Genomic DNA, 57,671 nt, shown 5'->3' on the forward strand with positions numbered 1-57,671 from the left:
GTCACTTCGCCTTTTTCCTCGGCGATCAGCGCGCGCAAGCTGGAAATCAGCTGCGGCAGCACGAACAGACGACGTTTTTGCGCCATCAGGGCCAAAGTATTGGCCACCGATGTGGAAAGTTTCATTTTTGCAGACAATGCGGCCAGCGCTTTGGTCTGGTCGTCACGCGAATACATCGGCGACGAAATCAGGTCGCGGAAATCGGCACTGTCATTCAGTGCCACGTCAATCGCGTCAACGTCGGCCTCGAGCCCTTTCAGGCCCTTGGCATCTTTTGAAAGTTCAAAAACGGCTATGGCGTAACGCGCAGCAATGCCGGTTGAGATCGAAGCTGGTTCTGACACGTCCACCCTTCCGAAGTCATAGAGCCCTAGTTTTTTTGCCGTGCGGCAAGCTAGGGCAGTTCTGGGCGCATACCGTCACGATATGCACTGAAATCGGCGCGGTGATAGCAGAGGACACCTCACCCCGCAACCGCCTACCTCACGAAATCGGCATTGCCCGGATCAACAAAATAAGGCCCGCGCGTCCAGGTGCGACCTATTGCGCATCCTATAGGCCCCGACATTTAGCGCAATCATGTTTTTTTACCCGAATCCGCCACCCGCCCGCCCGTGCGCCCGGCCCCGCGATCAGCCGGGCTGTGACCGGCCGGTCAGGGCCGGCTCTGCAATGCCGATCCCTTCCAGGACACGCAACGGCCGGCGCACGGCGGCGGGCAATCCCGGACGCGTCGGCGCATAGATCTGCTTTGATGCCTCTACCATCAGCACCCCCCCGGCGTAGTAATTGGAAATCCGGCGCCCGGCCTTTTCCCACATCGGTCCGGTCCGCAACCAGAACCGCCGGTGCGATGGCGGCTGGAACAGGGCGGCGACATGCCGTTCGGGAACAAAGCGGTTCAGCTTCAGCTGGGCCTCCAGCTGACCAAGGCTATAGGGCCGGCCAAACCCGAAAGGCGTCGCATCCCGGCGTGACCAAAGGCCTGCACGGTTGGGGACAACGAACAAGGCCCGCCCCCCCGGGCCCAACACGCGCCAGCATTCCTCCAGCAAAGCTGTGGGATTGTCGCTGGTTTCCAGCCCGTGCATCACGACAAGCCGGTCGACACTGCCCGTGTCAAGCGGCCACAGCGTTTCCTCGCACAAGACAGAGACATTCAACATCCCCGCAGGCCACGGCATAACCCCCTGCGGTCCGGGCATCAGGCCGACAACCCTGCGCGCGTCCTCCAGATAGGGGCGCAGCAATGGAACGGCAAAACCGTAGCCCGCAACCGTCTGGCCCTTTGCCTCGGGCCAAAGCGACGTGATTTGATCACGGATCGCCCTTTGCGCCGCGCGGCCAAGGCCGGTGCGATAGTAGAAATTCCTCAGGTCAACGACATCAAGATGCATCCGGCCTCGTTGGTCCAGTTAGGTTGCTTTGCGGATCATACCCAAGCCGCGGGATATTGCCACGACTTCATTCACCCCCTGCGGTTCGCGGTCAAACACAGGTTGTTCGCGGGCCACTCGATTGCGGGACGCGGCGACAGACCGGGGGATGTGTGTCATCTTGTTCCCATTCCTGAAAAATTCCATCATTGGATGTCAGCAGATGTTGCACCAAGGGTCACAATGGGCGACACTCAAGAGGCTACAGGATGCGTTCATTCACAATGCTGTTCCCTGCTGTTTTCTCTTTCGCTACATCGGCATATCTAGTGTGATATAAGCGGAGAAGGCCACGGCATGGGTATCTGATCGCTTTCACCAAAGGACGGAAACAGCGGTGTCACTGCGTTTCTCGCCATTCTTCCGATCACTTTTTGCAGTAAAAAGGCAAAGTGATGAGAATTTAGAAGAAACCCCTTGAAGAGCCGGAAATAACACCGAACTTTAAGGGAATGAGGCCACAGTCTGATCGGGGGTCTGCCCTTGATCCGGCCAGAAAAAAAGGAGCACGCAGCGTGCCTTCATTTTCGAACACACTCGAGCAAGCGATCCACTCTGCGCTGGCCCTTGCCAACGCACGCAAACACGAACTCGCAACGCTGGAGCATTTGCTTCTGGCGCTGATCGACGAACCGGACGCCGCGCGCGTCATGCGGGCCTGTAGCGTTGATCTGGGACAGCTGCGCGACACACTTGTCGAGTTCATAGACGATGATCTTGCGACCCTGATCACAGACGTCGAAGGGTCCGAGGCCGTGCCGACCGCCGCGTTCCAGCGTGTGATCCAACGCGCCGCGATCCACGTGCAATCGTCGGGCCGGACCGAAGTGACCGGCGCCAATGTGCTGGTCGCCATCTTTGCCGAACGCGAGTCGAACGCCGCCTATTTCTTGCAAGAGCAAGACATGACCCGCTACGACGCGGTCAATTTCATCGCCCATGGCGTAGCCAAAGACGCCGATTTCGGCGAGGCGCGTCCGGTGACGGGCGCGTCCGAGATGGAAGAGGACACCGCCACAACCGAAGGCGACGGCAAGGACTCCGCGCTAGCGAAATACTGCGTCGATCTGAACGCAAAATCCCGCAAGGGCGATGTCGACCCCCTGATCGGGCGCGACTACGAGGTGGAACGTTGCATTCAGGTGCTGTGCCGCCGCCGCAAGAACAACCCGCTTCTGGTGGGGGATCCCGGTGTCGGAAAAACCGCCATCGCCGAAGGTTTGGCACGCAAGATCGTACAGGGCGAAACGCCGGAAATTCTGGCACATGCCACGATCTATTCGCTTGATATGGGGGCCCTGCTTGCCGGTACCCGCTATCGCGGCGATTTCGAAGAACGCCTGAAAGCCGTGATGACCGAAATGGAAAAGCATCCCGATGCCATTTTGTTCATTGATGAAATTCACACCATCATCGGGGCCGGTGCCACAAGCGGTGGCGCGATGGACGCGTCCAACCTTTTGAAACCTGCGTTGCAGGGCGGCAAACTGCGCTGCATGGGGTCCACCACCTACAAGGAATTCCGTCAGCATTTTGAAAAGGATCGTGCCCTGTCGCGCCGGTTCCAGAAAATCGACGTGAATGAGCCCTCGATCGAGGATTCGATTAAGATCCTGAAGGGGCTGAAGCCGTATTTCGAGGAACATCATTCGGTCAAATACACCGCTGATGCGATCCGGACTGCGGTCGAGTTGGCAGCCCGCTATATCAATGACCGCAAGCTGCCGGACAAAGCCATCGACGTGATCGACGAGGCGGGTGCGGCCCAACATCTGGTCGCCGAATCCAAACGCCGCAAGACCATCGGCACAAAAGAGATTGAGGCCGTCGTTGCCAAGATCGCCCGCATTCCGGCGAAAAACGTATCGAAGGACGACGCAGAGGTTCTGCGCGATCTCGAAGTCTCGCTGAAGCGCGTCGTATTCGGTCAGGACGAGGCCATCGTTGCCCTGTCCTCAGCGATCAAACTGGCCCGTGCGGGTCTGCGCGAACCAGAGAAACCCATCGGGAACTACCTGTTCGCAGGTCCCACCGGCGTCGGCAAAACAGAGGTCGCCAAACAACTGGCGGATACGCTGGGTGTTGAACTTTTGCGGTTCGACATGTCGGAATACATGGAAAAACACGCCGTTTCTCGCCTGATCGGCGCACCTCCGGGGTATGTCGGTTTTGATCAGGGTGGTATGCTGACTGACGGCGTCGACCAGCACCCGCATTGTGTGCTGCTGCTGGACGAAATCGAAAAGGCACACCCCGATGTGTTCAACATCCTGCTACAGGTCATGGACCACGGCAAGTTGACAGACCACAACGGCCGGGCGGTCGATTTCCGCAATGTGATCCTGATCATGACATCGAACGCAGGTGCCTCTGATATGGCGAAGGCTGCAATCGGCTTTGGCCGGGAACGCCGCGAGGGCGAGGATACGGCCGCGATAGAGCGGACCTTCACGCCAGAGTTCCGCAACCGTCTGGATGCGGTCATCAGCTTTGCTCCTCTGCCGAAAGAGGTAATCCTGCAAGTGGTGGACAAGTTCGTTTTGCAGTTGGAGGCTCAGTTGATGGACCGCCATGTGACCATCGAACTGACCCGCGAGGCCGCCGAATGGCTGGCTGACAAGGGCTATGACGACAAGATGGGTGCGCGACCTTTGGGTCGGGTCATTCAAGAGTACATCAAGAAACCGCTGGCCGAGGAACTGTTGTTCGGCAAGTTGGCAAAGGGTGGCCTTGTCAAAGTCAGCGTCAAGGACGGCAAGATCGACCTGCAATCCGAAGGCTTGGCAAAGCCAAGACTGACCGGCGACAAGCCGCCTCTTTTGACGGCAGAGTGATCCGCGGCTTTCTCAGCCTGATCCTGATAACCTTTGCGGCCCCCTTGGCCGCAAAGGATTTTCTCATTGATTTGCCGATTGACTGCACGCTTGGGGAAAACTGCTATATCCAGCAATACACAGATCAAGATCCAACCGAAGGGGCGCAGGATTTCACTTGTGGTGCCTTGACCTATGACGGGCACAAGGGCACGGATTTCGCACTGACCACCCTTGCCGATATGCAGGCGGGTGTCGATGTTCTGGCTGCTGCCGCAGGTGTCGTCATGGCAACGCGCGATCAGGTGCCGGATGTGGCCTTTGGCACGGCCGGTGCGCCGGATGTGTCCAGGATTGAATGTGGAAACGGGCTGGCTATAAACCACGGCGACGGGTGGGAAACGCAATATTGCCATATGAAGCTCGGCTCTTTGATCGTCGAAAAGGGGCAGCGGGTGACCAAGGGCGCGGTGCTGGGCGAGGTCGGCCTAAGCGGGCGCACCCAATTCCCCCATGTCCATTTGTCGGTCCGCAGGAATGGACAGATCGTCGACCCATTCGCCCCTGATAGCCTGTCCACTTGCGGCACACAGCCCCCCGCGTCCATGTGGCAAACGGACATACCCTATAGCGCTGGCGGGATCGTTTCCGTGGGCCTTTCAACCGCCGTTCCCAGCTATGATGACGTCAAGGCGGGCCTTGCGGGGCGGGACGTTCTGCCAATAGATGCCCCTGCCCTTGTCGTCTGGGGGTTCGCCTATGGCGGGCAACAGGGCGACACAATGGACCTTTCGATCAACGGGCCGAAAGGGGAAATCGTGAACCAATCCATCGTGTTACCCCGCATTCAGGCCCAGTTCTTTCGCGCTGTCGGCAAGCCTTTGAAAGCCGATGGATGGCCTGCGGGGCCCTACACCGGAGAGGCAAGGCTGACGCGCAATGGCGCCATTCTTAGCGTCCGGCGCGTGACAATCCGCGTTGAAGGATAGTTATTTCTCGGTGAACTTCAGCTCGATACGGCGGTTCTGGGCGCGGGCCTCGGGTGTGGTTCCGGTAGACACCGGCTGAAATTCGCCAAAGCCCGTCGCGGCCAGCCGGTTCGGTGGGATGCCCAGAAAATCGACCATATATTGCACCACAGACAGGGCGCGCCCCTGACTGAGTTCCCAGTTGTTCCGGTATTTCCCCAGACCTGACAACGGCACATTGTCGGTATGGCCATCGACGCGGATGATCCAGTCGATTTCGGGTGGGATCTGGCCAGAGACGCTGCGCAGGATCGCCGCGACTTTGGCGATCTCTCCCTTACCCGCTTCAGAAAGGTTCACCTCGCCGGTCTGGAACAAAACCTCGGACGAGAACACAAAGCGGTCGCCTTCGATGCGAACGCCTTCCTGCGCCCCCAGAACGTCGCGAAGGCGGCCAAAGAACTCTGACCGGTATCGCGCCAGATCTTTCGCCTCGGCCGCCAGCGCCTGTGCCTCGGCCTCCAGCCGCTTGCGCTCTGCCTCTTCCAATTCTGCGCGACGTTTTTCCTCGGATGCGACGCGCGCAAGGGCGGTGTTCAGTTGCGATCCAAGCGCCTCCAGTTGAACCTGTGCCGCCGCATCTTTGCTGGCCGACGCATCCAGAACCGCCTGAAGCGACCCGAGCTGCGTGCGCAGAGCGGCAACCTGTTCGTTCAAAAGCGCCAGCTTGCGTTGGTCCTCGGCCGATTTCGCCTCGACTTCTGACAGGGCCTTGTTTGCGGCGGCCAGAAGGGCGGCGCGCTCCTGCGTCTGGGTCAGCGTGCTTTGCGCGGTCTGCTCTGCCGATAACTTCGCAGCCAGCGCCGATGCCAGTTGCGCCTGAATTTCACGCCGGTCCGCCGAGGCCGCCTTTTGCGTTTCCACATCCGACAACGCGGCTGCCAACTTGATGTTCAAGGTTTCGCGCGTCGCCTCGGCTGCGGCCAGCAGGGTTAGCGTTTCCTCTGCGCGGCGGCGCTGTTCTTCCAACGCCAGTGTCATGGCGGTCAATTCCGTGTCGGCATTTGCCAGTCGTTCACGCAGCAGACGCGCGGCTTCCGCCTCGGCCAGCCTGCTCGCTTCCTCCTCGGTCAGCTTTTCCTGAAGCTCGGACACCCTGGCCGCCAACACAGCCCCCGTTTCATCCGCGTCTTTGGCGCGTGCGCGCAGATCGGCGACAAGAGCGTCAAGCGCGGCACGGCGGGCAGCGGCAAGGCGGGCGGCCTCGGTATTCGCGTCGATCTCGTCGCGGGCGCGGGCAAGTGCAAGGTTCAACGCCTCTTGATCGGACAACAGTCGCGTTTGCGCCGTTTCAAGATCCGCGACCTGCCCCAACGCCCTGTCACGCTCTGCCAGAAGGTTGGCCACCTGTGCCTCGAAACTTGTGATCGCCGCGCGTTGCTGTGCCAGTTCGCTGCCTTGCTGTTCGGTCTGCGCGGTCAGGGTCGCGATCAAGGCCAACTGCCGTTCCGCATCCGATTGCGCGGCGGCAAGCGTGTCCTCCAGATTGGCAACCTTGCGGTTTTCAAGACCCAGCGCCTGCGCCAGCCCGCGCACCTGTTCGCCCAGATTATCCAGTTCGGTTTCCTGCCCCGATATTTGCTCTCGCAGAACAAACTGGACCACCATAAAAATCGTCAGAACAAACATGAGCACAAGCAAAAGCGCCGTCATGGCATCCACGAAACCGGGCCAGATATTGGACTGAAGCCGTTGTCCGGTTCTGCGGCTAAGGGCCATCGCGCTAGCCTCTGCGTCCGGCGACGGGGGCGGCCAACTGGCGGATCGCCTTTGTCAGCTGGCCAAGATCATTGCGCAGATCCGCCATTGTTTCCTGCCGACCGGATGCCATTTCCTCGAGGATGCGCAGCAATTGCACGTCGATACTGCGCAGCCGCATCCGGCTTTCGGCATCCACTTGGTCACCGCCGTCCTGTGCCTGTGCCTGCGCCGAAAGCAAAGCAACCAACTGTTCCTGCCCTTCGGCAAGGCGGATCAGGCCCTCGTCGGGCTGCCCCAATTTGACCGTCAGCCGTTCAACCGATTGCGCCAGCGTGCCCAGACGTTCGTCGACCAGAGACCGGCTGACATCGGACTGCGCAAACATGCTTTGCAGGGCTTCCATCTGTTGTGACATCTGGTCGAGAACCGCAGTCATGACGCCCTGATCGCCGCTGCTTTCGCCATCACCGGACGAAAACCCAAGCCGGGTAATTGTCGACAGCCATTCTTCCAGTTCGCGGTAGAACCGGTTCTGACCGTGCCCCGCGAACAGCTCCAGCAGGCCGACAACCAACGAACCCGCCAACCCCAGCAGCGACGAAGAAAACGCCGTACCCATACCGCCAAGCTGTTTTTCAAGACCGTTCATCAAACGACCGAACACCTCCATCCCGTCTTCGCCCGGCGTGGGCGCAAGGGATTTTATCGTCTCGACAACGGCGGGAACCGTGGTCGCTAGGCCGTAGAACGTGCCCAAAAGACCAAGGAAAATCAAAAGGCTGACGATATAACGGGTGATATCGCGCGCCTCGTCGATACGGGTCGCGACAGAGTCCAGAATAGAGCGGGCAGAGGAAGACCCGATGTGCATCTTGACCGCACGCGTCCGCAAAAGCGCGGCCAGAGGCGCCAGCAAACGCGGTGCCTGTGTCAACTCGTGGCCTTTCCGGTCGGCGGCAAAGCCCTCGATCCAGCTAACCGAGGTGATCAGCTGGATGACCTGCCAGAAACAAGACAGCACACCGATCAGGAACACAAACAGGATGAACCCGTTCAGATATAGATTTGCCAGAAACACCGGTCCCAGCGCGGGCAACGCGACGTATGCCCCGAAAGAAACCAGAACGATAACCATCAGCATCAGAAAAATCTGACGTACAGGTTGAGAGAAATACGGCTCGGCCTCGCGACCCGGTTTGTCCATCGGGACGTATCCTGACGCTATTATTGTTACCCTCACGATAGGGGCATTGAACGCTTAAGCCAACATCGAATTTCGCTAATTGGCAAGGCACCTTACGCGGCCTGCAAGCCATGTCAGATCGGCATCCTCGATCCCGAGTTCGGTCAGGTGCGATGCTGTGTTATACAGATATTCCGTGTTCGGACCGCGCCCGCCGACGGCTGTCGCGATGATGCCCGCCTGTTCTTCCAACGGCAGGCCACCACAATATTGCACATGATCGCGGTCGATCACATAGGTCACCGCCTGCACCTGTGCGCCATCGTGCAGGGTGATGCCCAATGTCACCTCCAGATAGGCAGACGAGATCAGCTCCCGCTCTCGCAGGTAGTCCAGCGTTCGGCTGGCGGCATCGGGCGGCACGCAAAAGGCAAGCCCGTCGCATTGCGCGCCCTGCGCCTCGTCCAGCGCCAGCACAAGACCGGGGTGGTCTTCTGTGCCCCGATGATGGATAGATCGCATGCAAAACGTCCGGTGATAATCAGACAGCCGCGCCACGCGACGCTGGGAAAAGTCGAAACCCGGGTTCCACATCAAAGAGCCGTAGCCAAATATCCAAAGCGGGTCATGCTGCATCTGTCTGGTCCTTCGCCTGCCCCCCCTATAAACACCAGTGAGGTTCAGGATTAAAGGGGCAGAGATGCGCAGATTAATGGTGCTGGTTCTTGTCGCCGCCTCGCTTTGGGGCGGATACTGGTTTGTCGGGTCAACTGCGGTCGAACGCGGGTTGGCGACGTGGTTGGCACAGCAGCAATCGCGGGGCTGGGACGTAAGCTATTCCGACCTGTCAACCGGCGGCTTTCCCAACAGGTTCGACACAACACTGACCGACGTCGATATGACCGACCCTGTGTCCGGTTTGGGCTGGCGGGCCCCGTTCTTCCAGATTTTCACGCTGAGCTACAAGCCGACCCATATCATTGCGGTCTGGCCAAATGAGCAGACCCTCATCACACCAAGCGAAAGCATCGCCGTCACATCGGACGACATGCGCGGGTCCGCCGTGTTCAAGGCGGGGCCGTCGCTGGCGCTGGATCACTCCAGCGTGGTGGTGAAAAACCTTGCGCTGACATCTGACGCCGGATGGGAACTGGGTATCGCCGACGCACGGTTCGCGACCCGCCTGACCGCAACGCGCAAGGGGTTTCACGACGTCGCGCTAGAGTCGTTGTCGCTGGCCCTGCCCGACCATGTGCTGGCACTGCTGGACCCCGACAGCACCTTGTCGCCGGTGATCGAGCGGTTGAAGATCGACAGCAGTCTGGGCTTTGACGCGCCATGGGACCGCTTTGCACTGGAAGGCAAGCGCCCCGCCCTGACGGAAATCGGCGTGAACCGGTTCAACCTGACATGGGGCATGATCGACATCGGGGCGCAAGGCGTGCTGACGGTGGACAGCGCCGGCATCCTGACCGGAAAGCTGGACGTTAGCGCGAAGAACTGGCGCAAACTGCTGGAGGTTGCCGTTGCCGCAGGCCTGATCCCCAGGGAAACAGCCCCCACGGTCGTAAACGCGATGACCATTCTGGCGTCGATGTCCGGCGATCCCGACGTCTTGGATGTGCCGCTGGCTTTTCAGAACGGCATGGTCAGCTTTGGACCGATCCCGTTAGGGCCAGCCCCGCGTCTGACACCGTTCTAGCGGCAGTAATTGCTGCCGCGATAACGGGCGGTGTCGAAATGGAAATGGTCTTGATGAAAGGCGTTCGCCTTCGGGCCAAGCACGGTCCCGAAAGGACCGCAGGCGCCTTTGTGCATCTTGGCCAGTATCTTGCCCTGCTTGGGGTCGCGCCACCCCTTGAGCACCGAAATCGACGTTCCATCCACCAGATTGATGGCGCCGATGTCGATCGCCTTGCCGCGACCGTGCTCGGAAATCTTCTCGCCCTTCTGGTTGTTGCGGGCGCGGCAGGAATAGGACCCCATGATCTGCAACGACTTGATGCCGCCACCGGTTTTGCCAACGGCAGGCTTTGCCCCCTTCACAACCCATGACTTCAGCGCCTTTGCCGTCGCGCAGTCCATCGTTGCGGCCATGGACAAGGCGACGCCGTCAACGGCTGTGACCTTGACGGGCGCATCCAGACCGCACCCCTTGATCCGCCCGACGATGGGTGCAAGGGCCTGCCCCCTGATCGCAGGATCACCGCAAACAGCGCCCTTGCTTCCAAGAACAATCGCGGTCGAGGGTTTGGTGCGGACACTTGCCATCACCAGCGATTTAACGATAGCGGGACGCCCCACAGGCCGCAAAGAGGATTGCAGGCCCGGCAAGCCAGACAAGACAGGTTTGACCGCGACAGGCGTCAATGCCCCCATGACAGGTGCCACATCGTCCAGCTGCGCCCCGGACAACATATCGGGGCGCGGTTTCGGAACGGCAGAAATATCCGGTGCGCTGGCCCAGATCTGGCCTGCGGGAAGGCATGTCAGCACAAGGGAAATCAGCAAGCGGCGCATCTGTTATCCCTTGGCCTTGGCGCGACCGAAGTCGGGCGCGTCAGTGTCCTGCCCCGCCTGAACGATACCGCGACGGATCGCGCGGGTGCGGGTGAAATAGGCGTGCAAATGGTCACCGTCGCCGGTGCGGATCGCCCGTTGCAACGCGAACAGCTCTTCGGTGAAGCGACCCAGAATTTCCAGTGTCGCCTCTTTGTTGTTCAGAAACACATCGCGCCACATGGTCGGGTCGGATGCCGCGATACGGGTGAAATCGCGAAACCCGGCAGCAGAGTATTTGATGACTTCGCTATCGGTCACGCGGCGCAGGTCGTCGGCCACGCCAACCATCGTGTAGGCGATCAGGTGCGGCGCATGGCTGGTGACGGCCAGCACCAGATCGTGGTGCTCTGCGTCCATTTCGTCGACATTGGCCCCCATGCCCTCCCACAAGCTGCGCAGCTTTTGCGTGGCTTGTGCGTCGGCGCCATCGGTTGGCACCAGCAAGCACCAGCGGTTGTCAAAGAGTTCGGCAAAGCCGCTGCGCGGGCCGGAGTGTTCCGTGCCGGCCAGCGGATGCGCCGGAATGAAATTGACGCCCAGGGGAATATGCGGCCCCACCGCATCAATCACCGCCTTCTTGACCGAGCCGACATCGGTGACGGTGGCCCCCGGTTTCAGCGCACTGGAGATTTCGGCGGCAACAGCGCCCATAGCCCCGACCGGCACACAAAGAACCACCAGATCGGCCCCTTGAACGGCCTCTGCGGCGGTTTCGCAAATCCGGTCGCACAAACCGATCTCGCGCGCGGTCGCGCGGGTCTCGGCGGTGCGGGCATAGCCCACAACCTCGCCCGCCAACCCGCTGCGCTTGATCGCCCAATACATCGACGAGGCGATCAGCCCCAGACCGATCAGGGCAACACGATCATAGATCTGCGCCATTACCGCTGTCCCTTGAAACCGGCAACCGCATGGGCCACGCGTCGGCACGATGCTTCGTCACCGACCGTAATGCGCAGGCAATTGGGCAGCTTGTAGCCCGCCACACGGCGCACCAGAATGCCCTCGCCCCGCAGGTAGTCATCACAGGCGTTCGCCTCATCCTCGGATGCGAACCGCGCCAGAATGAAGTTCGCGCAGGATGTATCGGACGGCACGCCAAGCTCTGCCAATGCCTCTGCCAGCCAGGCCCGCATCCGGGTGTTTTCAGCCCGGCATTTGGCGGCGTAATCTTGATCACGCACGGCGGCCTCTGCCCCCTGAAGGGCTGCGGTGGACAGGTTGAATGGCCCCCGCACCCGGTTCAGCACATCAATGATCGGCTGCGGGCCATAGCCCCAGCCAACCCGCAACCCACCCAGACCATACAACTTGGAGAAGGTGCGCGTTACGACGACATTCTCGCGGGATTCGACCAGTGACGTGTCTGCGTCATAGCCGTCGACATAGTCGGCATAGGCCCCGTCAAGCACCAGAATGGCCTTGGGCGGCAGCCCGTCCGCAAGACGCGACAATTCATTGCCTCCGATCATCGTGCCGGTGGGATTGTTGGGGTTGGCGATAAAGACCAGACGGGTTCTATCGGTGCAGGCGGCCAACAGGGCATCGACATCGGTCACACGCTCGCGTTCCTTTGCCTCGACCGGCTTGGCACCGGCGGCAAGGGCGGAAATGCGATACATAGAGAACCCATGTTCGGTATAAAGAACCTCGTCCCGCGGGCCTGCGTAGGCCTGGCAAAGAAAGGTGATAATCTCGTCCGATCCGACGCCGCAAATGATCTTGTCCGCGTCCAGCCCGTAGACCTCGGCAATGGCGCGGCGCAGCGATGCGTGGTCGGTCGGCGGATAGCGGTGCAGCGTATGAGCGGCGCGGCGGAAGGCCTCCATCGCCTTTTCGCTGGGCCCGAACGGATTTTCGTTCGACGACAATTTCACCACATCCTTGCGGTCGCCGATCTGGCTTTCGCCGCTTTGATACAGCGCGATGTCCATGATACCCGACTGCGGTTTGATCTGTCTTGCCATGCTGCGTCCCCGGATGTTTCGCCCCTAATAGCGGGCCAGCAACGCCATTGCCAGATGGAATGAACCGGCGCGACGATCCGCACATACGGGGCATGAACGGAAAAGGGCCGCCCGAAGGCGACCCTTTGGATCTGCGCGGGGCAGACCTGATTAGTTTTTCGCGTAGTATTCCACGACGAGGTTCGGTTCCATGACCACTGGGTAAGGAACATCGCCCAGCGCGGGGGTCCGCACGAAGGTTGCCTTCATCTTGGAGTTGTCAACTTCGACGTAGTCGGGAACGTCACGCTCGGCCAAAGCCATCGCTTCGATGATCACAGCCATCTGGCGCGACTTTTCGCGCACCTGGATGATGTCACCCTCTTTGACGCGGTACGACGGAATGTTTACACGCTGGCCGTTCACGGTCACGTGGCCGTGGTTCACGAACTGGCGGGCCGCGAAAACAGTCGGCACGAACTTTGCGCGGTAAACAACAGCATCCAGACGACGCTCCAGCAAACCAATCAGGTTCTCGCCGGTGTCGCCTTTTACGCGCTCGGCTTCGGTGTAAATGCGACGGAACTGCTTTTCGGTCAGATCGCCGTAATAGCCCTTCAGCTTCTGCTTCGCGCGAAGCTGGATACCGAAGTCGGACAATTTGCCCTTGCGGCGCTGACCGTGCTGGCCGGGGCCGTATTCACGACGGTTGACGGGGGATTTCGGACGACCCCAGATGTTTTCACCCATCCGGCGGTCAATTTTGTACTTGGCAGACGTGCGTTTGGTCACGGCTGATCTCCTTCTTTGGGCGCACCCGCAAGGGATGCTATGAAGGGCGTTGTCCTTTGCCTTTCGGCCGACAGGCATCCCCTTGCAGGGACCACCAACACCAATGAAATATCGGGCCCCGAAGGACCCGACAGCGCGGCTTATATGGATTGCAGATCGGGAGTCAACAGCAAGCCACGTAAAAGGCGCGGCCCGCAGCGTATTATGACACATCCTTAACGGAACACTGCCGCCCTGTGGCGCAGCAGCGCCGCCTCGGATGGCGACAGGTTGCGACGCACATAGTCGCCGAAGGTGAACGCATCGACCCGCAGGTCGGGGAAACGGTCAAACAACATCCGGCGCTGCACGTCGTCAATCGTATCAAGGGCGGCATTGGCGGGATGAAAGCTTTCGGTTTCGACGCCATTGGCCCAGACAATCTCGTGCCGGTCCAGCAGCAGATGGATATAGGTCACATCCTTTGCCGCATGGTCGAACAGGATGGTCCGGTCATTCACCAGATCCTTGGCCGCCACCAGCACCTCTGACGCGTTGAACAGCGCCTCTGCCGAACGGCCCTTGATCAACACACGGTGCTCCGGCGAAACGATCAGATCGCCCTCCGGCTCTTCATCGCCCAAGGCCCCCGCCTTCAGGCGGACAGGGCGCAGGGACGGCATCGCGTAAAGTCGCGCGCCGCTGATCTTGCGAGAGCCGACCCAGCGGATGTCCTGAACGCCGTCATCCTTGGTCTGTATCCGGTCGCCCTCTTGCAGCTCCTCCACAAGGCGCGGGCCATCCGGCGTCGCGATACGGGTGCCGGGGGTAAAGCAAATCACGCCGCCCGAGGGAGTCGCAGTGCGGCGCGACGGCACCCCCTCTGCGCTGCGTTGAACGACCCACAGGTCGGTATCCGCCGGAGGCACCGATCCAAGAAACATCACCAGTGGTGTTTTCCCATGCCCGATGTCAATCACCGTCAAGCTAAAGCTGCGCCTGCCGTCGGTGACAACAAAGCCCTCCTCGATCACGGGATCATCGAAATCCATGGATATGGGAGAGTGTGCGGGCCGAAGGGCCGTGCCGATCATCCGTCGCACAGAGCGCGCTGCGCGCCTGTGCAAATCTTCAAAATCGTCTGCCTGCTCCAGAACCAACGGGCCATGAGATCCGTCCACACGAACGGTTTCCCCCGTCCAGCGCCATGTGGCGCCGACGCTGACTGCTTCTGACGGCGGGGCGGTTGTTCCGTCCACTTCCGTCTGGTTCCATGAGATGACAAACGTGCCGATAGCGCCCGTTTTCATATCTTTGTGCCTGTACTGCTTGCCTGATCGTTTTTTAATTAACGGCAGATTAGCACGAGGCACCTGATCTGCAAAGCCGGTCTTTTCCAGAAAAAGATCAGCTTGTCATAGTGTTGCAATTAGAACTTGAAGTTAACGCGCAAGGAGCCCACGACCTGCTCGTCAGCCTGGCTCTCGAATTCCTTGCCAAACCAAGTCGCACCGTAAAACAGGCTTGTTTTTTCACCCTGCCAATGGATGCCGGCGCGCAGCCGGTCGCGGGTATCGGTCAGGACATAGCCGTCCGCACCGGGCAGATAGGCGCTGCGCTCGACTTTGGCGATATCGCCTCCGAACAGAACCGAATATCCGGGCTGCGGCGTTGCAACACCGCGATAGAGTTGTCCCGACGTCACGTCGCGCAGCAACAGGTCACCCTGCCCGAAGTGCCCGATGATGACATCGGCCCCCACCCGGATCAGGGTCTCGACACCGGCCTGTCCCTGAACGAAGGGGCGCAGCAGGACCGTATCGCCGAACGACAGGGGTTGTGACATCTCGACCAGAACCGTCGGGTAAAAGCCGTTGCCGATCTGGGCATCCAGAACGCCGGGCCTTGGCGCATCGACAACGTCGTGAATTTTGGTTTGCAACGTCCCAAGGCCGGTTTGTTTGCCGACGGCCACCAGATCGGCCCCCACCGAGATTTCCGTGGACTTGTAGCGGTAGTGGGTATGCACACCGAAGGACAGAACACCCGCGTAACGGCGATCCGGGTATGACCCGTTGCTGAGGTTGTCGGGTGCGATGACTTCGCCGCGGCGGCGGAATTCAAGGATATCGCCGAATGATGTCGGCAGGCTGCCCGTCCATTCCGGCCCGCGAATACCGCTGACCACATATGATCCGGTGCGCCACCGGTCATCGCCGTCACCCAGAAGGTCATTGGTGAACAGGCGCCCCGTACCAAGGCGAACCCGGTCCTGAGCATCCCCCACGGTTGGCGCCATGGTCAGGAGCAATCCGCAAAAAACGGCAAAAAGAGCAATACGCATTCAAAGTGTCCGATCGAAGTAGGCGCGAAACAGGGTTTCACAGGGCTGTAATAAGGAACGCACCGACACACTAGTGCAGGACCGTCACACACAGGAAAAGAATTGCGTCTGAATCGGGTCTGAATAAGGCCGTCAGAAGGCTCTTTGAGGATGCGAGCCGCCCCATCGCGGGGCGCCGTTAGCGCAATAGGACCTAAGTCGCATAGAACAGATGCCGCCCCGCCCATAGATTTCGGGCATGAGAAAGCTTCTGGTCGATGTCGCCGTTTCCTTTTTGGCCGTGCTTTCCGCGCTTGCGGTCACATGCGCAACGGGACAGGCGAAGATACTGGACCGGACCCAGATCGAGGCCCGCATCGAACCGCCGTTCTTTCTGGGCGACGAACTGGACCCCGGCGTTTACGCAATAGTGGGGATGGACGCGGTCCTGTCCGGCTACGCCTTCCAGACCGAGGCGCTGGCCCCCCTTCCCGGCTTTTCCGGCGCGCCGATCAACATTCTGGTGGTTATGGATGTTGAAGGTAAGTTCCTGAAAGCAGACCTTTTGACCCAGAACGAACCGATCTTCGTCTCGGGCCTGGGAGAGGCCCCATTTCGCGAGTTTGTCGCGCAATATCGCGGGCTGTCGGTGTCCGATTCCCTTGCTGTCGGGGTGCCCTATGGCGGCGACAGCCATGGCGGTTCGATGATCTACCTTGACGGGGTGACCAAGGCGACCGCCTCTGTCCGCATCGCCCATGAAAGCATCCTTGCCGCAGCCTTGTCGATTGCCCGCGAGAAAATACAAGGCATCGCACGCAGGCCCGCAGCAGCACCAGACATCGAATATTCCGAAGACCTGAACTGGAACGATCTGGTCGAAAAAGGCATCGCCGCACATTTGCGCGTGGACAACAGGCAACTGCAAAAGGCCTTTACAGACACAATCTGGCGGGACGATGACGCGGTCGCGCTGGCAGAGCCCGAAGCGGCCTATCTGGATTTGTGGGTTGTCGATCTTGGGCCCGCCTCCATCGCCAAGGCGGTATTGACCGCGCGTGGCTTTGCCGAATTACAGACCTTCATGTCAATATCGACGCAGGATGAACCGCTGCTGTTGATCGAGGCCGGGCGCCATGGCCTGATGTCCGGGGATTTCATCCGCAACACCGCGCCGGACCTGATCGCGCTGACGCAGAACAATCTGCCGCTGGCCTTGCGGGATGCCGATCTGGACGTTCGCCTGCAAGACGGGGTTCCAAAGGGAACCGCCATGATCCTGCGGACAGATCGCAGGCTTGGATTTGACCCGACAGCCCCCTGGCAACTGGGGCTTGACGCAGAGCGCGCGCATGGCACGTTCCTGCCGGAAGTCGGCAGACAGCAATTCAACCTGACCCACAGCACACCAGAGCGTTTTTTCAAACGCGCCCCCACTGTCGCGGCATTGCCGCCGTGGCAAGAGGCGCTGCGCAACCGCAAGCCGGACCTGTTGGTTCTGGCCCCGCTTCTGGCGGCACTGGTTATCGCGCTCTTGTTCGCGCAGTCGCGCCTTGCTGGGTTGCGCGGGTTCACCGCCCTTCGGTTGACCATTCTGGCCGGCGTCATCGGTTATGTCGGCTGGTGGGGGCAAGGGCAGCTGTCGATCGTGACCGTGCTTGGCGTGATCCGCGCGGCGGTTCATGGGCAGAGCTTTTCCTTTCTCCTGTATGATCCGTTTTCGCTGATGATCTGGGGCGTGGTGATCGTATCCTTCGTTCTGTGGGGGCGGGGCTTTTTCTGCGGCTGGATGTGCCCCTTTGGTGCGATGCAGGAATTCACGCATCATTTTGGCCGCCTGCTGCGCCTGCCCGAAATCACCCTGTCAGACCGCTGGGACACGCGCCTGAAAAAGCTGAAATACCTGATCCTTGCCGGCCTGATCGCCAGCCTGTTCCTTGCTCCGCAGATCAGCGACACACTGGTCGAGATAGAGCCCTTCAAGACCGCCGTGACCGTCTACTTTATCCGCGACTTGGCCTATGTGGCCTATGCCGCGTTCTGGCTGATCCTGGGGATGTTCCTGTTCAAGGGCTTTTGCCGCTACGTTTGCCCCTTGGGCGCGGTCATGGCAATCGGCGGCCTGATCCGTGGACGGGGATGGATTCCGCGGCGCACCGAATGCGGAACCCCCTGCCAATTGTGCAAGGTGAAATGCAACTATCAGGCAATCCGCAAGGATGGATCAATCAAGTATGACGACTGCTTTCAATGCCTCGATTGCATCACCATCCACGACGCCCCCGACCAATGCGTCCCCCTGATCCTTGCCGTCAGAAAAGGCGTGACCAGATGACCCTGGACAGGCGCAGGTTTCTGGCGATTTCTGCCTGTGCCGCCCTGCCCTTGCGCGCGGCGGCACAGGCGCGCGATGTCAGGTGGCGCGGTATCGCCCTTGGGGCGGATGTGACGATCTCGTTGCGTGGGGTGTCACCGCAGGTGGCCAAGGCCACGCTTGCAAATGTCGAAACGCGTCTCGCCCGGCTTGAAGACCAGTTCAGCCTGTTCCGCCCGAATTCGGCCATTTCCCGCCTGAACAAGCAAGGCCACCTGCCAGATCCGCCGGCAGACATCCTTGCCATCCTGCGCCACAGTCATCGCCTGAATGAAACGACATCCGGCCGCTTTGACCCGACGGTGCAGCCCGTGTGGAACGCATTGGCCACCAGTAGGCCGGGCCCTGGGCAGGCCACCCTTGCCGCCGCACAGGCCAAAGTCGGGTGGGCCGGACTTGTCGTATCCCCCGGCCTTGTGCGCTTTGCAAAACCCGGCATGGCACTGACCCTGAACGGCATCGCTCAAGGGTTTGCGACCGATGCGATTGCGGGGCTTCTGGCCCGCGAAGGTTATACCGATTGCCTGATCAATATTGGCGAGTTCCGCGCCTTTGGCGGCAGCTGGACGCTGGGCATAGGCGGGTCGGGCGGCGACCTGATCGGCACCACGCAGATGACCCGCGGGGCGATCGCCACCTCGACCCCTTCGGCGCTGCAATTCGGCGGTTCGGGGATCGGCCATATCATTGATCCGCAGCGCGGGCCGGTGCCGCCCGTCTGGGCGTCTTGCACTGTAAAAGCACCAACCGCGACAATTGCCGACGGCCTGTCAACCGCACTGGTTCTGACGCCCGGCACAGAGATCGCACAGGTTCTGGCGGCCAGCGGCGGCACTGGCGCGATGATGCAGGACGCGGACGGCGGGATCGTCACCTATGGCAGGTTCTAGGCTGTGGTGCGTTTGATTTGATGCAACACGCTCTAACGGTCGGGCGCGGTATAGCTTAGCCCCTGAGCTGCGAACGCCGCCGCCACTGATCCATCGGCAAGCGCTGCGGCAATCGCATCATCGACCGCATAGGCAAGCTGGCGAAAATTCTGGCGGATCGCCACGCCCAATGTCCATTTATCGGAGACCAGCCCCGGATAGGGTGGCGCGTGAACAGCCATGGCATCGGTCAGCCCGTATTCCAGCTGCGCCCGCGCGCCCATCACGGCGGACACCTCGCCGGCGGATAACGCGGCCATCGCACCCGCGGGGGTCGTGAAATGAACAAGGTTCGGCAATATCTGCCCCTTCGCCAGTCCCGACAGATAGAAATCGGCTACCGAGTCATTTTCGACCCCGACCTTGTCAAACCGAAAGTAGGCAGGCACCGGGGCATCCTCGGGATAGACGTCCTTGCGGTAGGCGATCGAGATGTTCTCGACGAAATACTGGCCGGTAAAAACCACCATCTCGTTTCGGCAGGCAAAATCGTTATTGTAGGGAACATGCATCATCACGTTCACAACCTGCTGGTCCAGAAAATGCCCTTTCCAGATGTAGTTGCGCAGATCGGCACCCACATTTTCATCCGCGTCGAAAAAAACGAAATGCGGCTCGACCTGCAAATAATCTGCGATCCTTTGCCCCAGAACAACATCGACCCCATGCACGCCTGCCTCGTCCTTCCACGAATAGGGGGCGAAATCGTTGTAAAGACCGATGCGGATAAACCCTTGATCCTGAATGGTATCATAGTCCTGCCCGACCTCTGTTCTGTCCATGTTTTGCGGACGCTGCACAGCATCAAGTCCGGTGGGAAGATCCTCGCATCGTGCGAAAGCGATCGTGCCCGTCAAGGACACGGCCGCACATGCCGTCGCAAACGCCTTGGCGCAGCGCCCGATCATTCCGCCGCCGACAGACCGACGGTCAGTGTTTCGGACGCGGACAGGAAACTGCTGTCTCGACCGTCCAGCGCCAGAACCGCCTCGCGCGCAATGGAATCCGCCCGCTCTGCCCCCGACGCCGTGACAACCTGCGCGGAAATTGCGTTCAGCTCTTTGATATAGGTCGTTGTTTCAGCCAGAAAATCCGCAGCCGTTGCGGACCCCGCATCTATGGCCTTGGACTTTGCCAACAGATCGTCGCGGATTTCTTTCAATCGCGGCGCGAACGGGTCCATTGCGCCGTCTTCGGGGCGGGTTTCAACATAGGTCCGGATCGCCCAGGCCGCCTTTTGCCCCAACAGCTCGCCGAACGCGGGCATCTTGGTAATTCCCTCTTGCGTATATCCGTGCTGGAACCGTTCCAGATACCATTCGTCGCCGTCGATATTGGCCTCGAGATACCGAAGGTCGGGGGCAATCCCGCCCGACACAGCACCAAGCCCGTGGCACCGCGCGCAGTTCTGGTTAAAGCCCGACGATCCGACCTCGACGGCCTTCAGCCAGACAGCCTCATCCGCAGACCGGTATGGGTTTTCCTCAAGCCAGTCCTCGCCGACATCGGGCAAGGCATCGGTATCCACCGGCTGTGGCGTGACGTTCCCGTGGCCGACCGCCTGAGAGGCCAGAAAGACGGAAACGCCCAGCACTTTGGCAAAAACGCTGATGTCTTTCAGGCGGTGCAATGCGGTTTTCTCGGACGTCATAGCAGGTTTCTCCCTTGGAATGTTCGCCTGCCTATTCTGCAAATTTCGAATATTTCCGCCATGCGACCTTAGAACTAGGCGGCATCGACTTTGGTCGCATATCGGTCTTTCGGTGTTGGCTGATAGGCTTTCCGCAACGGGAGGCGGCAATGCACAAGTTCACACTGGCCCTTATGATCTGGCTTGGTCTTTGCCTTCAGGCGCAGGCAGATGTCTTCGTCAGGGTCACCTATCTGGAAGAGCGGGTGCAACGCCCGCCGACCCTGTCGAACCTTGACGACCCGCCTTTGGACACCGGTCGCGCGGGGGCCGAGCTTGCCCTGGCAGAGAACCTGACAACCGGTAAATTCCTGAAACACCGCTATACGCTGGACAGTGTGGTCACCGACATCGGCGGGGATTTTCTGGGTGCTGCCCGCGCCGCGTTGGAATCGGGCGCGCGGCTTCTGGTTGTGAATGCCACCGCCGATGGCCTGCTGGCGCTTGCCGACCTGCCCGAAGCACAGGATGCGATCCTGTTCAACGCCTCTGCGCCCGACATGGCCCTGCGGGATACGGATTGCCGCGCCAATGTGCTGCACACCCTGCCCAGTCGCGGAATGCTGACCGATGCGCTGGCGCAATTCCTGGTGATGCGGCGCCTGCAGGATGCGGCCCTGATTTCGGGCGACCACCCGCAAGACCACGCCTATGCCGACGCGTTGAGGCATTCGCTGACCAAGTTCGGTATCCGTCTGCGCGGCGAAAAGACATGGGCCTTCAACGCGGACATGCGCCGGAACGCGGCACAGGAGGTGCCCCTGTTCACGCAGGATTTTTCCGACCACGACGTGCTTTTGATCGCGGACGAGCTGGGTGATTTCGGACGGTATATCGCCTATAACACCTGGCTTCCGCGCCCCGTGGCCGGTTCCGAGGGCTTGACCCCCGCGGCCTGGTCACCGGTGGTAGAGCAATGGGGGGCCGAGCAGTTGCAGAACCGGTTCATGGATCATTCGGGGCGCGCGATGGGGCCGGTTGACTATGCGGCCTGGGCTGCGGTTCGCGCGATTGGCGAGGCGGCGACACGCACCAATTCCGATGATCCCGCGACGCTGCGCAGCTATATGCTGTCGGACAGCTTTTCACTGGCGGCATTCAAGGGACGCAAGCTGTCGTTCCGGTCGTGGAACGGGCAGCTACGTCAGCCCATCCCGCTGGTCCAGCCCCGCGCTCTGGTGGCACAGGCCCCGCTGGACGGGTTCCTGCACCGGGTCAATGAACTGGATACGTTGGGCCTGGATCGGCCTGAATCCAGATGCACCGCCTTTCAGGAGAATTGAATGAAACGTCTTGCCACCTTCCTCTTTGCGACATGCCTGCCGCTGACCGCCCCTGCGCAAGAGGCATGGGTGACGAATGAAAAGGACAATACCGTCAGCGTGATAGATCTGGACACGCTGGAGGTCACCCGCACCATCGACGTGGGCGAGCGGCCCCGGGGCATCACCTTTTCCAAGGACTATAAAACGCTGTTCATCTGTGCCTCGGACAGTGACGCGGTGCAGGTTCTGGACCCTGACACAGGAAAGATCCTGCACAACTTGCCCTCGGGCGAAGACCCCGAACAATTTGTCCTGCATCCCGACGATCATCACCTTTATATCGCCAACGAAAATGACGCGATCACAACGGTTGTCGATGTCGACACGCGCCGCGTTGTCGCCCAGATCGACGTTGGCATAGAGCCTGAAGGCATGGCGATCAGCCCCGATGGAAAGATCGCCATCACCACCTCTGAAACCACAAGCATGGCGCATTGGATCGATACGACAACGCATCAGATTTTTGCCAATACACTGGTCGATGCCCGCCCGCGCGCAGCCGAGTTCGTCAAGGACGGAACCGAGCTTTGGGTCAGCGCCGAAGTCGGCGGCACGGTGACGGTGTTCAGCACCGCAGATCAGTCGCAGTTGGCCAAGATCGACTTTGCCATCAAAGGCGTCCACCCGGACAAGATACAGCCGGTCGGCATCCGGATGCTCCCCGACAACAAGACCGCTTTCGTGGCGCTGGGGCCGTCGAACCACATCGCTGTGATCGACACCGAAACCTATCAGGTCAGCGGCTATATCCTTGTCGGGCGGCGGGTCTGGCACATGGCCTTTTCACCCGATCACAGCCGGTTGTTCACCACCAACGGCGTATCCGGGGATGTGACGGTGATTGACGTCAAAAACCTGACCGCGATCAAGACGATCAAGGTCGGGCGCTTTCCCTGGGGCGTGGCGACCCGACCTTGATGGAGCATAAACAACCGATGAAACTGATCCCCTGCATCGCCGCCGTTTTGGCATTCAGCACAATGACCGCCACAGCCGAAGGGAACTTCGGCATGGCCGGCCTGATGTCGAAGGGCAACACCGTAACGCTTGCCCCGTTGACCCTGTCCGTCGGCACCCCTTTGTCGGACGCCCCCTGGGTGCTGAAATCGGGCACCCATTACAAGGCCAGCATCATCGCCGACGGGTCGGGCGAACTGGCGCTGGAGGGGTCCGGGTTTTTTCGGGCGATCTGGGTCGATGAGCTGGTAGTGGAAGATATAGAGATCCGGCCCTTTGGGGTCAGCAGCATCGAGTTTGACGGGGCGGGCACATTGGACATCCGGTTCATCGCCATAAAGCCCGGCCAATACGAGCTTGGCGTGCCCGGAAACGGCGCGTTGCAGCGCCTTTCGATAACCGTTGAATAGCACATGAAAACCGGATTGCTGCTGAAGGATGTCAGTTTCAGCTACGGGTCCGGGCGGGCCTTGGACGAGGTTGGATTTGAAACCGCAAAGGGACAGTTTACCGCGCTATTGGGGCCGAACGGGGCGGGAAAATCCACGCTGTTCGCGCTTCTGACCCGATTGCTGGTCACGCGGCAGGGCCATCTGTCCGTCGCGGGTCACGATCTGGCCAAATCCCCACATCTGGCCCTGAACCAGATCGGTATCGTGTTCCAGCACCCAACGCTGGAACTGGACCTTTCGGTCAGGCGCAACCTGACCTATGCCGCCGCCCTGCGCGGGCTTAGTGGCAAAACCGCCGGGATAAAAATAGACGCCGCGCTGGACCGCCTGAACCTGTCCGGTCGCGCCACCGAAAAAGTGCGCGCCCTGAATGGCGGACACAGACGCCGGATGGAAATTGCCCGCGCCCTGATCCACGACCCGTCGGTGCTGTTGCTGGATGAACCCACTGTCGGCCTTGATGCGGCAAGCCGCCTGAGCATAACCAACCACGTTCACGACCTTGCCTGCGACGGGGTATCGGTGCTGTGGGCGACGCATCTTGTCGACGAGATCCGCGACCAAGATCAGGTGGTCGTGCTGCACCACGGGCGGATCATCGCGGATGGTCTGAAATCCGACATCACGCAAGGTCGCGATCTGGCGCAGGTGTTCACCGAGCTGACCGAGGGCAGCATCGCATGACCGGATGGCTGATCTGCCTTTGGGCCATCACCCTGCGCGAGGCGCAGCGCTTTGTCCTGCAACGCGAACGGTTCATCGCAGCACTTGTCCGGCCGCTGGTCTGGCTGATCGTCTTTGCCGCCGGGTTCCGCGCGGCGCTTGGCCTGTCGATCATGCCACCCTATCAAACCTATATCACCTACGAGGTCTACATCGTTCCGGGCCTCTGCGGCATGATCCAGTTGTTCAACGGCATGCAATCCGCGCTGAGCCTTGTGTATGACCGGGAAATGGGGGCGATGCGGTTGCTGCTGACCAGCCCGCTGCCGCGATGGTGGCTTTTGTTCTGCAAGCTACTGGCGGGGGTGCTGATTTCCGTTTTGCAGGTCTATGCCTTTCTGGCCATTGCCGCGGCATTCGGCATCACGCTGCCCGCGATCGGGTATGTCGCGATCCTGCCCGCGCTGATCCTGTCCGGCCTGATGCTGGGAACATTGGGGTTGCTTTTATCGTCCTACATCCGCCAGCTGGAGAACTTCGCAGGGGTGATGAATTTTGTGATCTTCCCGATGTTCTTTCTGTCCACCGCGCTTTATCCGCTGTGGAAAATGGCCGAGGCATCGGACCTTCTGCGCAATATCTGTGCCGTCAACCCGCTGACACAGGCGATAGAGCTGATCCGCTTTGCCGCCTACGGTCAATTCAATGGCGCAGCCTGTCTTTGGACCAGCCTTGCCTTTGTCGTCTTCGGGCTGATCGCGATTTACGGCTATTCCCCCGAACGCGGTTTCACCCGAAGCCGATAGGAGCAACCGATGAAACACATCCTTACTCGATGGCTGCATGATTGTCCCGGCACTGACCGAACCCGTTTTCGGCGATGACGCGGCGGCCCTGAACCCCGACAATTGGAAATACTTCAACATGTTCTATGCGCTTTGCGTCAGCGTCGCGGGTGCGCCGTCCAGCAGAAAAATGCGGTCGGCAAGTCTACGCGCCTCGTCCTGCACATGGGTGACAAACAGCGTTGCGGGTTGATACCGGGCGATCAGACGGGCCGTCAGGGTCAGCAAATCTTCTATGCGCGCGGGGTCCAGCGAGGCAAAGGGTTCGTCCATGATCAACAGATCCGGTCTTGCCACGAACGCCCGCGCCAACCCGACACGGCGCTGCTGCCCAAGGGACAGCTGGCGCGGGAACAGGTCGCCGTGGTCTTGCAACCCCACATCCGCCAAAGCCGCCAGCGCAGCGGGGCGGGCAACGCCCGTCGTCAACATCAGATTGTCGACGGCAGTGCGCCAGGGCATCAGGGTGGGTTCCTGAAAAACCATCGCCAAACGCGCGGGCTGTGTGATGGTCCCGTCGAATTGCCGGTCAAGCCCTGCCACGATCCGCATCAGGGTGGATTTTCCGATCCCCGAAGGTCCGGTGATCGCCACGCATTCGCCTCGGGTGATCGCAAAGTCGACCCGCCCAAGAACGGCCCGACCCCCAAAGGATTTGCCCCTGATCGCAACCTTCATCATGCGCGCCTCCAGTCGCTGGCGCGGCGCTCTATCGGTTGCAGGATCAGCTTTTCGATCACCAGCATCACCGCGACAAAGCTAAGCGAGTATGCAAGGACCATGGCCACATCGAAAAGCTGGAAATAAAGATGGATCTTGAATCCGATCCCGTTGGAACGACCCAGAAATTCAACGACCAGAACGATTTTCCAGATCAACGCCAGACCCGCACGCGCCGCCCCTGCGAAATAGGGTGCCAATTGCGGCAGAACGATATGGCGCAGGCGTGACACGCGGCTCATGTCAAAGACACGCGCCATGTCGGTCAGGGCGGGGTCCAGAACCCGCGCGCCCTCTCGCATCATGGTGGCGACCATGGGGATCTTGTTCAACGCAACCGCCGTAATGGCGGCGGCCTCGCCCAATCCGATCCACAAATAGCACAGAACAATCGTCACAAGCGCGGGCAGATTCAGAAACACGACAAGCACCGGATCCATCCAGCGATCCGCCTTGCGCCACATCCCCATGATGATCCCTATGGCGCTTCCGACGGTCATCGCGATGACAAATCCCGCCGCGACCCGCGCCAGTGTCGCGCCCATGTGAAACAGCAACTGACCGTGGACCAGTTCCGCCCAGACCAGCGGCGCCACAACCCAAGGGGCGGGAAAAATGCTTGGTTCGGCAAGAACAAGGCTGCCGATACCCCAAAGCACCAGCAGCCCCGTCAGTGACGCAACCGTCACAAGATAATGCCGCGCGGGGCGTGTTGGCATCTTAATTGACAAACAAGCCCTCTGGCAGGCGTGTTGCCTTACCGACCAGTTCTGGCCCTCCCAGATCCGACATCACCTTCAACAGGCGGCCTGCGGCGAGTTCGTCCACATCGCCTTTCGTCGGAATGCCCGCACGAAATCCGGCGACAAGGGCCGCGAACTGGGCATCCGACTTTGCGTTCATCATCGGGCGCAGACGGTCCCATGCCGCGTCGTCACTCGCCAGAAGTGCTTTTGCCGCGTGCGACGCGTTCCGCAAACCCTGCACCAGTTCAGGATGCCCGGTCAGCATTTCGCCCTTGACCACATAGCCCAGCAACGGCGTTTCGGGGTCCAGCCCCAACTCCTCTGCCGCCTGTGACACCGAGATCAGCGAGGTCATTCCCGCCGCTTCCATTTTGGCCGCGAAATGCCAGAAGTTGATCGCCGCATCGACCTCGCCCGACAGGCCCGCCTTGAAGATCAGCGGCGGCGCGGCAAAGACCTGTTCCGTCTCGGCCTGAAGGTCGAACCCGTATTTTGACTGGGCATAGGCGCGCAGGATGATCCAGCTTTTGTCCAGTGGTCCGCCCGCGATACCGATCTTGTGGCCTTTCAATTGTTCAAAGGATGTGATGTCGGACCCTTCGGGCAACATGATGTTCCCGACCGCCTTGGAGTAGGGAATGAAAACATAATCACGCCCTTCGGCCCGTTGCCGCGCGACCCAGATCCAGTCGGACACGATGACATCGACATCTCCGCCCTGAAACGCGATCTGCGTTGCGGCATTGTTTGCCACATTGCGCAATTTCAGGTCAAAACCGTTCCGGGTGTCGAAGCCGTTATGCTTGATCGTGTCCAGTTCCCAGTTGACCGTTCCGATTTCCAGAACCGCGGCGCGCAAGGTATCCGCACCCGCCTGCCCTGCCAGCAGACACAGGCCGCAAAAGATGTGCAAGAATTTCATGATGTCCTCCCAGACAATGCTTTGCGCCAAGCCTAGCAAATCCCGAAAAGCGTTCTATGCGACCAAAGCAGTAGGTCCGAAACCGCATACGACCTTTGTTCAATATCCCCACAATTTCGACTCGGCAATAGTGGCCGCACGAATTTCATATGTCGGGAGGACCTCATGAAACGACTATTACTGGCAACCACGACAGCGCTGCTGTTCGCCGGTTCAGCCTTTGCCGCCGAGAACGCCGCTGGCGTCACAGAAGACATGTTGGCGAATGACCAGATGACGACCAATCAGGTCGTCACGAATGGCATGGGCCGCGATCTGCAACGCTTCAGCCCGCTTGATGCGGTCAACAAGGACAACGTGAAAAAGCTTGTTCCGGCATGGGTGTTTTCCATGGGCGGCGAAAAGCAACGCGGACAAGAAGCGCAGCCGCTGGTCTATGATGGCGTGATGTATGTCACCGGATCCTACTCGCGATTGTATGCGATCGACATCAAAACCGGAGAGGAAATCTGGCAATACGACGCGCGTTTGCCCGAGGGCATCCTGCCTTGCTGTGATGTCGTCAACCGTGGCGCTGCGATCTATGGCGACAAGATCTACTTTGGCACGCTGGATGCGCGTATCGTCGCGCTGAACCTGAAAACCGGCGATGTCGTCTGGCGCGAAAAAATTGCGGATTACAAAGCGGGCTACAGCTACACTGCCGCACCGCTTATCGTCAAAGGTCTGATCATAACCGGCAATTCCGGCGGTGAATTCGGGATCGTCGGCGAAGTGCAGGCGCGGGATGCCGAAACCGGAGAGATGGTCTGGACCCGCCCGGTCATCGAAGGCCACATGGGCACATACAAGGGCGCCGAGAGCACCATGACCGGCGTTTTGAACGCCACTTGGGAAGGCGACATGTGGAAAACCGGCGGGGGCGCCACATGGTTGGGCGGCTCTTACGACAGCGACACGGACACGCTTGTGTTCGGTGCCGGCAACCCATCGCCATGGAACAGCCATTTGCGCCCCGGCGACAACCTATACGCGGCCAGCCGGATCGGCATCAATCCAGACACCGGCGAGATCAAATGGCACTTTCAGACCACCCCGCGCGAAGGCTGGGACTTTGACGGTGTGAACGAAATGGTCCGCTTCGAGGACAAGGACAACAACAAGCGGTTTGCCACCGCTGACCGGAACGGGTTCTTCTACGTCCTGAACCGCGAAGACGGCAAGTTCGTCTCGGCCAGCCCCTTCGTCAAGGATATCACCTGGGCCAAGGGCATCGACGAGACCGGCCGCCCGATCTACGCCGAAGACAATCGTCCGGGTAACCCTGCGGATGGCGCTGACGGAAAAGGCAAAGCCGTCTTTGCCGTTCCGTCGTTCCTTGGCGGTAAAAACTGGATGCCGATGGCCTATTCGCAAACATCCAGGCTGTTCTATGTGCCATCCAACGAATGGGGCATGGACATCTGGAACGAGCCGATCACCTATAAAAAAGGTGCCGCCTATATGGGGGCCGGCTTTACCATCAAGCCATTGTTCGAGGATTATATCGGATCTTTGAAAGCGATTGACCCGAACACGGGCGAGATCAAATGGGAATACAAGAACAACGCACCACTTTGGGCCGGCGTCATGACAACCGCTGGCGGGCTGGTGTTTACCGGCACACCCGAGGGGTATCTCAAGGCGTTCGACGATGAGACCGGCAAAGAGCTGTGGAGCTTTCAAACCGGATCAGGCGTCGTGGGCCAGCCGATCACCTGGGAGCAGGACGGCGAGCAGTTCATCGCTGTAACGTCCGGATGGGGCGGGGCTGTTCCCCTTTGGGGGGGCGAAGTGGCCAAAAAGGTCAATTACCTCAATCAGGGCGGTTCGGTCTGGGTATTCAAGATCCCAAGCTGAGGCACAAACCGCGCCAACATTCGAAAGGGCACCTTCGGGTGCCCTTGTTTGAACCAGGGTCGTCCGCCCCTTGGGCTGCGCTGGCGGGGCGCGCAGGGCATCACACCTTCGGACGTGGCATGTCCGGCCTTTTGCCTTCGTGATCGGCCTAGCGCAGTCCGATTTCCGACAGGGCCGCGACCAGCGACGGGGGCAGGCTATCGTCGCCGCGGCGCCCCTTGGCCAGATCGCGCGGGGCGTCGGCGGGGGCCATATAGCGCCAGCCCTGAAACGGGCGTTTCGGCATTGCCTCTGTGCGGATAACCTCGGCCTCCAGCACCAGACCGCAGCGGCGAATTCCGTCTTCGCCAATGACCTCGTCCAGACGGACGATGCGTTGGCGCGCCAGCACCACGCCCTTGATGACCCAATACAAAGAGCCGCCGTTCAGCAGTTCCTCGTCTTTCTTGGGCCACATGCGGGTGACGTGGCGCGGAAGGTCTGCGGAATTCTGCGCGCGGCGTTGGGCTTGCCAGTTCAAGAGATCCTCGACCGACTCGGCTCCGACACATAATTTTACCAGATTTATGGTGTTCGCCATGCTGACCCCCAAGATGTGGCTCTCTTTAAGTGGTCAACAATAGCGATTTATGGTAGGATGGCAATTGACCCTCTGTCGTCAGCGCCCTATCACCATCGCTCCCCTGCTGCCAAAGGATTCTATAATGAGCCGCTTTACCGCCCCCATCGCCGAACAAATCTGGGACATGAAGTACCGTTTCAAAGAGGCGGGCGGAGAGCCGATCGACTTGCGCGTCGAGGACACGTGGCACCGCATTGCCAAGGCCCTTGCCGTCGTCGAAAAAGAGCCGGCGAAATGGGAAGAGAAATTCTTTGGTGCGCTGGAAGATTTCAAATATCTGCCTGCGGGCCGGATCACAGCCGGGGCGGGAACCGCGCGCACCGTGACCATGTTCAACTGCTTTGTCATGGGCACGATCCCGGACAGCATGGGCGGTATTTTCGAAATGCTGAAAGAGGCCGCGCTGACAATGCAACAGGGCGGCGGCATCGGTTATGATTTCTCGACGATCCGCCCCAAAGGCGCCGGCGTCAAGGGCGTGGCGGCGGATGCCTCCGGCCCGCTGTCGTTCATGGATGTCTGGGATGCAATGTGCCGCACGATCATGTCCGCAGGGTCGCGGCGCGGCGCGATGATGGCGACCATGCGGTGCGACCATCCCGATATCAACGATTTCATAACGGCAAAATCCGACGCGGCGCGGTTGCGGATGTTCAACGTCAGCGTCCTGATCACCGATGATTTCATGGCCGCCGTAAAGGCTGGCACGTCGTGGGATCTGCAATTTGGCGGGACGACCTACAGCACCGTCGATGCGCGCGGCCTGTGGGACAAGATCATGCAGTCGACCTATGATTATGCCGAACCCGGCGTGATCTTCATCGACCGCATCAACGCGATGAACAACCTGTCCTATTGCGAGACGATCGCCGCGACGAACCCCTGCGGAGAGCAGCCTTTGCCACCCTATGGCGCCTGCCTGCTCGGCTCTATCAACCTGGCGCGGCTGGTGGCTGACCCCTTCGGCAAGGGCGCAAGCCTTGACGTGGCGGCGCTGGATGATCTGGTGGCGACGGCCGTGCGGATGATGGACAACGTGGTCGATGCCAGCCGCTTTCCACTGGAACAGCAGCGGCAAGAGGCGCAGGCGAAGCGGCGGATCGGCCTTGGAGTGACGGGCCTTGCCGACGCGCTGTTGATGGTCGGGCTGCGCTATGGCTCTGACGAAGGCGCGGCGCAGACCGAGGCCTGGATGAAGCAGATCGCGCGGGCCTCCTATCTGGCCTCCGTCGAACTGGCGAAGGAAAAGGGCGCGTTTCCGTTGTTCGACGCCGACAAGTTCCTTGCAAGCGGCGCAATGATGGCGATGGACGAGGACGTGCGCGAGGCGATCCGCACCCACGGCATCCGCAATGCGCTGCTGACCTCGATCGCGCCAACCGGCACGATCAGCCTTTATGCGGGCAACGTCAGTTCCGGAATCGAGCCTGTGTTCGCCTATGCCTACACCCGCAAGGTTCTGCAAAAAGATGGATCGCGGACCGAAGAAGAGGTCATCGACTACGCCGTTCAGATGTGGCGCGAAAAATTCGGTGACGCAGAATTGCCTGACTATTTCGTCAACGCCCAGACGCTGGCACCGATGGATCACGTCAAGATGCAGGCGGCGGCGCAGAAATGGATCGACAGTTCGATTTCCAAAACCATCAACTGCCCCGAAGACATCAGCTTTGAAGAGTTCAAGGACGTCTACATGGCGGCTTGGGATCAGGGCTGCAAGGGCTGCACCACCTACCGCCCCAACGCGGTCACCGGGTCCGTTTTGTCGGTCAGTGCAAGCTCCGAAAAGGTCATCGAAGCCGAAAGCGGCGCGGATGTGGTCTATATGACCGAACCGCTGGATCGCCCGAACGAGCTGGAGGGCGCGACCTACAAGCTGAAGTGGCCCGATTCAGAGCACGCGATTTACATCACGGTCAATGACATCATCTTCAGCGGCCACCGTCGCCCGTTCGAGGTATTCATCAACTCCAAGAACATGGAGCATTTCGCATGGACGGTTGCCCTGACGCGGATGATTTCAGCCGTCTTCCGGCGCGGCGGTGACGTGTCCTTTGTCGTGGAAGAGCTGAAAGCCGTCTTTGATCCGCGCGGCGGGGCATGGATGCAGGGCAAATACGTGCCATCCATCCTTGCGGCGATCGGCGGAGTGATCGAGCAACATCTGGTCAGTACCGGCTTCATCGAAGGCACAGGCATGGGCCTGAAATCCGACCCTCAGTCCGCGATCGTTCCACTAAGCGGCAAACCAAAAGGCAAGGCCTGCACGTCCTGCGGCGGCTATGAACTGCGGATGGTCGAGGGGTGCATGACCTGCGCAAGCTGCGGCTATTCCAAATGCGGCTGATGCTTGCAAAAAGATAATTGATGACGTGTTATGGGGGGCAATTGAGAGCCATTTAGCCCAAAAAAACGACCTTTGGGTGGGGCTTAAGTGACCACTGATAGCTAAGTCATTGAAATTGTTGAAACTGAGAAATGCCGATCCGAGAGGGTCGGCATTTTCGTTTCAGGGCTGAACTCCCGGCGCTGAGGTTGACCGACCTCACAAAATGTTCTCATTAAGTTCCCATGGATCCGGATCCTCTTGTTGAAACATGGCAGCCACACGCTGCCAGATGCTGGCCGCCACAAGTTGGGCGTGCCGGATATGAGAGGACATTCAATGCCACGCATAAAATTTGCCGACGTCACTTTCCCGGATCACAACCTGCCTTCGGCCTATGACATCGAACGTCGTCTGAAGATATTCCTAGACAACTTCAGAGAACGGATCGGTAGCCCAAAATTCGAATACGCGCTGTCCGAAGCCGATCGGCTGAAAATAAGGCGGAGGGAGGCAGCCTATCTCAGCGCCGTTTCACGCCGATCAGGCATGGACCATCTCGACGACAAAGATCGCCGCAAGTTGCAGGTTTTCCGAGGGGGTGCAGGTCCAAAGTGCATAGAGACCGAGCACCGCGCCGACGAAATCGCCAGTCGCCTACACACGGAGATGCCCTGGATGGCTCCTGCAACAGAGCGTCTTTGGCACGACATGCGTGCCTCAGTCCGCAATGGTGATGCTGCGCCCCGCCTGAGGCCATTGCTCCTCGTTGGTCCGCCCGGGATCGGCAAAAGCCACTTTGCCCGCCTGTTGGGGGATCAGATCTCCGTGCCGACGACGATCATCGAAGCCACGGGGAGCCCGCCTCATTTGCGGTTACGGGGTCTCAAAAGGGATGGGGATCAGCGGGCCCAGGCAAGGTTCTGGAAAGTATCATGGCCTCTCAGATTGCGAATCCTGTGATCGTGGTCGACGAGATTGAGAAGGCAGGGGAGGTCCAGTCGACTGGTGGTCAGCGGTATTCTCTGACTGAGGGTTTGCTGCCCCTCCTTGAGAGGTCCACCGCGCGTCATTGGTCATGTCCGTACTTCCGCATTGGTTTCGATATGTCCTGGATCACTTGGGTGCTGACAGCCAATAGCCTGCGCGGTCTGTCAGCCCCTTTCCTGAGTCGATGCCCTCCCACCGAGCTGAGGGGTCTGACGCAAGAACACCTGATCGGATTTGCTAAGCGCGAAGGGGCGCGTCGTAACCTTTCCCAAGATGCCGTTGATGCGGTCACGGAAGTCATCGTGGCAATCAAGACCCCGCACGACGTTAGTCTGTGTGAATCCCGGAGACAAAATGGCCACAGAAACGGTCTAATGATCTGACCGTCGCGGAGTAAAATTCCGCAATCTGACACCTGAAGCCGATGAGCGGAGGGTGGGGAGATGTATTCTGTGGACTTATACAATCGTGTCCGTCGGGCCTGCCATGTTGATGGTATGAGCAAAAGTGCAGCTGGTCGTCTTTACGGGATCGACCGCAAAACGGTGGCAAAGATCCTGCTGTATTCCGTGCCCCCAGGGTATCGGCGAACTGCTTTGCCTGTCCGCCCGAAGCTTGATCCGTTCATTCTGATTACCGATCAGATCCTGGAAGACGACAAACGGGTCATCAAGAAGCAGCGGCATACGGCCAAGCGCATCCATGCCCGGCTACGGGACGAGCATGGCTTCACTGGGGGGATCACGATCGTCACGGATTATGTCCGCCAGAAGCAACGCCGATCAAAGGAAGTGTTCGTCCCGCTGTCGCACGCGCCCGGTCACGCGCAGGTGGATTTTGGCGAGACGCTTGGTGTGATTGACGGGGTCGAGTGCAAGCTGCACTATTTTGCGATGGCGCTGCCGCATTCGGAGGCGTTCTTCATCAAGGCCTATCCTGCCGAGACGACCGAGGCATTCTGCGACGGGCATGTCTCCGCCTTTGCGTTCTTCGGCGGCGTGCCGCTGTCGATCCTCTATGACAACACCTCGATCGCTGTTGTCAGGATTTGCGGCGACGGGAAGCGGGAGAGGACCAGAACCTTTGCCGAGTTGCAGTCGCATTACCTGTTCGACGACAAGTTTGGTCGTCCGGGAAAGGGCAACGACAAAGGCAATATCGAAGGCGTGATCGGCTACGGACGACGGAACTTTCTCGTACCAGCGCCCCGGTTCAACAGCTTCGATGAGCTGAATGCCCGGCTGGAAGAACAATGCCTGAGGCGCCAAGGCGATACCGTGCGTGGTCATTCAGAGCCGATCGGCGACCGTCTGATGCGCGGCCTGGATGCGCTGATGGCACTGTCGCCCACGCCCTATGATGCCTGCGAGAAGGTCAGCACGCGGGCGACGTCGATCTCGATGGTCCGCTATCGCAGCAACGATTATTCCGTCCCGGTTGCCTACGCACACCACGAGGTTCAGGTCCGGGGCTACGTCCATGAGGTCGTCATCGGCTGCGGCGCAGAGGTGATCGCCCGCCACCGCCGGTCCTACGAGAAAGCTGACATGGTCTTCGATCCGATGCACTATCTGCCTCTGCTGGAGCAGAAGGTCGGCGCATTGGATCAGGCGGCGCCGCTGCAGGGCTGGGACCTGCCCGCCGAGTTCGCCACCCTGCACCGGTTGCTGGAAGCGCGGATGGGCAAGAAGGGCAAGCGCGAGTACGTCCAGGTTCTGCGTCTGCTGGAGACCTTCGAGATGGCCCATGTTCATGGCGCCATCAAGTACGCTCTCGGCCACGGCACCATTGGCTACGACGCGGTCAAGCATCTCGTGCTGTGCCGGATCGAGAAGCGTCCGCCGCGGCTTGATCTCGACATCTATCCCTATCTGCCCAAGGCACAGGTCGAGACGACGGACCCGGCCAGCTACAATGCGTTGATGTCCAGGGCTATGGTATGACCGATACGCCACAGGTCCTGCTGCAGCATCATCTCAAGAAGCTGCGCCTGCCGACCTTCAACAGCGAGTACGACAAGCAGGCACGGCAATGCGCGGCGGAGAACAAGGACCATGTTCACTACCTGCTGCGGCTCTGTGAACTGGAGTTGATTGAGCGCGAACGCCGGATGATCGAACGCCGGATCAAGGACGCCAAGTTCCCGGCAACCAAGAGCCTGGACAGCTTCGACTTCAAGGTGATTGCGTCACTGAACAAGGCCCTGACCATGGAACTGGCTCGCTGCGCCTTCGTAGACCGGCGCGAGAACGTCATCGCCCTGGGCCCGAGCGGCACCGGCAAGACCCGCGTTGCCCTGGGGCTCGGACTGGCGGCCTGCCAAAAGGGTCTGAAGGTCCGCTTCACCACCGCTGCCGCCCTGGTTCACGAACTGATCGAAGCTGCCGATGAACGGCGCCTGCAGCGTCTGCAAAAGCTGCTGGTCAGCCAGGACCTGCTGATCATCGATGAACTCGGCTTCGTTCCGCTCAGCAAGACCGGCGCCGAGTTGCTGTTCGAGGTCATCTCCCAACGCTACGAGCGCGGCTCCATCGTCATCACCTCCAACCTGCCATTCGATGAATGGACCGAGGTCTTCGGCTCAGAGCGTCTCACAGGCGCAATTCTGGATCGCCTGACCCATCACGTCCACATCCTCGAAATGAATGGCGAAAGCTTCCGGCTGCGCGAAAGCCGCAAAGCCCAAACCTGATCTCCATAAACTCGGGATCAAAAGGGCTGGCCTGCGGCCAGCGCGCCAAGGCACGCGTCAGCTATATGGAAAGCAAGCGCGCCAAGGCGCCGCCCAAACCGAAAACTGACCAATTTCCCACCGGGATTGACACCTGCAATTTTACAGAAGAAACCCGCCCTTTGTGCGGTTTTTCTTGTCTTCGGCCTATCGGTGGAAAACTTTGTGTAAGCTATGTATTTAGTGCGCATGCTTCACATTTTTACAGCTTCAGGCTGTTATCGCGATAGGCTTTATTTTCTTGGGAGATATAGGTCTTGCCTGGAACGCAAAAATCAGGGTTTGCGCAGGCTACTCCGTTTTCTGGCTATTGTTTGATCAGTTGAAATCCCATGCCAACCGGGACGGGCCATTGAAGGCGGGAACAACGGCGCTGATGGTGGTCGATCCTGTCTTGCTCAGGTGCCACAGCCGCCCCCGACATCGCACGACAACCCGTTTCGGGGCGACGTCGGACCAAGGCAGCGCCGAGTTTGTTCGCGTGGCGCGAACACGGCGGGAAAAGGGAAAGCAGGCCTTGGGCCCCGGCTCTGCAACGAGGCCCGGCGCATAGCCCCCTTTTGTCAGGTCCGGTCTGGAAGGCTCAGCCGCAGCCGCGCCATCAGATCCGCCAGAATGGTGCGATCCGTGTCGGTCCATTCGGCCTTGCGCGACACATACAGCGTCGCCTGTGACTTGTGGACAAGCCCGTCGGACAGCAGTTTCAGGTGATTGGCGCGCAGGGTTTCGCCGGTGGATGTGATGTCGGCAACCGCCTCTGCGGTTTCGTTTTTCACGGTGCCCTCGGTGGCCCCCTGACTGTCGACAAGTTGGTATTCGGCCACGCCGTGGGCCTTGAAAAACTCGCGGATCAGGCGGTGGTATTTTGTCGCCACGCGCATCCGGAACCCGTGCACCGCCCGAAAGGCGGCGGCGGCGGCGTCCAGATCATCCAGCGTATCGACATCGACCCATGCTTTGGGCACCGCGACAACCAGATCGGCGTGACCAAAGCCAAGTTCCGCCAGCTCTGTCGCCTGCTCTTCCCAGACGGGCAGTTTGTCGCGCACCAGATCGGACCCCGTAACGCCAAGATGGATGCGCCCGGCGGCCAGTTCGCGCGGAATTTCCCCCGCCGACAGCAGAACCAGCTCTACGCCGTCCATACCTTCAACCGCACCGGCATACTCGCGCTCCGATCCGGTGCGCCGCACCTCGACACCACGCGCGCCGAACCAGTCAAAGGTCTTTTCCATCAGCCGCCCTTTGGACGGCACGCCCAGCTTAACAGTCATGCCAGTGCCTCTTTTACGACCAGAACCAGTTCGGGGCGGACAACCCCGCCGACTGCGGGAATGGAACGCCCATGCCCCAGACGATGGGTCAACGCGTCATAACGACCACCGGTTGCGACCGGCGGCAGGTCAGGCCGCGTTTCAGCATAAAAGCCAAAGACGAAACCATCGTAATATTCCATGGTCGTGCGCCCGTAGCTGGCCTCGAAATCAAGGCTATCCACATCGACACCGCGCTGTTCCATGGCATTCAGCCGCGCTTCCATCCGGTGCACGGCGGGCGCGATCGTCCGCAAATCCACCGCGATGTCGCGCAAATGCTCCAGCGCATTGCGCGAGGTTTCCCGCAAATTCAGAATGTCGTCCAGAATTTCAACCTCGAGCACGGAAATCGGCGGTGTGGCCGCATCATCCAGCAAGGCCTGCACTCGCGCTGCGATCTCTTCTTCCGACCGCAACCCGATCATCGGGCCGTTGGACATCAGCATAGGTGCGATGCCATCCGCCACCGCCCCCAGCAGCGCCTTGCGGCTGGCCGGAACGGGCGCGCGTCCACCGAAACGGTCCAGCAGATCGCGGAACCGGCGCGGGCGCCAGATATGGCGCAGCAATGCAGCCTTACGGCGCGGGGTCGTGGACAGCCCTTCGACAGCCGCCTTCAGTATGCCGATATCACCCGTGGCCGCACGCAGGCCCAGCGGCGACAGAATTTCAGAGAAAAGCGCGAAAACCTCGGCGTCCGCCCCGGCGGGATCGGTCCGATCAAAGACCTCGTATCCAACCTGAATATGCTCGGACGACCGGGTCGAGTAATCTTCTTGCCGGCGAAACACCTCGCCCGCATAGGTGTAACGTGCGGGGTCTGCGCCACCGTCCATATGCATTTGCACAACGGGAACGGTAAAGTCGGGCCGCAACATCATTTCCCCGCGCACAGGGTCGCGTGTGACAAATGCGCGGGCGCGGATATCTTCGCCATACAGATCCAGCAAAAGATCCGCCGGTTGCAGAATGTCCGCCTCGACCGGCACGCCGCCGCACGCCTCGAAAAATGCCATAAGGCGCTGTGCCTCGGCGCGAACCATGGCTTTTGGAAAGGTATCAGACATTGTAATTGCTCAATATTTCACGCACTGCGGCGACCAGATCGCCCCGTGGCACTTCTGTCTGCGCGGGCTGCGCCTTCCATTCCTCGACGCTTGCGCTTTCGGCGATTTTGGCCCCCAGATACAGGTCCTTGATCTGCAAAACGCCCCGCGCCGCCTCATCCCCGCCCTGAATGATCGCAACGGGAGAATTCCGGCTGTCGGCATATTTCAACTGGTTGCCAAAGTTCTTGGGGTTGCCCAGATAGACCTCGGACCGGATACCGGCCGCGCGCAGTTCCCCGACCATGGATTGGTAATCCGACATGCGGTCGCGGTCCATCACGGTGACCACCACGGGGCCTTGAACGGTCTTGTCCATCCGCCCCTTGGCCCGCAGCGCGGCCAGCAGGCGGTCAACGCCGATCGAGACGCCCGTTGCCGGCACTTCCTGCCCGGTGAACCGCTTGACCAGATCGTCATAGCGACCGCCGCCCGCGACCGACCCGAACTGCCGCTTGCGGCCTTTCTCGTCGAAAATCTCGAACGTCAGTTCGGCCTCGTAAACAGGACCGGTGTAATAGCCAAGGCCGCGCACGACGCTGGGATCAATGTCGATCCGGTCGGCACCATAGCCCTGCGCATCCATCAGTTCGGCGATGGTTTCCAGCTCTTGCACCCCCGCAAGACCGGTCACCGATCCCGCGACCAGATCGCGCAGGCACGCCACCGTTTCGCCGCCTGTCGCGCGTTTAGCCTGCATGAACCCCATAACGATCTCGGCCTGTTCGGCCCCAAGACCGGCCCCTTTGGTGAAATCACCAGAGTCGTCCTTGCGCCCCTCGCCCAGAAGGGCGCGCACACCGTCCAGACCCAGGCGGTCCAGCTTGTCGATCGCACGCAGGACAATGCCACGTTCGTGGATGAAACGCGCGGGGTCGGACGGGTCCAGCACCCCCGCCACTTCCATGACGCCGTTCAGAACCTTGCGGTTATTGACGCGCACAATGTAGTCGCCGCGCGGAATTCCGACGGTTTCCAGCGTGTCCGACAGCATCGCGCAAATCTCTGCATCGGCGGCGACTGTCGGTGCGCCGACCGTATCGGCGTCGCATTGATAGAACTGCCGGAACCGGCCCGGTCCCGGCTTCTCGTTGCGCCAGACAGGGCCCATCGCATAGCGGCGATAGGGCGTCGGCAGGTCATTGCGGTATTGCGCATAAACACGGGCCAAAGGCGCGGTCAGGTCATAGCGCAGGGCAAGCCAGTCCCCCTTGTCGCCGTCCTCGTCCTCTTGCCAGGCAAAGACACCTTCATTCGGGCGATCCACGTCCGGCAGGAACTTTCCCAGCGCCTGAACCGTCTCGACCGCAGAACTTTCGAGCGCGTCGAAGCCATAGCGGTGATAGACCTCTGCAATCTGGTCCAGCATCTGCTTGCGATCGGTCACTTCCGCGCCGAAATAGTCGACAAAACCCTTGGGCGTTTCTGCCTTCGGGCGGGGTTGTTTCTTTTCCTTGGCCATCTGGGTCTGGTCCTTGGTGGATCGGTTGCGCGCGGTCTAGCCGATGGGCGGCACAGGGGCAAGGCGGCTGCGCCGTTACATGCCCCTTGGCCCGGTATCCGCGAACGTGTTAAGGCGCGGGCATGAGAACAGACCTGACCCACCTCGAAGAGAAAATCGCCCATCTGACGCGCGCAGTCGATGACTTGTCGGATATCGTCACGCGGCAGGATACCGAGATTGCCCGCCTGACACACCGCGTTGCCATGCTGATGGAGCGCGAGGCCGGGCGCGAACTGGATGCGGGCGGGTCTATCCCCCTGGCGGATCAAAAGCCGCCGCACTGGTAAGTGGATATTTAGACCAAAAAGAGAGAGCCAACGGGCGACAAGATCAGAAGTTGACCTGATCGCCGCCTTTCAGCGCCAGCATGCCCCGTGCCTCGTCCGGGGTGGCGACCTGCATTCCAAGGCTTTCGATCAACTGGCGCGCAAGAGTGACCTGTTCCGCGTTGGATCTGGCCAGCTTTCCGGGCCCCGCCCAAAGCGAATCCTCCAGCCCGACGCGAATATTCCCGCCCAGCGCAATGGATTGCGCCGCGACGCGCATCTGGTTCGCCCCCGCCCCCAGAACCGACCAGCGATAGTCATCGCCAAACAGCCGGTCAGCCGTGCGTTTCATGTGCATGACATCTTCGGGGTGCGCACCGCACCCGCCCAGCAGGCCGAACACCGACTGGATGAACAGCGGCCCCTTGACCAACCCGCGGTCATAAAAGTGTTTGAGATTATAGAGATGCGAGGTGTCGTAACATTCGAATTCGAATCTTGTGCCGTTTTCAGCGCAAGTTTTCAGGACATACTCTATGTCCTTGAACGAGTTTCGGAAGACCAGATCGCGCGAGTTCTCGAGGAACTCTGCCTCCCAGTCGAATTTGAACTCCTTGTATTTATCCAAAAGGTGGAACAGCGCGAAATTCATCGACCCCATGTTCAGCGACGCCACTTCCGGGCTGAAGGTCGCGGCAGGGCGGACGCGTTCCTCGACCTTCATGAAGGGGCTGCCGCCGGTGGTGATGTTCAGCACGGCATTGGTGCTTTGCTTGATCCGCGACAGGAAGGGGGCGAACCCTTCTGGTGTCTGATCGGGCTGTCCTGTCGCGGGGTTGCGCGCGTGCAGATGCAGGATGGCCGCGCCTGCCTCTGCCGCTTTCAGGGCGTCATCCACGATTTCATCCGCCGTGATCGGCAGGTAGGGCGACATAGACGGGGTGTGGATCGCGCCGGTCACAGCGCAGGTGATAATGACTTTTCGGGCTTGGGCCATATGGGTCAGCACCTTTTCATGTTTTACCGGCCACCACGTGCCCGTCATCGACCAGAATTTCTGGCCAGCGCGCGGTCTCGCCCAAGCGTTCGCAAACGCTAGCAAATGCGGCGGATATAGCCAGCTTTTTCGCGCGACCCTGACATGGTCGGCCATTGAGGCACCCGAAGGGGGCGTGCTTCAGAAATCCTCGACCGTCAGAACCCCGCCAAGCGATTTGATCGCGCCCTTGATCTGCGGGTTGACGGGAAAATCATCGCCAAGGGCAATCTCGACCTCTCCGGGCAGGCCCGGATCCATCAGGCAGAATGTGACCTCGCCTTTGATGCGGCCCTTGGCCTCTGCCTGCGCGCGGCGCAGCAGGCCTGCGACGGAAACAATTGCGGCCTCGCGGTCGACATAAACCTTGATCCCCATCGCGCCCGCATCGGCGACGGCACTGTCGATGGGCTGAATGGCACGGGCGAGCAGTTTCAGCTGTTCGCTTTCCATCGTTGCCTCGACGGTCAGCACGACATTCATTCCCGTCTCAAGATATTGGCGGCCCGCGTCCAGCGTATCGGAAAACACCGTCACCTCGTAGAGGCCGGACGGATCGGAGAGGGACACAAACGCAAAGCGGTTGCCACGGGCGGATTTGCGTTCCTGCTTGCTGGACACCGCGCCGGCCATTTTGACGATGGCGGCACCGTTCTGGGCCTTTTGTTCGACTTCGGCCAGCGTCAGCACGCCCTTGCGCCGCAGTGCCGACATGTAATCATCAAGCGGATGGCCAGACATGTAGAACCCGATGGCCTTATGCTCTTCGGCCAGACGCTCACCCGGCAGCCAGTCATCCAACCCCACGATACGGGGCTCCGGCAGATCGTCGCCCGCCTCGCCAAACAGCGACACCTGCGACGAGCCGCGTTGATCGTGGATCGCGGCGGAATAACTGACAAGCGCATCGAGGCTGTCGAACACGCGGCGGCGGTTGCGGTCCAGCTCGTCGAAGGCACCGGCGCGGGCCAGCATTTCCATCGGGCGCTTGCCCACCCGTTTCAGGTCAACGCGGCGGGCCACATCGAACAGATCGCGGAACGGTTTCTCGTGGCCATCGCTGTCTTTGCGGCCCTCGGTGATCAGTTTCATCGCCTCGAGGCCGACGTTCTTCAGCCCCCCCAGCGCGTACACAACGCGCCCTTCCGACACGCTGAACAGCGCCTGAGAGCGGTTGATGCAGGGCGGGATAACCTCGATGCCCAGACGGTCAACCTCTTGTTTATAGACGCTCAGCTTATCGGTCAGATGCAGGTCGCAGTTCATGACCGCGGCCATGAATTCCACCGGATGGTTCGCCTTCAACCATGCCGTCTGATAGCTGACCACCGCATAAGCGGCGGCATGGGATTTGTTGAAGCCGTAGTTGGCGAACTTCTCGAGAAGGTCGAAAACCTCGGCAGCTTTCTTTTTCTCGACCCCGTTGGCCATTGCGCCCTTTTCGAACTTTGGGCGTTCCTTGGCCATTTCCTCGGCGATTTTCTTGCCCATGGCGCGGCGCAACAGGTCGGCGCCACCAAGGCTATAGCCCGCCATGACCTGCGCGATCTGCATCACCTGTTCCTGATAGACGATGATGCCCTGGGTTTCGGCCAGGATATGGTCGATCGACGGGTGGATCGACTCCAGCTCTTTCACCCCGTTTTTCACCTCGCAATAGGTGGGGATGTTTTCCATCGGGCCGGGACGGTACAGCGCCACAAGCGCCACGATGTCCTCGATGCAGGTCGGTTTCATGCGCCGCAGCGCGTCCATCATGCCGCTGGATTCCACCTGGAACACGGCGACGGTTTTCGCGCTGGCGTAAAGTTCATAGGATTTCTGATCGTCCAGCGGGATCAGCGAGATATCCACATCGACGCCGCGCAGGCGCAACAGGTCCAGCGCGTTCTGGATCACGGTCAGGGTCTTCAGCCCCAGAAAGTCGAACTTGACCAGCCCAGCCGCCTCGACCCATTTCATGTTGAACTGGGTGGCAGGCATATCAGATCGGGGGTCCTGATACAGCGGCACCAGCTCGTCCAGCGGGCGGTCGCCGATCACGACACCCGCCGCGTGGGTCGAGGCGTTGCGCAACAGCCCCTCGACCTGCTGGCCATAGTCCAGCAGCCGGGCGACGACCTCCTCGTTCTTGGCCTCTTCGCGCAGGCGCGGCTCGTCTGCCAGCGCCTTTTCGATGCTGACGGGCTTCACGCCCTCGACCGGGATCAGCTTGGACAGGCGGTCCACCTGCCCGTATGGCATCTGCAACACGCGGCCGATGTCGCGCACGGCAGCCTTGGACAAAAGCGCGCCGAAGGTGATGATCTGCCCCACACGGTCGCGCCCGTATTTCTGTTGCACATAGCGGATCACCTCTTCGCGGCGGTCCATGCAAAAGTCGATGTCGAAGTCGGGCATCGACACACGTTCGGGGTTCAGGAACCGCTCGAACAGCAGGGAATAGCGCAAAGGGTCAAGGTCGGTGATCGTCAGCGCATAGGCCACAAGCGAACCCGCCCCCGAACCACGGCCCGGACCAACGGGGATGTTGTGATCCTTGGCCCATTTGATGAAATCGGCAACAATCAAAAAGTAGCCGGGGAACCCCATGCCCTCGATGATGCCCAGCTCGAACTCCAGCCGCGCGTCGTATTCCTCGACCGTCGCGGCATGGGGAATGACCTTTAGCCGCTCGACAAGCCCCTGTTTCGCCTGACGGCGCAGCTCGACGACCTCGTCATCGGCGAATTTGGGTAGGATGGGGTCACGTTTGTAGGTTTTGAACGCGCAACGCTTGGCGATTTCAACCGTATTTTCAATGGCTTCCGGCAGGTCCGCAAACAGCGCGATCATTTCCTGCGGCGACTTGAAATAGTGCTGCGGGGTCAGGCGGCGGCGTGGTTCCTGCTGATCGACATAGGCCCCGTCGGCGATGCAGATCAGCGCGTCATGCGCCTCGTACATGGTGGTTTTTGGGAAATAGACGTCGTTCGTCGCGACCAGCGGCAGGTCCATCGCATAGGCCATCTCGACAAAGCCCTGCTCTGTCGCGCGCTCTGCCTCTGTGGTGCGGCCCCCCTCGCCCGGATGGCGTTGCAACTCGACATACAGCCGATCGCCAAAGATCGCATGCAGCCGCGTCATCAACGCCTGCGCACGGGGCATTTGCCCGGCCCGGATCAGTTTTCCGACAGGGCCGTCAGCCCCACCCGTCAAACAGATCAATCCCGCGCCATAGTTTTGCAGTTCGTCAACGGTGACCTGCGGTAACTCTCCCTGTGCGTCCAGATAGGCGCAAGAGTTCAGCTTCATCAGGTTGCAATAACCGGTCTCGTTCTGGGCCAGCAGAACCACGGGCGCAGGCAGCTTTTGCCGCTCGCCGGGGGTCACCGCCTCAAACGTGACGCTGATCTGGCAGCCGACGATGGGCTGAATGCCCGCACCCGATGCGCCGACCGAGAATTCAAGCGCGGCGAACATGTTGTTCGTATCGGTGATCGCCACCGCAGGCATGCCCATCTTTTCACAAAGGGCAGGCAGTTTTTTCACCGGAACCGCGCCTTCAAGAAGCGAATATTCGGTGTGCACCCGAAGGTGGATGAATCGCGGATCTTTGGTCATCCGGCCAGAGTAAACAAGCAAGCGGGCGGGGGGAAGGCGAACAAAGAGGTATCAGCAGAATTTAACCGCAGTCAGCCGCCAGATAACTTGCATCAATCTTGGTCTCGCATATACAAAGGCATATGACTAACCATAACGCCAACCTCGATTCCGTCTTTCGCGCATTGGCCGATCCGACCCGCCGCGCGGTATTGGCGCGGCTGGCGATTGGCCCGTCCAGCATCGGAGAACTGGCAGAGCCATTCGACATGGCGCTGCCGTCATTTCTGCAACATGTTAAAGTGCTGGAACACTGCGGTCTCGTGCGCACCCAAAAACAGGGCCGTGTGCGCACCTGCCGGATTGAACCGGGCCGGATCGCCGAGGCCGAGCACTGGCTGAGCCAGCAACGTCAATTACGGGAGGGGCAGCCAGCCCGGCTGAGCGCCTATCCGCAACAGGAGCAAGACCTTTGAGACAAATCGAACTGTTCAACATGGAAATCACCCGCACAATCAACGCGACGCCAGACCGGGTTTACGCGGCTTGGACCAAGCCCGAGTTGCTGAAACAGTGGTTCGCGCCAAAGCCCGTCGAGACCACAGAGGCGGTGATATATCTGGTCCGCGGCGGGCGTTTCTTCACCAATATGAAGCTGCCCGACGGCACGATGCACCCGACCGAAGGCTGCATTCTGGATTTCGAGCCCGACCGCCGCTTTGTCTTTACCGACACGCTGACGGCAGGCTGGATCCCCTCTGCCAAGCCGTTCTTCACCGCGCTTCTGACCTTTGAGCCGAACAACGGCAGAACCGAATATCGCGCCGAGGTCCGGCACAAAAGCGAGGAAGACCGCGCCGCCCACGAGGAAATGGGGTTCTATGTCGGCTGGAACGCCGCGACCGACCAACTGGCCGCATTGGCCGAAAGCCTTTGAAGAGTAAGCATAAATTTTGTGCAACCAGCGCCTAAAAATCCGGCAGCACGCCTGACCCTTTTAGCGGATAGCGCGGATTCTCTTGCCAAAGCCGCGAATCCGCGCTTCTCTGGAACTCGGACAAAAGGCGCACGACCTGCTTTCCGCCGCATCGGGTGGGCGTGCCAAAGCCTTGGACGAAGAGAACGCGGCAGGTTTCACTATGGATGTTTCGTTTCTTCTGAACGGGGAAACTGTGCGCGTATCAGGGCAATCGCCCACGCGCACGCTGTTGGATTGGCTGCGGATAGATCGCGGACTGACCGGCACCAAAGAGGGCTGCAACGAGGGTGACTGCGGCGCCTGCACCGTTATGGTCACCGATGCCGACGGCGCCCGCGCAATGAACGCCTGTATCCTGTTCCTGCCCCAGCTTCAGGGGCGCGCAGTGCGAACGGTCGAAGGGATCGCGGGGCCGGACGGCGCGCTACATCCGGTGCAACAGGCGATGGTCGATCATCACGGCTCGCAATGCGGGTTCTGCACGCCGGGGTTTGTGGTCTCGATGGCCACGGCGCATCTGAACGGGCGTACCGATTTCGACGATCAGCTGGCCGGGAACCTGTGCCGCTGCACCGGTTACGCCCCGATTGTCCGTGCGGCAGAATCCGCGGCGACCAGCCCCGTGCCCGACTGGATGACCGAGAATCTGGACCATGTCGGCAAAGTGCCCCAGGACGACAACGCCTATCTGCCCGAAACCACCGACGACCTTGCCGCATGGTGCGTGGCGCATCCCGACGGCGTTCTGATCGGCGGGGCGACGGATGTCGGCCTTTGGGTCAACAAGGACCTGCGCAGGCTTGGCCCGCTGGCCTTTCTGAACAACATCACCGAGATGAAGCAGATCGTGATCGGGGCGGATGAAATCCGTATCGGGGCGGCGACAACGATGACCGATCTGGGGGCCGCGATTGCGCCCTACCACCCCGATTTCGCCGAACTGATCCGCCGGTATGGTTCGGTTCAGGTGCGCAACGTCGCGACAATCGGCGGCAATATCGCCAACGGGTCGCCCATCGGCGACGGGCCGCCCGCGCTGATCGCGCTTGGTGCCCGCCTGCACCTGCGCAAAGGCGACGCGCGGCGCGATATCCTGCTCGAGGATTTCTTTCTCGACTACCGAAAACAAGACCGCCAACCGGGCGAATTCGTCGAGGCGGTGACACTCCCGCGCCAGATCGACAACCTGAAATGCTACAAGCTGTCCAAGCGGTTCGATCAGGATATTTCGGCAGTCTGCGGCTGCTTTGATATCGTGATAGAGCATGGCAAGGTCTTTGCCGCGCGCATCGCCTTTGGCGGCATGGCCGGAACACCCAAGCGCGCGGCGGCCGTTGAAACCGCCCTGATCGGCAAGGACTGGACAGAAGCCACGATCAGCGCTGCACAGGCGGAATTCGCGCAGGACTTCCAACCAATGAGCGATATGCGGGCCTCTGCCGCCTATCGCCTGACCGCGGCGCAAGGCATGCTGCTGCGCTATTATCTGGAAAAAACGGGCCAAGCCACCCGCGTGCTGGAGGTGACACAATGAGCGTGTCCCGCCCCCTGCCCCACGATGCGGCCCCCCTGCATGTGACCGGTCAGGCCCGCTATGTCGATGACATCCCGCTGCCCGCGAACACGCTGCATCTGGCGTTCGGCCTGTCCACTGTGGCCCATGCCGACATCACCGCGATGGATCTTGCCGCGGTGCGCTCTGCCGAGGGCGTGGTGGCCGTGCTGACAGCCAGCGACCTGCCCTTTGCCAATGACGTCTCGCCCTCGGCCCATGACGAGCCGCTGCTGGCGACGGGTTCGGTTCACTACCTTGGCCAACCGATCTTCCTTGTGGTTGCCACCAGCCATCTGGCCGCGCGCAAGGCGGCGCGGCTGGGCAAGGTTTCCTATGCCGAAAAACCCGCCCTTTTGACGATTGATCAGGCGCTTGCCGCCAACAGCCGCTTCGAGGCCGGACCGGTGATCTGGACCAAAGGCGACGCTGGCGACGCGATTGCCGGTGCCACACATGTGGTGTCGGGGCAGATGGAGGTCGGCGGTCAGGAGCACTTTTATCTGGAAGGGCAAGCCGCATTGGCCCTGCCACAAGAAGGCGGGGATATGGTGGTTCATTCATCCACGCAGCACCCCACCGAAATCCAGCACAAAGTGGCAGAGGCACTGGGCGTGCCGATGCACAGTGTGCGGGTGGAAATCCGGCGCATGGGCGGAGGGTTTGGCGGCAAGGAATCGCAGGGCAACGCCTTGGCTGTGTCCTGTGCTGTCGCCGCGCGGTTGACGGGCAAGCCCTGCAAAATGCGCTATGATCGCGACGACGATATGATCATCACCGGCAAGCGCCACGATCTGCGGATTGACTACCGCGCCGGTTTCGACGCCGAGGGGCGGCTGGCGGGGGTCGAGTTCACCCATCTGATGCGTTGCGGCTGGGCGCAGGACCTGTCCTTGCCAGTGGCCGACCGCGCCATGTTGCACGCCGACAATGCCTATAACCTGCCGCATGCGCGGATCACGTCGCACCGGTTGAAAACCAACACCCAGTCCGCCACGGCCTTTCGTGGCTTTGGCGGGCCGCAGGGCATGGTCGGGATAGAGCGTGTGATGGACCATATCGCGGCCCATCTGGGGGCCGATCCGCTGATGGTACGGCAAAAGAACTTTTATGCCTCCGGCAGGGATATTTCAGGAACAAAGAAGCCCGATGTGACGCCCTACGGCATGGAGGTGAAAGATTTCATCGGGGACGAGATTGTCGAGCGTCTGGCCGCAACATCAAGATACCACGACAGGCGGGCGGAAATCAGCGAATGGAACGCAAACCAGCGTATTTTGAAGCGCGGCATTGCCCTGACACCGGTCAAGTTCGGCATCAGTTTCACACTGACGCATCTTAATCAGGCGGGCGCGCTGGTGCATGTCTATCAGGATGGGTCCATCCATCTGAACCACGGCGGCACCGAGATGGGACAGGGGCTGTTCCAGAAGGTGGCACAGGTCGCGGCAAGCCGGTTTGGCGTGGACATCTCGAGGGTGAAGATCACCGCGACGGACACCGGCAAAGTGCCCAATACCTCGGCCACGGCGGCCTCCAGCGGGTCGGATCTGAACGGCATGGCCGTTCTGGCCGCCTGCGACGAGATCAAAGAGCGGATCGCGGCGTTTCTGGCGGTTCTGCACCAATCCGAAATCTGGGCGGTCCGGTTCGAGGACGGCGCAGTGCACGTCGGTGCCGAACGCTACAGTTTTGCGGATGCGGTCAAACTGGCCTATGAAAACCGGATCAGCCTGTCGGCCACGGGGTTCTACAAGACCCCCAAGATCGAGTGGGACCGCGTCGCGGGTCAGGGGCGGCCGTTCTTTTACTTTGCCTATGGCGCGGCGGTCACAGAGGTGGTGATCGACACATTGACCGGCGAGAACCGCATCCTGCGCACGGACATCCTGCATGACGCAGGTGCATCGCTGAACCCCGCGCTGGACATTGGCCAGATCGAGGGCGGCTATGTTCAGGGCGCGGGCTGGCTGACGACAGAGGAATTGGTCTGGGACGACAAGGGCGCGTTGAAAACCCACGCGCCCTCGACCTACAAGATCCCCGCCTGTTCGGACCGCCCCGATGTTTTCAATGTCGACCTTTGGGACGGCGAGAACATCGAAGAAACGATCTATCGGTCAAAGGCCGTCGGGGAACCGCCATTGATGCTGGGCATATCCGCCCTGATGGCCCTGTCGGACGCGGTGGCCGCCTGCGGCGATGCCTATCCCGCGCTGGACGCGCCCGCCACGGCAGAGCGTGTGCTGGCCGCCGTCAACAGGGTCAGGGCGCCGTGAGCTTTGATCTGGAGGGCCTGCGCAAGGCCGTCGCAACGCATGGGCGTGTTGCCCGTGTGGTGATTGCAGCCTTCGACGGGTCAAGCCCGCGTGAAACCGGTGCGGCCATGCTGGTCTGGCCGGGCGGGCAATCGGGCACAATCGGCGGCGGGGCTTTGGAGTTCGATGCAGCAGCGCGGGCCTTTGAGGCGCAGGGGCTGCGGCGCGTGCCTTTGGGGCCTGCGCTGGGGCAATGCTGCGGCGGGACGGTCACGCTGCTGACAGAGATTTATGACGCAGAGCGGGTTGCGGGCCTTGGCGGTCAACTGGTGGCGCGATCGGTCGACGGGCGCGATGCCAGCCTTGCGGTGCAGCGCATATTGACCCGTGCACGCGGCACCGGCGCGCCGGTTTCGCCGCTCTTGCTGGACGGCTGGATGATAGAACCCGTCACCCGCGCAACCCGCCCGCTGTGGGTTTACGGCGCGGGCCACGTCGGGCGGGCGATTGTGGCGGTTCTGGCGCCCCTGCCCGAGTTCGCGATCACCTGGGTGGACACCGGCGCAGACCGGTTCCCCGCCGATCCCCCTGACGGCGTCACCCTGTTGCCCGCCGCCAATCCCGCAGATGTCGTGCGATATGCGCCACCCGATGCCGAACACCTGATCCTGACCTATTCCCATGCGCTGGATCTGGACCTGTGCCACCGCGTTCTGTCACAAGGGTTTTCCACAGCCGGTTTGATTGGCTCGGCCACGAAACGGGCGCGCTTTCGCAAGCGGTTGGCCGCACTGGGCCATTCGGATGCACAAATTTCGCGCATTGCCTGCCCGATAGGCGATCCTGACCTTGGCAAACATCCGCAGGCCATTGCCGTGGGTGTGGTATCAAGGCTACTTTCGGGGAACAGACAACAGAACTCCATCAAGGAGCAGGGACAATGACGGGGAAGAAGACGGTGCTTTTGTCGGTCGAGGGGCTGACCAAGGCCTATCCCGGCGTGGTGGCGAATGACCATGTGTCGTTTGCGATCGAAGCGGGAGAGGTGCATGCCCTGCTGGGCGAAAATGGCGCGGGGAAATCCACGCTGGTCAAGATGATCTATGGCCTTGTGCGGCCCGACGCGGGGCGCATGGTGCTGAACGGGGCGCCATTCGAGCCGTCGGAGCCGCGTGCGGCCCGGGCATCGGGTGTTGCGATGGTTTTCCAGCATTTCAGCCTGTTCGATGCGTTGAACGTGGCCGAAAATATTGCGCTGGGTATGGAAAACCCGCCGAAGATGCGCGATCTGGCCGCCCGTATCCGCGAGGTGTCAGAGGCCTATGGCCTGCCGCTTGACCCGGACCGTCTGGTGGGCGAACTGTCGGCGGGCGAGCGTCAGCGCGTCGAGATTATCCGCTGCCTGTTGCAGGACCCCAAGATCCTGATCATGGACGAGCCGACCAGTGTCCTGACCCCGCAAGAGGTCGACATCCTGTTCAAGACCCTGCGCAAGCTCAGCGCGGAAGGCACGGCCATACTATATATCAGTCACAAGCTGGAAGAGATCCGGTCGCTGTGCGACAGCGCCACCGTCCTGCGGCTGGGCAAGGTTGTCGACACCTGCAACCCGCGCGAGAAATCGGCGCGGGAACTGGCGGAAATGATGGTGGGACAGGTGCTGCATGTGCCGCACCGCGAGACAAAAGAACTGGGGGATGTGGCCCTGCAACTGACGCATCTGTCGGTGAATTCGGTCAATCCGTTCGGCACATCCCTGAAGGACATCAACGTCATTGTCCGGCAGGGAGAGATCCTTGGCATCGGCGGCGTCGCGGGCAACGGTCAGGACGAACTGCTGGCGGCCCTGTCGGGAGAGACGCTGTCGGCGGGGGCCTGTGTCAGGCTGAAGGGCGAGCCCATCGGGCATCTTGGCCCGAATGCGCGGCGCAAGCAGGGGCTGTTGACCGCCCCCGAGGAACGGTTGGGCCATGCGGCCGCACCCGATATGAGTTTGACAGAGAATGCCATGTTGACCGGCGCCCTGCGCGAAGGTCTGGTAAAGAACGGGTTTCTGGATTGGGGCGGGGCACGTGCCTTTGCCAACAGGATCATCAAGGATTTCGATGTGCGAACACCGGGACCGGCCAATGCGGCGCGGTCCTTGTCGGGGGGGAACCTGCAGAAATTCGTCATCGGGCGCGAGATTTTGCAGCGCCCCGATGTGCTGGTCGTAAATCAGCCGACATGGGGGGTCGATGCCTCTGCTGCGGCGGCGATCCGTCAGGCGTTGCTGGATCTGGCGGCGGCGGGCTGCGCCCTGATCGTGATCAGTCAGGATCTGGACGAGCTGATGGAAATTTCGGATCAGTTCGGCGCGTTGAACGAGGGCCGTCTTAGCCCGCTGCGCAATGCCGTTGGCCTGACGGTGGATGAAATCGGCCTGATGATGGGCGGTGCGCATGATATGGAGGTCGCCCATGTTGCGGAATGACGGGTCCGCCTTCGGCGAGAGTATTTTCAGAACAAAGTATCAGGAGCACGGCGCATGATGCGGCTTGAAAAACGGCCACAGCCGTCGCGGATATGGACTGTGGCGACGCCCTTGCTGGCGGTTCTGGCCACAATGATCGCGGGCGGGTTGATGTTCGCGCTGCTGGGCAAAGACCCGTTCGAGGCGATCCGCACGATTTTCTGGGATCCGCTGTTCAACGCGCAATTCGCATCCTATTCGCGCCCGCAATTGCTGGTGAAGGCCGGGCCACTGATCCTGATCGCGATCGGTCTGTCGCTGGGATTCAGGGCGGGTATCTGGAATATCGGGGCAGAGGGGCAGTATATCATCGGTGCCATTTGCGGCGCGGCCATGGGGCTGGCGTTTTACCCGCTGGACGTCTGGTATGTCTTTCCGCTGATGGTGATCGCGGGCGCGTTGGGCGGCTGGGCCTGGGCGATGATCCCCGCGATTTTGAAGACCCATTTTAACACCAACGAGATCCTTGTGTCGCTTTTGCTGGTCTATGTGGCCGAGGCGCTGCTGGCGTCGATGTCACTGGGTGCGTTGCGCAACCCGGAGGGCGGCGGCTTTCCCGGTTCGCGCAACCTGTCGCAATACGCGGCCTCTGCCAACCTTGAACTGATCAAGGGCACGGGTATGCATTGGGGCGTTGCTGCCGCGTTTATCGCGGTGATCTTTGCCTACATCCTTTTGAACCGGCATATGCTGGGGTTCCAGATCCGGCTGACCGGCCAATCCCCCCGCGCCGCGCGGTTTGCGGGTGTGAACCCCAAGCGGCTGATCCTTGTCTGCCTGGGCACGTCGGGTGCCTTGGCAGGTCTTGCAGGGTTGTTCGAAGTATCGGGGCCTGCGGGCCAGATCAGCATCGATTTCAACTCTGGTTACGGGTTTACGGCAATCATCGTCGCCTTCCTTGGCCGGTTGCATCCGGTCGGTATCCTGTTGGCGGGGCTGTTGATGGCACTGACCTATATCGGGGGCGAGCTGGCGCAATTCATGCTGGGGCTGCCCTCGGCAGCGATTCAGGCGTTTCAGGGCATGTTGCTGTTCTTCCTGCTGGCCTTCGAGGTCTTGATCAATTTCCGCGTGCGGTTCGGCACCCCAGAGGTGGCATCATGATTTATGGTATAGATCCAATCCTGCTGATTGCCTCGCTGATGGTGGCCTCTACCCCGATCATGCTGGCCGCGATCGGTGAACTGGTCGTGGAACGCGCAGGCGTGCTTAATCTGGGCGTCGAGGGGATGATGATCATCGGCGCGATCTGCGGTTTTGCCGTTGCCGTGGAATCCCAAAGCCCGCTGATCGGATTTGCGGCAGCGGCCGCCGGTGGCGCGGTTCTGGCGCTGTTGTTCGGGGTTCTAACGCAACTGCTGCTGGCCAACCATGTGCCCGCGGGCCTTGCACTGACCCTGTTGGGTTTGGGCATGTCGTCGTTGATCGGGCAAAGCTATGTCGGGATCAAACCGCCTGCGACGGCCGATCTGGATATTCCGGTCCTGTCCGATCTGCCTGTCATCGGGCGCATGCTGTTCCAGCATGACGCCATGGTCTATGTCTCGATCGCACTGGTGGCGGTTGTCTGGGCCGTACTGAAATATACCCGCATGGGTCTGGTGCTGCGCGCGGTCGGTGAAAGCCACGATGCGGCGCATTCTCTGGGGTTCAAGGTGGTGCGGATCCGCCTGTTGGCGATCATGTTCGGCGGTGCCTGCGCCGGTCTGGGTGGGGCCTACATCAGCCTGATCCGCGTGCCGCAATGGACCCAGGGCATGACCTCTGGCGCGGGCTGGATCGCCTTGGCGATCGTGGTTTTTGCCAGCTGGAAACCGGGCCGCATCCTGCTGGGTGCCTATCTTTTTGGCGGCGTGACGGTTTTGCAGTTGAATTTGCAGGCTGCGGGCCTTGCCATACCCGTCGAATACTTGTCGATGTCGCCATATCTGATAACCATCCTTGTGCTGGTCATCATGTCTGCTCGCGGGCGCGGACGCTCATTGAACGCACCCGCCTCGCTGGGTAAGATTTTCCACGCCTCGTCCTGACGGGGTCCTGCCACAAAAAGGGCCGCTGTGCCCGTCATAACCTTAGGGAGATACTATGAAAATGTTGAAATCCATTCTGGCCGCGACCCTTGCGTTGGGTGTGGCCTCCCCTGCTCTGGCCGAAGGCATGGACAAGGTCAAAGCCGGGTTTATCTACGTTGGCCCGATCGGCGACGGCGGCTGGACCCACGAACACAACCAGGGCCGTCTTGCGGTCGAAGCCGAATTCGGCGACAAGGTCGAGACGTTCTTTCAGGAAAACGTGCCCGAAGGCGCCGACGCAGAACGTGCGCTGACTCAGATGGCGTTGTCCGGCGCGAACATTATCTTCACGACCTCGTTCGGCTACATGGACCCGACGCTGAACGTCGCGGCCAAATTCCCCGATGTAAAATTCGAGCACGCGACCGGCTTCAAGCGCGCTGACAACGTCTCGACCTATTCCGCACGCTTCTACGAGGGGCGCGCGGTTCAGGGCCTGATCGCTGCCAAGATGACCAAGACGAACAAAGTCGGCTATATCGGGTCCTTCCCGATCCCCGAAGTGATCCGCGGCATCAACGCTGCCTATATCCACGCGAAAAAGGCCAACCCGAACGTCGAATTCTCGGTCGTCTGGGCCTACACTTGGTTCGATCCCGCGAAAGAGGCTGACGCAGCAACTGCATTGATCGAACAAGGCGCCGACGTGATCCTGCAACACACCGATTCCACCGCACCCTGCGCTGCAGCTGAAAAAGCCGGCAACGTGATCTGCTTCGGTCAGGCATCCGATATGGCGGAATATGCGCCAAGCCCGCGTGTCTCTTCGATCATCGACAACTGGTCCCCCTACTACATCGCCCGCGTCAAGGCGGTCATGGATGGCACCTGGACCAGCACCGACACATGGGACGGCATTGGACCGGGCATGGTGGGCATCGGCGAGATTACCGACGCCGTGCCTGCGGACGTAAAAGCGGAAGCCGAGGCGCTGAAGGACATGATCGCGTCAGGCGCTTATCACCCGTTCACCGGCCCGCTGAACAAGCAGGACGGATCGGTCTGGCTCAAAGACGGCGAAACGGCTGACGATGGCACGCTGGCCGGCCTGAACTTCTATGTCGAAGGCATCACCGGCGACATCCCCAACTAAGACAGCTGAAATTCCAGAGATTGGAAAAGGCCCGCATTGCGCGGGCCTTTTTCGTGTGAGAGGATCAGCGCAAGCCCAATCAGGAGACCGCGCATGATGCCGCACATCACCTCCGCCGACGGCACCCCGATGTCGCGCTTTTGTTTCGGGACGATGCAGTTCGGCGGTCCTGCCGACGAAACCGCATCACGCGCCATGTTCGACGCCTGCCGCGCAGCCGGAATCACCTTCTTCGACACCGCCTTTGTCTATACCGGCGGGGCATCCGAAACCCTGCTGGGTGAATTCGCCGCATCGGAGCGCGACTCGCTGATCATCGCCACCAAAGCCGCCTATGAAGGCGGATCATCGGCACATAACATCCTGACCGGTTTCGAAATCAGCCGCGGACGTCTGGGCATGGATTACATCGACATCCTGTACCTGCATCGCTGGGATGCAGATGTTCCACTTGAGGAAACCTTCGGCGCACTTGCAGGGCTGAAATCCGCAGGAAAGATCGGCCATATAGGCGTCTCGAACTTTTCCGCCTGGCAAGGGATGAAGGCACAGGCGGTTGCCGGAAAACTGGGCGTCCGGATCGACATCATGCAGCCGATGTATAACCTCGTGAAACGGCAGGCAGAGGTGGAACTGCTGCCGATGGCCTTGTCCGAAGGTATCGCCGTCGCGCCCTATTCACCGCTTGGCGGGGGCCTGCTGACCGGAAAATACAACAATGGCGGCGCAGGTCGTCTGGCCGAGGATGGCCGCTACGCTGCCCGCTATGGCCCTGGGTGGATGCACGACGCGGCCCGCAATCTGGCAGATCTGGCTGCCGAAACCGGCATCCATCCCGCCACGCTTGCCGTCGCATGGGTCGCCCGCAATCCGGCCATCACCGCCCCGATCATCAGCGCCCGCACTGCCGATCAACTGAAACCCTCGCTCGATGCGCTGGCACTGACCTTTGACGACACCCTATATGCGCAGATCACGGCCCTCACCCCAACGCCCGCCCCCGCGACCGACAGGCTTGAGGAGGCATAGCCGACAGCGACGCCAAAGACCGGCGTTCCACGTTCTTCTCGGCAAAAATACTCTCGCGCGAAGCGCAAAACCCGAGCCCCTGAAAGGGGCGAGATAAAAGAAATGGCGCGGAACGCGCCTCCGCCACCCTAAAAAAAAGGGCGACCCGAAAAGGCCGCCCTATTGTCTTATCCGTCCAGACGGATCGTGGTGTTCGCCGGATCATAGGGGCTGTCCTCGACCACGGTTGCCGTCCACAATTCGCGGAACATCCGCACTTTCAACACCGTCCCCACAGCCGCATGCTCCGGCTTCACATAGCCCATGCCGATAGACGTGCCAAAGGCCACCGAATAGCCGCCCGACGTCAAACGCCCCACGCGGGTGCCGTCTTCGGCAAACAGAACCTCGCGGCCCCATGGGTCTGCATCCGCCGGGCCATCGATCAAAAGCGTCACGCATTTCGACCGCACGCCGGTCGCCACCATCGCATCCTTGCCGTGAAAGCCTTTGCCAAGATCGACAAAGCGCGGCAGATCGGCCTCGATAGGCGTCGCATCGCGGCCCAGTTCGGTGCCAAACGCGCGATAGCTTTTTTCCTGCCGCAGCCAGTTCTGCGCCCTTGCGCCCACCAGCTTCATCCCGAACTCTGCCCCTGCCTTTTCCAGCAGGTCGAACAGGTAATTCTGCATCTCGATCGGGTGATGCAATTCCCAGCCCAGCTCGCCGGTATAGGCGACGCGGATCGCGTTGACCGGGCACATGCCCAGCTCGATCGGGCGCGCAGACAACCAGGGGAACCGCTTGTTTGACAGGGCCGTTTCCGGCTCTGCGTCCTTGATGACCTTCTTCAGAACATCGCGGGACTTCGGTCCGGCAATCGCGAAGACACCCCACTGCGTCGTGACGTTCTGCATCTCGATCCGGCCGAACTCCGCCTCTTTGTCCTCGATTGCCTTACGCAGATAGTCGGCGTCATAATCCGTCCATGCCCCTGCCGAGACCAGATAATACTCGTCGTCCTTCAACCGCACGATCGTATATTCCGTTCGCGTCGTGCCCGCAGAGGTCAACGCATAGGTCAGGTTGATCCGGCCCACTTTCGGCAGTTTATTGGTGGTGAACCAGTCTAGAAACGCCGTCGCACCGGGGCCTTTGACGATATGCTTGGTAAAGGCGGTCGCGTCGATCAGGCCCACGCCCTCACGGATCGCCTTAGCCTCTTCCACCGCATATTGCCACCATCCGCCACGGCGGAAAGACCGCGCGTCGTGGTCGTTGAACCCCATGGGCGCGTAATAGTTCGGGCGCTCCCAACCATTCACAAACCCGAATTGCGCGCCACGAACTGCTTGACGGTCATAGGCCGGCGAGGTGCGCAGCGGGCGGCAGGCGGGGCGTTCTTCGTCGGGGTGGTGCAGGATGTAGACGTG

At 60.6% G+C, this 57,671-nt stretch carries 49 protein-coding genes (2 of these 49 running past the window's edge); 26 read left to right on the top strand and 23 right to left on the bottom strand.

The window, feature by feature from the left end:
* On the bottom strand, positions 1–344 hold the 5' portion of the coding sequence (locus tag ACEN2R_RS00680; protein WP_442038181.1) for a F0F1 ATP synthase subunit delta. The gene continues 217 nt to the left of window position 1, outside the view; only the first 344 of its 561 coding nucleotides appear in the window; it begins with the start codon at positions 342–344; the stop codon falls past the left edge of the window.
* A gap of 288 nt (positions 345–632) precedes the next feature.
* A complete protein-coding gene (locus tag ACEN2R_RS00685; RefSeq protein WP_442038183.1) occupies positions 633–1,397 on the bottom strand; it encodes a class I SAM-dependent methyltransferase in 765 nt (254 codons plus the stop codon).
* 554 nt (positions 1,398–1,951) lie between these two features.
* Here ACEN2R_RS00685 and clpA point away from each other — a divergent pair.
* Positions 1,952–4,270 (top strand): ATP-dependent Clp protease ATP-binding subunit ClpA, encoded by a 2,319-nt coding sequence (gene clpA, locus ACEN2R_RS00690; protein WP_442038185.1) that lies wholly within the window; start codon positions 1,952–1,954, stop codon positions 4,268–4,270.
* Positions 4,267–5,238, top strand: coding sequence for a M23 family metallopeptidase (locus tag ACEN2R_RS00695; RefSeq protein ID WP_442038187.1), 972 nt, complete (start codon positions 4,267–4,269; stop codon positions 5,236–5,238). Before clpA ends, ACEN2R_RS00695 begins: the two co-directional genes overlap by 4 nt.
* Here ACEN2R_RS00695 and ACEN2R_RS00700 read toward each other — a convergent pair whose 3' ends face one another.
* The 3 genes from ACEN2R_RS00700 to ACEN2R_RS00710 all read right to left on the bottom strand — a co-directional run bounded on the left by ACEN2R_RS00700 (position 5,239) and on the right by ACEN2R_RS00710 (position 8,797).
* Complete coding sequence (locus tag ACEN2R_RS00700; RefSeq protein ID WP_442038189.1) at positions 5,239–6,996, bottom strand: peptidoglycan -binding protein; 1,758 nt, start codon at positions 6,994–6,996, stop codon at positions 5,239–5,241.
* Between the two features lie 4 nt (positions 6,997–7,000).
* The gene (locus tag ACEN2R_RS00705; protein WP_442038191.1) at positions 7,001–8,182 is read right to left on the bottom strand and encodes a biopolymer transporter ExbB; all 1,182 of its coding nucleotides are present in this window, start codon (positions 8,180–8,182) and stop codon (positions 7,001–7,003) included.
* A 75-nt stretch (positions 8,183–8,257) separates the two neighbouring features.
* The gene (locus tag ACEN2R_RS00710; protein ID WP_442038193.1) at positions 8,258–8,797 is read right to left on the bottom strand and encodes a gamma-glutamylcyclotransferase; all 540 of its coding nucleotides are present in this window, start codon (positions 8,795–8,797) and stop codon (positions 8,258–8,260) included.
* Between the two features lie 64 nt (positions 8,798–8,861).
* Between ACEN2R_RS00710 and ACEN2R_RS00715 the strand changes: the two genes are divergently transcribed.
* Positions 8,862–9,863: a DUF2125 domain-containing protein gene (locus ACEN2R_RS00715; RefSeq protein WP_442038195.1), complete on the top strand. Its 1,002-nt coding sequence runs from the start codon at positions 8,862–8,864 to the stop codon at positions 9,861–9,863.
* Here the strand turns inward: ACEN2R_RS00715 and ACEN2R_RS00720 are convergent.
* From ACEN2R_RS00720 to ACEN2R_RS00745, 6 genes are all read right to left on the bottom strand, one after another.
* Positions 9,860–10,681: an extensin-like domain-containing protein gene (locus tag ACEN2R_RS00720; protein WP_442038197.1), complete on the bottom strand. Its 822-nt coding sequence runs from the start codon at positions 10,679–10,681 to the stop codon at positions 9,860–9,862. The genes ACEN2R_RS00715 and ACEN2R_RS00720 overlap by 4 nt on opposite strands.
* A gap of 3 nt (positions 10,682–10,684) precedes the next feature.
* Complete coding sequence (locus ACEN2R_RS00725) at positions 10,685–11,605, bottom strand: prephenate/arogenate dehydrogenase family protein (RefSeq protein WP_442038199.1); 921 nt, start codon at positions 11,603–11,605, stop codon at positions 10,685–10,687.
* Positions 11,605–12,690 carry a histidinol-phosphate transaminase gene (gene hisC / locus ACEN2R_RS00730; RefSeq protein ID WP_442038201.1) on the bottom strand — a complete coding sequence of 362 codons (1,086 nt, stop codon included), beginning with the start codon at positions 12,688–12,690 and terminating at the stop codon, positions 11,605–11,607. The genes ACEN2R_RS00725 and hisC overlap by 1 nt, the downstream gene beginning before the upstream one ends.
* 150 nt (positions 12,691–12,840) lie before the next feature.
* A complete protein-coding gene (gene rpsD / locus ACEN2R_RS00735; RefSeq protein WP_442038203.1) occupies positions 12,841–13,461 on the bottom strand; it encodes a 30S ribosomal protein S4 in 621 nt (206 codons plus the stop codon).
* Between the two features lie 215 nt (positions 13,462–13,676).
* The gene (locus tag ACEN2R_RS00740) at positions 13,677–14,750 is read right to left on the bottom strand and encodes a Hint domain-containing protein (protein ID WP_442038205.1); all 1,074 of its coding nucleotides are present in this window, start codon (positions 14,748–14,750) and stop codon (positions 13,677–13,679) included.
* A 119-nt stretch (positions 14,751–14,869) separates the two neighbouring features.
* On the bottom strand, positions 14,870–15,784 hold the full coding sequence (locus tag ACEN2R_RS00745) for a lipid A-modifier LpxR family protein (RefSeq protein ID WP_442038207.1): 915 nt from the start codon (positions 15,782–15,784) through the stop codon (positions 14,870–14,872).
* A 238-nt stretch (positions 15,785–16,022) separates the two neighbouring features.
* On the opposite strand from ACEN2R_RS00745, the gene ACEN2R_RS00750 reads away from it, so the two are divergent.
* Together ACEN2R_RS00750 and ACEN2R_RS00755 are read left to right on the top strand one after the other, a co-directional pair.
* Complete coding sequence (locus ACEN2R_RS00750; protein WP_442038209.1) at positions 16,023–18,098, top strand: 4Fe-4S binding protein; 2,076 nt, start codon at positions 16,023–16,025, stop codon at positions 18,096–18,098.
* A complete protein-coding gene (locus ACEN2R_RS00755; RefSeq protein ID WP_442038211.1) occupies positions 18,095–19,027 on the top strand; it encodes an FAD:protein FMN transferase in 933 nt (310 codons plus the stop codon). Before ACEN2R_RS00750 ends, ACEN2R_RS00755 begins: the two co-directional genes overlap by 4 nt.
* Before the next feature lie 32 nt (positions 19,028–19,059).
* On the opposite strand, the gene ACEN2R_RS00760 is transcribed toward ACEN2R_RS00755, so the two are convergent.
* Positions 19,060–19,974 (bottom strand): amino acid ABC transporter substrate-binding protein, encoded by a 915-nt coding sequence (locus tag ACEN2R_RS00760; RefSeq protein ID WP_442038213.1) that lies wholly within the window; start codon positions 19,972–19,974, stop codon positions 19,060–19,062.
* Positions 19,971–20,717, bottom strand: a complete 747-nt coding sequence (gene pedF, locus ACEN2R_RS00765) for a cytochrome c-550 PedF (RefSeq protein ID WP_442038215.1) — start codon at positions 20,715–20,717, stop codon at positions 19,971–19,973. Before pedF ends, ACEN2R_RS00760 begins: the two co-directional genes overlap by 4 nt.
* A gap of 149 nt (positions 20,718–20,866) precedes the next feature.
* Between pedF and ACEN2R_RS00770 the strand changes: the two genes are divergently transcribed.
* From ACEN2R_RS00770 to ACEN2R_RS00790, 5 genes are read left to right on the top strand one after another with little or no spacing between them, the layout of a single operon-like run.
* On the top strand, positions 20,867–22,039 hold the full coding sequence (locus tag ACEN2R_RS00770; protein WP_442038217.1) for an ABC transporter substrate-binding protein: 1,173 nt from the start codon (positions 20,867–20,869) through the stop codon (positions 22,037–22,039).
* Positions 22,040–22,999, top strand: coding sequence for a YVTN family beta-propeller repeat protein (locus ACEN2R_RS00775; protein ID WP_442038219.1), 960 nt, complete (start codon positions 22,040–22,042; stop codon positions 22,997–22,999).
* A 17-nt stretch (positions 23,000–23,016) separates the two neighbouring features.
* Positions 23,017–23,448 carry a hypothetical protein gene (locus tag ACEN2R_RS00780; RefSeq protein ID WP_442038221.1) on the top strand — a complete coding sequence of 144 codons (432 nt, stop codon included), beginning with the start codon at positions 23,017–23,019 and terminating at the stop codon, positions 23,446–23,448.
* A 3-nt stretch (positions 23,449–23,451) separates the two neighbouring features.
* Entirely contained in the window at positions 23,452–24,174 is a 723-nt protein-coding gene (locus ACEN2R_RS00785) for an ABC transporter ATP-binding protein (protein WP_442038223.1), read from the top strand.
* On the top strand, positions 24,171–24,959 hold the full coding sequence (locus ACEN2R_RS00790; protein WP_442038225.1) for an ABC transporter permease: 789 nt from the start codon (positions 24,171–24,173) through the stop codon (positions 24,957–24,959). The genes ACEN2R_RS00785 and ACEN2R_RS00790 overlap by 4 nt, the downstream gene beginning before the upstream one ends.
* Positions 24,960–25,082: 123 nt before the next feature.
* On the opposite strand, the gene ACEN2R_RS00795 is transcribed toward ACEN2R_RS00790, so the two are convergent.
* Genes ACEN2R_RS00795 through ACEN2R_RS00805 form a run of 3 tightly spaced genes read right to left on the bottom strand, consistent with a single transcriptional unit; the run spans position 25,083 to position 27,386 of the window.
* A complete protein-coding gene (locus ACEN2R_RS00795) occupies positions 25,083–25,679 on the bottom strand; it encodes an ABC transporter ATP-binding protein (RefSeq protein WP_442038227.1) in 597 nt (198 codons plus the stop codon).
* Positions 25,676–26,449, bottom strand: coding sequence for an ABC transporter permease (locus ACEN2R_RS00800; RefSeq protein WP_442038229.1), 774 nt, complete (start codon positions 26,447–26,449; stop codon positions 25,676–25,678). Before ACEN2R_RS00800 ends, ACEN2R_RS00795 begins: the two co-directional genes overlap by 4 nt.
* A complete protein-coding gene (locus ACEN2R_RS00805) occupies positions 26,439–27,386 on the bottom strand; it encodes an ABC transporter substrate-binding protein (RefSeq protein WP_442038230.1) in 948 nt (315 codons plus the stop codon). Before ACEN2R_RS00805 ends, ACEN2R_RS00800 begins: the two co-directional genes overlap by 11 nt.
* A 165-nt stretch (positions 27,387–27,551) precedes the next feature.
* On the opposite strand from ACEN2R_RS00805, the gene ACEN2R_RS00810 reads away from it, so the two are divergent.
* Positions 27,552–29,285, top strand: coding sequence for a PQQ-dependent methanol/ethanol family dehydrogenase (locus ACEN2R_RS00810; protein ID WP_442038232.1), 1,734 nt, complete (start codon positions 27,552–27,554; stop codon positions 29,283–29,285).
* 148 nt (positions 29,286–29,433) lie between these two features.
* Here ACEN2R_RS00810 and ACEN2R_RS00815 read toward each other — a convergent pair whose 3' ends face one another.
* Entirely contained in the window at positions 29,434–29,865 is a 432-nt protein-coding gene (locus ACEN2R_RS00815) for a DUF1489 family protein (protein WP_442038234.1), read from the bottom strand.
* A gap of 124 nt (positions 29,866–29,989) precedes the next feature.
* Between ACEN2R_RS00815 and ACEN2R_RS00820 the strand changes: the two genes are divergently transcribed.
* The 4 genes from ACEN2R_RS00820 (at position 29,990) to istB (ending at position 35,915) form a co-directional block, all read left to right on the top strand.
* Entirely contained in the window at positions 29,990–32,254 is a 2,265-nt protein-coding gene (locus tag ACEN2R_RS00820; protein WP_442038236.1) for an adenosylcobalamin-dependent ribonucleoside-diphosphate reductase, read from the top strand.
* A 243-nt stretch (positions 32,255–32,497) separates the two neighbouring features.
* A complete protein-coding gene (locus tag ACEN2R_RS00825; RefSeq protein WP_442038238.1) occupies positions 32,498–33,196 on the top strand; it encodes a hypothetical protein in 699 nt (232 codons plus the stop codon).
* A 470-nt stretch (positions 33,197–33,666) separates the two neighbouring features.
* Positions 33,667–35,166: an IS21 family transposase gene (gene istA, locus ACEN2R_RS00830; RefSeq protein ID WP_442038240.1), complete on the top strand. Its 1,500-nt coding sequence runs from the start codon at positions 33,667–33,669 to the stop codon at positions 35,164–35,166.
* Positions 35,163–35,915 carry an IS21-like element helper ATPase IstB gene (gene istB, locus ACEN2R_RS00835; RefSeq protein ID WP_442038242.1) on the top strand — a complete coding sequence of 251 codons (753 nt, stop codon included), beginning with the start codon at positions 35,163–35,165 and terminating at the stop codon, positions 35,913–35,915. Before istA ends, istB begins: the two co-directional genes overlap by 4 nt.
* 602 nt (positions 35,916–36,517) lie before the next feature.
* Here istB and hisG read toward each other — a convergent pair.
* From hisG to hisS, 3 genes are read right to left on the bottom strand one after another with little or no spacing between them, the layout of a single operon-like run.
* The gene (hisG, locus tag ACEN2R_RS00840) at positions 36,518–37,228 is read right to left on the bottom strand and encodes an ATP phosphoribosyltransferase (protein ID WP_442038244.1); all 711 of its coding nucleotides are present in this window, start codon (positions 37,226–37,228) and stop codon (positions 36,518–36,520) included.
* A complete protein-coding gene (locus ACEN2R_RS00845; RefSeq protein WP_442038246.1) occupies positions 37,225–38,337 on the bottom strand; it encodes an ATP phosphoribosyltransferase regulatory subunit in 1,113 nt (370 codons plus the stop codon). Before ACEN2R_RS00845 ends, hisG begins: the two co-directional genes overlap by 4 nt.
* Positions 38,330–39,838 carry a histidine--tRNA ligase gene (hisS, locus tag ACEN2R_RS00850; RefSeq protein ID WP_442038248.1) on the bottom strand — a complete coding sequence of 503 codons (1,509 nt, stop codon included), beginning with the start codon at positions 39,836–39,838 and terminating at the stop codon, positions 38,330–38,332. The genes ACEN2R_RS00845 and hisS overlap by 8 nt, the downstream gene beginning before the upstream one ends.
* A 122-nt stretch (positions 39,839–39,960) precedes the next feature.
* Between hisS and ACEN2R_RS00855 the strand changes: the two genes are divergently transcribed.
* Positions 39,961–40,167: a SlyX family protein gene (locus ACEN2R_RS00855; protein WP_442038250.1), complete on the top strand. Its 207-nt coding sequence runs from the start codon at positions 39,961–39,963 to the stop codon at positions 40,165–40,167.
* 43 nt (positions 40,168–40,210) lie between these two features.
* Here ACEN2R_RS00855 and ACEN2R_RS00860 read toward each other — a convergent pair whose 3' ends face one another.
* The gene (locus ACEN2R_RS00860; RefSeq protein WP_442038252.1) at positions 40,211–41,143 is read right to left on the bottom strand and encodes a 3-keto-5-aminohexanoate cleavage protein; all 933 of its coding nucleotides are present in this window, start codon (positions 41,141–41,143) and stop codon (positions 40,211–40,213) included.
* A gap of 180 nt (positions 41,144–41,323) precedes the next feature.
* A complete protein-coding gene (gene dnaE / locus ACEN2R_RS00865) occupies positions 41,324–44,785 on the bottom strand; it encodes a DNA polymerase III subunit alpha (protein WP_442038254.1) in 3,462 nt (1,153 codons plus the stop codon).
* A 122-nt stretch (positions 44,786–44,907) separates the two neighbouring features.
* Here dnaE and ACEN2R_RS00870 point away from each other — a divergent pair, with 122 nt between their 5' ends.
* From ACEN2R_RS00870 to ACEN2R_RS00915, 10 genes are all read left to right on the top strand, one after another.
* Positions 44,908–45,240 (top strand): ArsR/SmtB family transcription factor, encoded by a 333-nt coding sequence (locus ACEN2R_RS00870; protein ID WP_442038256.1) that lies wholly within the window; start codon positions 44,908–44,910, stop codon positions 45,238–45,240.
* Positions 45,237–45,701, top strand: a complete 465-nt coding sequence (locus tag ACEN2R_RS00875) for an SRPBCC family protein (RefSeq protein WP_442038258.1) — start codon at positions 45,237–45,239, stop codon at positions 45,699–45,701. The genes ACEN2R_RS00870 and ACEN2R_RS00875 overlap by 4 nt, the downstream gene beginning before the upstream one ends.
* A gap of 202 nt (positions 45,702–45,903) precedes the next feature.
* The gene (gene xdhA / locus ACEN2R_RS00880) at positions 45,904–47,277 is read left to right on the top strand and encodes a xanthine dehydrogenase small subunit (RefSeq protein ID WP_442038259.1); all 1,374 of its coding nucleotides are present in this window, start codon (positions 45,904–45,906) and stop codon (positions 47,275–47,277) included.
* Complete coding sequence (xdhB, locus tag ACEN2R_RS00885) at positions 47,274–49,574, top strand: xanthine dehydrogenase molybdopterin binding subunit (protein ID WP_442038261.1); 2,301 nt, start codon at positions 47,274–47,276, stop codon at positions 49,572–49,574. The genes xdhA and xdhB overlap by 4 nt, the downstream gene beginning before the upstream one ends.
* Positions 49,571–50,497: a xanthine dehydrogenase accessory protein XdhC gene (xdhC, locus tag ACEN2R_RS00890; protein WP_442038263.1), complete on the top strand. Its 927-nt coding sequence runs from the start codon at positions 49,571–49,573 to the stop codon at positions 50,495–50,497. The genes xdhB and xdhC overlap by 4 nt, the downstream gene beginning before the upstream one ends.
* Positions 50,494–52,026, top strand: a complete 1,533-nt coding sequence (locus ACEN2R_RS00895; protein ID WP_442038265.1) for an ABC transporter ATP-binding protein — start codon at positions 50,494–50,496, stop codon at positions 52,024–52,026. The genes xdhC and ACEN2R_RS00895 overlap by 4 nt, the downstream gene beginning before the upstream one ends.
* Before the next feature lie 54 nt (positions 52,027–52,080).
* Complete coding sequence (locus ACEN2R_RS00900; protein ID WP_442038267.1) at positions 52,081–53,169, top strand: ABC transporter permease; 1,089 nt, start codon at positions 52,081–52,083, stop codon at positions 53,167–53,169.
* A complete protein-coding gene (locus tag ACEN2R_RS00905; RefSeq protein ID WP_442038269.1) occupies positions 53,166–54,095 on the top strand; it encodes an ABC transporter permease in 930 nt (309 codons plus the stop codon). The genes ACEN2R_RS00900 and ACEN2R_RS00905 overlap by 4 nt, the downstream gene beginning before the upstream one ends.
* Before the next feature lie 55 nt (positions 54,096–54,150).
* Positions 54,151–55,230, top strand: a complete 1,080-nt coding sequence (locus tag ACEN2R_RS00910) for a BMP family ABC transporter substrate-binding protein (protein WP_442038271.1) — start codon at positions 54,151–54,153, stop codon at positions 55,228–55,230.
* A gap of 93 nt (positions 55,231–55,323) precedes the next feature.
* Positions 55,324–56,259 carry an aldo/keto reductase gene (locus tag ACEN2R_RS00915; RefSeq protein WP_442038273.1) on the top strand — a complete coding sequence of 312 codons (936 nt, stop codon included), beginning with the start codon at positions 55,324–55,326 and terminating at the stop codon, positions 56,257–56,259.
* Between the two features lie 167 nt (positions 56,260–56,426).
* Here the strand turns inward: ACEN2R_RS00915 and ACEN2R_RS00920 are convergent, their stop codons facing one another.
* Positions 56,427–57,671 carry the 3' portion of a GcvT family protein gene (locus ACEN2R_RS00920; protein ID WP_442038275.1) on the bottom strand. 1,248 nt of this gene lie beyond the right edge of the window, so the window shows 1,245 of its 2,493 coding nt (coding positions 1,249–2,493); its start codon lies beyond the right edge, outside the window; its stop codon occupies positions 56,427–56,429.

Origin of the sequence: Pseudogemmobacter sp. W21_MBD1_M6 (genome assembly GCF_052119585.1) — a bacterium.
GTDB lineage: Bacteria > Pseudomonadota > Alphaproteobacteria > Rhodobacterales > Rhodobacteraceae > JBGQOJ01.

Excerpts from the sequence above, each read along its gene's own strand:
- ACEN2R_RS00685 (WP_442038183.1), bottom strand. The coding sequence starts at position 1,397 with ATGCATCTTGATGTCGTTGACCTGAGGAATTTCTACTATCGCACCGGC.
- ACEN2R_RS00700 (WP_442038189.1), bottom strand. The coding sequence starts at position 6,996 with ATGGCCCTTAGCCGCAGAACCGGACAACGGCTTCAGTCCAATATCTGG.
- ACEN2R_RS00705 (WP_442038191.1), bottom strand. The coding sequence starts at position 8,182 with ATGGACAAACCGGGTCGCGAGGCCGAGCCGTATTTCTCTCAACCTGTA.
- ACEN2R_RS00710 (WP_442038193.1), bottom strand. The coding sequence starts at position 8,797 with ATGCAGCATGACCCGCTTTGGATATTTGGCTACGGCTCTTTGATGTGG.
- ACEN2R_RS00715 (WP_442038195.1), top strand. The coding sequence starts at position 8,862 with ATGCGCAGATTAATGGTGCTGGTTCTTGTCGCCGCCTCGCTTTGGGGC.
- ACEN2R_RS00720 (WP_442038197.1), bottom strand. The coding sequence starts at position 10,681 with ATGCGCCGCTTGCTGATTTCCCTTGTGCTGACATGCCTTCCCGCAGGC.
- ACEN2R_RS00725 (WP_442038199.1), bottom strand. The coding sequence starts at position 11,605 with ATGGCGCAGATCTATGATCGTGTTGCCCTGATCGGTCTGGGGCTGATC.
- hisC (WP_442038201.1), bottom strand. The coding sequence starts at position 12,690 with ATGGCAAGACAGATCAAACCGCAGTCGGGTATCATGGACATCGCGCTG.
- ACEN2R_RS00740 (WP_442038205.1), bottom strand. The coding sequence starts at position 14,750 with ATGAAAACGGGCGCTATCGGCACGTTTGTCATCTCATGGAACCAGACG.
- ACEN2R_RS00745 (WP_442038207.1), bottom strand. The coding sequence starts at position 15,784 with ATGCGTATTGCTCTTTTTGCCGTTTTTTGCGGATTGCTCCTGACCATG.
- ACEN2R_RS00750 (WP_442038209.1), top strand. The coding sequence starts at position 16,023 with ATGAGAAAGCTTCTGGTCGATGTCGCCGTTTCCTTTTTGGCCGTGCTT.
- ACEN2R_RS00755 (WP_442038211.1), top strand. The coding sequence starts at position 18,095 with ATGACCCTGGACAGGCGCAGGTTTCTGGCGATTTCTGCCTGTGCCGCC.
- ACEN2R_RS00760 (WP_442038213.1), bottom strand. The coding sequence starts at position 19,974 with ATGATCGGGCGCTGCGCCAAGGCGTTTGCGACGGCATGTGCGGCCGTG.
- pedF (WP_442038215.1), bottom strand. The coding sequence starts at position 20,717 with ATGACGTCCGAGAAAACCGCATTGCACCGCCTGAAAGACATCAGCGTT.
- ACEN2R_RS00770 (WP_442038217.1), top strand. The coding sequence starts at position 20,867 with ATGCACAAGTTCACACTGGCCCTTATGATCTGGCTTGGTCTTTGCCTT.
- ACEN2R_RS00775 (WP_442038219.1), top strand. The coding sequence starts at position 22,040 with ATGAAACGTCTTGCCACCTTCCTCTTTGCGACATGCCTGCCGCTGACC.
- ACEN2R_RS00780 (WP_442038221.1), top strand. The coding sequence starts at position 23,017 with ATGAAACTGATCCCCTGCATCGCCGCCGTTTTGGCATTCAGCACAATG.
- ACEN2R_RS00785 (WP_442038223.1), top strand. The coding sequence starts at position 23,452 with ATGAAAACCGGATTGCTGCTGAAGGATGTCAGTTTCAGCTACGGGTCC.
- ACEN2R_RS00790 (WP_442038225.1), top strand. The coding sequence starts at position 24,171 with ATGACCGGATGGCTGATCTGCCTTTGGGCCATCACCCTGCGCGAGGCG.
- ACEN2R_RS00795 (WP_442038227.1), bottom strand. The coding sequence starts at position 25,679 with ATGATGAAGGTTGCGATCAGGGGCAAATCCTTTGGGGGTCGGGCCGTT.
- ACEN2R_RS00805 (WP_442038230.1), bottom strand. The coding sequence starts at position 27,386 with ATGAAATTCTTGCACATCTTTTGCGGCCTGTGTCTGCTGGCAGGGCAG.
- ACEN2R_RS00810 (WP_442038232.1), top strand. The coding sequence starts at position 27,552 with ATGAAACGACTATTACTGGCAACCACGACAGCGCTGCTGTTCGCCGGT.
- ACEN2R_RS00815 (WP_442038234.1), bottom strand. The coding sequence starts at position 29,865 with ATGGCGAACACCATAAATCTGGTAAAATTATGTGTCGGAGCCGAGTCG.
- ACEN2R_RS00820 (WP_442038236.1), top strand. The coding sequence starts at position 29,990 with ATGAGCCGCTTTACCGCCCCCATCGCCGAACAAATCTGGGACATGAAG.
- istA (WP_442038240.1), top strand. The coding sequence starts at position 33,667 with ATGTATTCTGTGGACTTATACAATCGTGTCCGTCGGGCCTGCCATGTT.
- istB (WP_442038242.1), top strand. The coding sequence starts at position 35,163 with ATGACCGATACGCCACAGGTCCTGCTGCAGCATCATCTCAAGAAGCTG.
- hisG (WP_442038244.1), bottom strand. The coding sequence starts at position 37,228 with ATGACTGTTAAGCTGGGCGTGCCGTCCAAAGGGCGGCTGATGGAAAAG.
- ACEN2R_RS00845 (WP_442038246.1), bottom strand. The coding sequence starts at position 38,337 with ATGTCTGATACCTTTCCAAAAGCCATGGTTCGCGCCGAGGCACAGCGC.
- hisS (WP_442038248.1), bottom strand. The coding sequence starts at position 39,838 with ATGGCCAAGGAAAAGAAACAACCCCGCCCGAAGGCAGAAACGCCCAAG.
- ACEN2R_RS00855 (WP_442038250.1), top strand. The coding sequence starts at position 39,961 with ATGAGAACAGACCTGACCCACCTCGAAGAGAAAATCGCCCATCTGACG.
- ACEN2R_RS00860 (WP_442038252.1), bottom strand. The coding sequence starts at position 41,143 with ATGGCCCAAGCCCGAAAAGTCATTATCACCTGCGCTGTGACCGGCGCG.
- dnaE (WP_442038254.1), bottom strand. The coding sequence starts at position 44,785 with ATGACCAAAGATCCGCGATTCATCCACCTTCGGGTGCACACCGAATAT.
- ACEN2R_RS00870 (WP_442038256.1), top strand. The coding sequence starts at position 44,908 with ATGACTAACCATAACGCCAACCTCGATTCCGTCTTTCGCGCATTGGCC.
- xdhA (WP_442038259.1), top strand. The coding sequence starts at position 45,904 with ATGGATGTTTCGTTTCTTCTGAACGGGGAAACTGTGCGCGTATCAGGG.
- xdhB (WP_442038261.1), top strand. The coding sequence starts at position 47,274 with ATGAGCGTGTCCCGCCCCCTGCCCCACGATGCGGCCCCCCTGCATGTG.
- ACEN2R_RS00895 (WP_442038265.1), top strand. The coding sequence starts at position 50,494 with ATGACGGGGAAGAAGACGGTGCTTTTGTCGGTCGAGGGGCTGACCAAG.
- ACEN2R_RS00900 (WP_442038267.1), top strand. The coding sequence starts at position 52,081 with ATGATGCGGCTTGAAAAACGGCCACAGCCGTCGCGGATATGGACTGTG.
- ACEN2R_RS00905 (WP_442038269.1), top strand. The coding sequence starts at position 53,166 with ATGATTTATGGTATAGATCCAATCCTGCTGATTGCCTCGCTGATGGTG.
- ACEN2R_RS00910 (WP_442038271.1), top strand. The coding sequence starts at position 54,151 with ATGAAAATGTTGAAATCCATTCTGGCCGCGACCCTTGCGTTGGGTGTG.
- ACEN2R_RS00915 (WP_442038273.1), top strand. The coding sequence starts at position 55,324 with ATGATGCCGCACATCACCTCCGCCGACGGCACCCCGATGTCGCGCTTT.